We start from the raw sequence: 57,671 nt of genomic DNA on the forward strand, positions 1-57,671 counted from the left end.
ACCCGTGACACCCGGCTGATCCTGCCGCTGACCCCGGACTACACCGGGTACCAGGGCCTCTCCCTGACCACGGGCGGAATCAAGGGAGTCGAGCCCCTGCTGCAGCTCCAGGGCGAGCGGTCGTTCCGCTACCTCTTCGATTTCAGCGCCCTGGACCGCTTGGACGACGCAGGGCTCCTGCTGCTGTCGAGCCCCAGCAACCCGGCCGGCCGCTGCGCGTCGCAGGACGAGATCCGGCGGCTCATCTCGGCCGCCGAAGTTCGCGACGTACCGCTCGTGGTCGACAACGCCTACGGTGCTCCGTTCCCCGGCATCGGCGGACCGTCGATGAAACCGGTGTGGGACGACCGCGTCATCAACGTCTTCTCCGTCTCGAAGGCGGGCCTTCCGGGTGAGCGCCTGGGCTTTGCCGTCGCCCCTGAGCAGTACATCGACCCGATCGTCTCGTTCCTGTCCAACTCGGTGCTGCACGCTCCCCAGCTGGTCCAGTCGGCGCTGGCCCAGGCGCTTCGGTCGGATGTGCTCGACACCCTGGTCGCGTCGGTCATCGGCCCCTACTACGCCGAGCGCCGGAAGTACGTCGAGGCCCTGCTCGCGGCAACGCTGCCGCCGGACGTCTCCTGGCACCTGCACGCCGCCGACGGCGGCATGTTCTGCTGGGTCTGGATCGACGAGGACTGGTTCGACGACCTGAGTCTGTACGAGTCGCTCAAGCGCAGGGGCGTCTTCGTCGTACCGGGAAGGTACTTCTTCACCGACGCCGAGCACAGCCGGGCCCTGGACCGGCACCCCCGGCAGTGCTTCCGGATCAGCATCACCTCCGATCAGCACGCCATCGCCAGAGGCATCGAGGTGATAGCCGCAGGGCTGCGTGACCTGCGTGCCGGGAGCGCCACGGGGTGACGCCCGGGGCCCGACGAACGCGCACCGCAGGTGACTGGCCGTCAAGTTCCCGTTAAATATGTCGAGTTGGTGCGATGCGCGGCAACCTCGCGGGACCGGGACGCGTTCTCACACATGCGTGTGCACAGGCGTGTCCGTGCGTTCAACCACCGAACCAGGGAGGAGCCTCTCATGGTCGTGCGTCGCCACCGCGCTTCCGTCGTCCTCGGCGTCGTTCTCATGGTCGTCCCCGCGACGATCGGTCTTGCCGCATGTGAATCGGACGACGCGGTGAACTGCGTCCGGGCGGCCGATGCGCTCTCCGAGAGCGTGGGCATACTCGGGGAGGCGCTGAAGGACTCGGTCCTGTACCCGGAGAGTGCCGACAAATCGATCGCCAGGGTCAGGAGCAACCTCCAGGACCTCCGGGCCAAACATCATGACAAGGACGTGGTCGCCGGCGTCGACGACATGGAGAAGGCCCTGGACAATGTGCAGAAGTCCGTGGACGACGGTGACAGGACCCCGGACCTCACACCGGTCGTGAACGGGACCGCGCGGATCGCCAAGGCCTGCGCGCACTGATGGCCCGCGGAGGGCGTCAGGGCGCCCGCCGGGCCGTGCCGCGGGACGGCACGGAGCCGCGTCCGTGCAGCCGCTGGAACGCGTACGCGGCGGAGACGAGGGCCATGTGGTGGTACCAGCCGAGGAACGAACGTCCCTCGAAGTCCTGCAGCCCGAAATCCTGCTCCAGGGAGGCGACGACGTCCATGGTCCCCCTCTGCAGACCGCTGATCGCGCCGACCTCTGCGACGGTGTGGTGGGTGAGGTTCGTCAGCCACAGCGTGCCCGGCGCACGGTCGCGGGCCACCTCGGTGAAGAGCCGGTAGAGCGGGCCGGGGGAGCGGCCTTGGGAGCCGGACGGCAGACGGACCAGTGACGTCTGGAGCTGGGTCATGGGCTGCTGCCCGTCCGGGAGCGAGACGACGGCCGTATCCTGGCTGCCCCTGAGGACCAGGGCTCTTGCGCTGACGGGCCCCGCGGCGACCCCCTCGCCGGCCTGCAGGACCGTCAGCTGCGGCGGTATCGCGATGACGAAGTCACGACGGCGGTGGGCGAGTTCGCGCAGCAGGTGTCCCACCTCGGGTTCGTCGCTGAGGTCGACGAGGACGATGGGGGAGGTGGCGTCCGTGCGCTCCGACAGTCGGTCCACGAGCCGGAGGGTGTGTGCCCACAGGGGCAGGTACCGCTCGGAGTCGGGAATGCGGGCGTCCTTGCGCCGCTGGGAGTCGTGCATCCAGACGGCGGGTAAGTGCAGGAACCAGTCGACGGGAATCTGCGCGGAGCCCACGCACAGAAAGGCGCCCAGTCCCAGCTGGCAGTTGAGCGTACGGCGCGAGGACGGGTCGAAGTAGCGGTGGACGCCCACCGAACGGTCACCGCGCTTGGGGAGAACCGCGCGGCCGATGGACCAGACCGGAGCCGGCCGGTGGCCCGCCACCCAGCGGGTGAGCTCCTCCATGACGTCCTCGGAGTCCCAGGGGCTGAGACTGACGAACTGCCGCAGCGACTGCACGGCGGAGGGGTCCTGGGACACGGCGGTGGCGAGCCGGCGGACCGACTTCTTGCCGGAGGTGACGAGAAGCCCTTTCAGATAGGCGTGAGCCCAGTTCCGTTGGTCGATTCGGCGCAGGCTCTTGAAGATCGTTCGGCTGTAATGGTCCAACGTTAATTCAGAACCGCTTGCGTAGGCCGCGCCTTGTGACGTCGACGAAGTGTCTGATTGGGCAGTGTCCATGCCGCAATAACTCCCCCGGGGTTACTGAGCGTTGGAGGGAGTGTAGGGCGCACCTCCGACATCGCGCCACTCTCTGAGGTCGGCTGATTCACCTCTGCGCCCCGAATGGTACGCAGCCTCCGGGCAGGGTGCGAGTGCGCAGTGGCCGGATTTCAGCAGTCCTTTTCGGGCACGAGGAGTGCGCCCAGGGGGCCGTAGGGTTGCCCTCGCGGCCGGTCGTGCTGCTCAGAGGGTGACCGGCTCAGGCCGAAGACGGGCCCGGCTCGGTCGGAGTGACCGCTGTTGGACGGTGCCGGCCCGCTGCGCGTACTCAAATCACGCCATTCGGTGAACTGGGCCGCTAAGATTTCATTAAGCTTTTGAACTCCGCAAAGTAGTCTTTGGTGATGGCAAGATCCTTGAATCGGGAAACGTTGTCGGGTTCTACTCGGAGCGCGGAGGCCGGCCATCTCTACCTCAACTGGGAACCTTGCGGTCAACGGTTCTTTGGGGTTGCCTGTAACTCCTCGACGGCAGTGGCCATCGCGCGGGGCACGTAGGTGCAAAGGAGGGGGTGAACGCTTCTGTATTCGATCGGGAGCGACCGCGAACCCACCCGGTTTATAGGCGCGTTGCGGCGGAGGCGTGATGACGAATCAGGTAGGCGACCACAGAGACTCCCAAGTGCTGATATTCGGCAGGACTGCGGATACCGCGTCGAGAAGCCGGAAGGCCGGCGGGACGGAATCACGGCGCGATCAGGTGCTCACCACGAAGGTCGGACTGCACATACCCGTGGGCCTCGCCTTCGAGGAGTGGGAACGCGCCGGCCGTCAGCTCTCCGGACTGCTCAACTCCTCGTCCTGGTGGCTCGGAGACTGGCTCATCTACGGTAAGGACCAATACGCCGACCGTTATGAGCGCGGCATCCGTGCGGCCGGCCTGCAGTACCAGACGCTGCGCAACTACGCCTGGGTCTCCAGGCGGTTCGAGCTGGAAAGGCGGCGGCCCGAACTCAGTTTCCAGCACCACGCCGAGCTGGCGTCGCTGCCCGTCGAGGAGCAGGAGGACTGGCTCGATCGTGCCGAGAGGATGAAGTGGAACACCAAGCAACTGCGCAACGCCCTCCGGGCCGAGCGTGAAAACGGCTCGGAGCAGATGAGCGCGGCGGCGACGCGTCGGCTCGCCGTGCCCGACAACCGGCTCCAGTGGTGGCATAGAGCCGCGGCACATGCGGGCACCGAGTTGGGGGAGTGGGTGACGTCCACACTCGACGCCGCTGCCAGCCAGGTACTGAAAGAGGTCGACCGGCACGTGCCCCTCGAATGAGGGGCACCCGCATGCGGTGAGCCGCGCCGGAGGCAGGCGGACCGGGCCGGCGCGGAGGCGGAGACGGTGCCGGGGTCCGCAGACGAAGCGGCGCGGACCCCGTGGTACGGGCCGGGCGGTCACGTGAGGCGGTTCATGAGACGGGCCGTCTGCATGTGGCGGGTGCAGGCGCGACCCGCGAACGACCGTGCCACCTGCTCCCGAATCGGGGTGCTCTGCTCCTGGCTGAGCTTGAACATGCCCTCGGCCCCGGTCACCCGGACCCGGAAAGCGCCCACGCCGGGCACTATCCTGCGGAAGTATTCCAGGGATTCGGTCATGTCCCAGCTGTCGCCGAATCGGTCCTCGAACGCCCGCACCGTCGCCTGCACGACATCCAGCGTTTCGTGCACCGAGTCGAATTTTTCCATGGTGCCGTGGACGTGCACCGAGGTGAAATTCCATGTCGGGGCGGCCGGCGTAATGCCGTAGACAGTGGGGGAGACATAGGCGTGCGGTCCTGTGAAAGTCAGCAGGGCCATTGATCCGGTGGTCAACGCGGCCCAGTGCGGATTGGCTCGGTTCATGTGCCCCAGCAAGGGCAGGCCGACGAGATCCGCGGCGGGAATTCCCCTCCACTCGGGGTCCGTGATGACCGGCAGATGGGTGGCGAAGGGTCCGTCGGCAGGAGCTCCATTGCTTGCCAGTAGGGCCAGCGGATTCTCGTGCATCAGATCGGTCATCCACGAAACATCCGGTTCCCGGTACTGACTGGGGACAAACATAGAGCACTCACCTTTCGTGGTGTGCGGAGGCCGGTGAATGTGCGGCAGGGGGGGGGCGAGCGTCGCTGCAGGGTCGCGGCGAATAGTCGGCGCGGTCGACGTGCTGTCCTGTCGACGGGACAATCGGGGTTGTCATCATGACTCGATATTGCCGCAGGTGCAATGAAACAGAATTAATTCAGCCGTTGAATGCGTGCGCCTGAACCAGGGGCTGATTGCATTGTCGTGGGTCGGGTCTCGGTCGATCCACAGGTTGATATTCCCCGGTGGGAATGGCCGTGACGCACGGAGTCCCCCCTGCTATCCCGTCATAATCCCGAGGTCCGCCGTTTGCCAGTGCGATCCGGATCGATCGGGCAACTTCCAGGAGTGCGGAATGCCGATGAGGACGAGAGCAAGAGCCGGCGTGGTCGCCATGGGGGCCGTCGTGGCAGCGATCACCGCCTTCACGAGTCCCGCCCCGGTGTCGCGGGACGGTGCCCCCACGCCGGTCGACCACAGCGCGACGCAGCGCGCGATCGACGCCGCGGTACGGGCGGGCGTCCCTGGCATCACCGTCCAGACGCGCGACACCCACGGGGTCTGGCGAACGGCGTCAGGTGTGGGCAACCGAGAGACGGGTGCGCCGCGTGGGAAGAACGACCGGTTCCGGGTCGGCAGCATCTCCGACACCTTCGTTGCCACCGTCCTCCTGCAGATGGAGGCGGAGAAGAGGCTCAGTCTCGACGACTCCGTGGAGCGTCACCTGCCAGGCCTGGTGACCGGCAACGGCAACGACGGCCGCAGGATCACCGTACGGCAGCTCCTGAACCACACCAGCGGTCTCTTCGACTACCTCGCCGACAAGGAGTACGGGGAGACGTACCTGCAAGGCGACGGCTTCCTCCGGCACCGGTACGACACGTTGACACCCGGGCAGCGCCTGAAGGTCGCGTTCTCCCACGAGCCGCTGTTCGCGCCCGGTGCACGGCATTCGTTCTCCAGCACCAACGACGTCCTGGCCGCGCTCATCGTCGAGAAGATCGCCGGCCGGCCGTACGAGGACGAGGTACGCGACCGCATCATCGAACCCCTGGGGCTCGAGGCGACGTCCTACCCCGGGAGCAGTGTCCGACTGCCGCGGCCGAGCAGTCGCGGATACTCCAAGCTCTTCCCGTCGCAGCCGGAGCGGGTCGACGACGTGACCGAGATGAACGGGTCCCAGGGCTGGGGCAGCAGCGATCTCGTCTCCAGCGCCCGCGATCTGAACCGGTTCTACGGTGCCCTGATGCGCGGGAAGCTGCTGCCGCCGGGACAGCTGAAGGAGATGAAGACCACCGTCGCCAATCCCGACTTCCCCGGTGCGTCCTACGGGCTGGGCATCGAGCGCTTCGAGTTGGGTTGCGGCACCGTTCTCTGGTACCACGACGGGGCCGTGCCGGGATGGCTGACCCTGGCCGCCACCACGGAGGACGGCCGCCACCAGCTTGCGTTCGACTACAACGCCGACTGGGGAGCGGAGACCGTGCTTCCCCTCGTGAACGCCGAGTACTGCACCGAGCCCGCCCCGTAGCCACCGGGCAGCCGCGGCCGCCGACGATCTCCGCCTCGTCACCCTTCCCCGGCAGGCATCAGGCCGGGCCGCACCACGTCGCGAGGGCCGTTCGGAGGGCCACGGTGTCGAGCGCGCCGGTGTCGGCCGCCCAGGCGACGTGACCGTCGGGGCGGATGAGGAGCGCGGCAGGAGCGGGAATCTCGCCGACGGACGGGACGGCCCAGTGGTCGTCCTCGCTCCGCGCCTCGACGAGATCGACACGCTCGGCCCAGCCCCCGGCGGCGGTCGCCAACTCGGCACTTCCCCGCAGGTCCAGAAGCACGGGCCGGGCGGCGTGCAGCAACTCGTACACACGGGTGGTGCCGTCAGGCGTCTTGAGGTCGGCATCGGGAACCCTGCGGCCCGCCAGCGGGTGGAAGCCGTCCACCGGGTACCGGATGTCCAGTGCGGTGATCGCGTTACGCAGGTACCGGTTCACGTCGTCGAAGACCATGAGTGAGCCGAACACCTCGCGCAGTGCGTCCGTCTGGGCACCGGGGCGGGCGAGGGCCGCCTGCGCCCGGGTGTTGTGGAGAACGCCCTCCGCCACGGGGTGGCGTTCGGTGTGGTAGCTGTCCAGCAGGCTCTCCGGCGACCGGCCCCGGACGACCGAGGCGAGCTTCCAGCCGAGGTTCACCGCGTCCTGCACGCCGAGGTTCAGCCCCTGCCCGCCGGCCGGGTAGTGGATGTGGGCCGCGTCGCCGGCGAGCAGCACCCGGCCCCTGCGGTACTGGTCCGCCTGCCGTGCGGCGTCACCGAACCGGGATATCCACCGGGGACTGCGCATGCCGAAGTCGGTGCCCGCGAGCCTGATCAGCGACTCCCGTACCTGGTCGAACGTCGCGGGTTCGTCGCGGTCCGCGACGCGGTCGTACTCGGACGTGATCACCCGGTGCCAGCCCGGCTCCAGGGCGAGCGCCGAGAAGTGACCGCCCGCACAGCGCCGCATGAAGATGAAGTCCTCGGGGAGATCGGGAAGTTCTGCATCGGCGAGCAGCGCGGTCATGGTCGCCGGCGTGCCGGGAAAGCCGATGTCCGACAGCTTGCGGACCGTGCTGCGCCCACCGTCGCAGCCCACCAGGTAGCGAGCCCGCAGCGTTGCCGGATCCGCTTCCGCCGTACGCAGTTCGACCGTCACGCCGTCCCGGTCCTGCCGGATCCCGTTCACCGCGGACGACCAGCGCACCCGGGAGCCGAGCTCGGCGCCCCACTCCTCCAGCAGCCGTTCGATGACGTCCTGCAGGAGCATCAGCGGCATCGGGCGCCTGGACTCCATCCCGTCGAAGTCCAGCCAGAGGCCGGAGAAGTGCCCCACGGGCGTCAGCTGTCCGACGGCGAGGAAGCGGTCCAGGATCCCGCGCTGGTCCAGTACCTCCAGTGTGCGGGAGTGCATTCCGCCGGCCCGTGACTCCCCCGTCCGTTCCGCGAGCTGTTCGACCACCACCACGTCGACGCCCGCCAGGCGCAGTTCGCCGGCGAGCATCAAGCCCGTCGGGCCGGCCCCTGCGATCACTACTTCCGTGTCCGACTGCGTGACTCCCACGGCGCCGCCCCTCATTCGACTGTGCCACTGACCTGGTCAAACCATCCCAACGGTCACGGACCTCATGCGGTCGGTCAAGACAATGCCGAGGCCGGTCCGGGGAGCGGCCGTCGAACTTGCCCTGTACCGCCGGCGGGACACTCGCACGGGAGGCGCGACGCAGATCGATCAGCGACGCGAAGCCGACGACATGGCGCACGGAAGGCGGAGTTCACCAACACCGCACCCTGGTGCAGGCGTTGCTCCTGGGCCGGCCTCCGCCGACCGGATCCCTCGTCCCACGCGCCCCTTCAGCCCCGCGTCAGGATTGTGCTGACGCGGCGTCAAGGACGGGACGAGACGGCTTCCCACCGCGGCGCGCCCGCTCGCGCACGGCTCCTCGCGAGGACCGCTTCCCCTGGGTTGCCCTGCGCCTCGGCCAGCAGCCGCTCCCGCACCCGCGGCGCCAGCGCCGGGAAACGGTCCTGGATCAGCACCGCCGCCGCGGTCGCGTCGAGCGGCCGTACGTGGTGGTCGGGCACCCCGCCGCGTTCGAAGAAGGTCCCCTCCTCCGCCCGGTACGCGCCGAGGAGACCGACCCGGCCGCCGTTCAGACGGCGGGCGACGATGCCCAGCACCACGGCACTTGCCCGGTCCAGCCAGGGCGGGTCGTCCACGACCACCAGCAGCGGGCGCTCCCCGGCAGCCTGCACGAGCAGCGTCAGCACCGCGTTCGACACCAGCAACTGGTCGGAGGGCGCCCCCTGAGCCAGCCCCAGCGCGACACTCAGCGCACCCCGAAACGGCTCGGACAGTCGCCCGAGCCCGGCGAGCAGCGGACGCAGGACCTGATGCAGTCCCGCGAAACCCACCGTGCTCTCGAACTCCACACCGGCCGCACGGACGACCCGCACGCCCATGTCCCGGGCGTACCCGGCGGCGGCGTCCAGCAGCACCGTCCTGCCGACACCTGTGTCCCCGGACAGCAGCGGCGCGCCGCCCGAGTCCCGGGCCTCGTCGATGAAACCCCGGACCACACCGAGGTCGTACTCACGCCCGACCAGCCGCCTCGCCGACCCCGCCGGGGGATGACCGGCACCGTCCGTGCACGTCTCCTCACCGACGCCCGTACCCTACGCCGGGACGATGCCGCCGGGCCGGATCCCGGCCGCTCGTCGGAGGAAGCGGGGCCGGCCCCGTGCCGCCCGCCTGATCAGTGCGGCTACCTCGGCGGGCTTCGAGACGTACACCGTGTGGCTGCCGGACACCTCGACGACCTGCGCGCCCGCCCGCTCCGCCATGGCCCGCTGCGCCGGCGGCGGGATCATGCTGTCGCCGGTGGCGACCAGGTACCAGCTCGGCTTCACCTGCCAGCGGGCTCCGTCACGGCGCCGCCGAGGGCGTCGACACCCCACGGCACCTGCGAGTCGGCCATGAACGCCGCCACTTCGGCCGGCACGTCACCGGCGAAGGAGTCCGCGAACCTCTCGCGGTCCGGGAACAGGAAACCGTCCTGCGGCGGCAGGACCGGCGGCACCGGAGCGCCGGGCGGCGGGTCGGGGATGAGGGAGCTCTCCGACTCGCCCTTGTCGGGCGCGAACGCGGCGACGTACACGAGCGCCGCGACCTTCGGGTGGTTGCCCGCCTCGGAGATCACGGCACCGCCGTAGGAGTGCCCCACCAGGACGGCCGGACCGTCCTGCGCGTCGAGGGCCTTCCGCGCCACGGCGACGTTCCCCTCCAGGGACAGCGTCGGGTTCTGGACGACGGTGACCTGGTAGCCGTCCTCCCTGAGGGCGTCGTACACCCCCTGTCACCCGGACCCGTCCACGAAGCCTTCGTGGACGAGAACGACATTCCTCGGTTCCGTGGTCATGGTCTCTCCTCCGGCGCGGCCGACCGTCGCGGCCGCGCGAGGAGAGCCAGGCGTGGTACGGCGTGATCGATTCCGTCAACCGACGTAGTCCGCGGGGCACGCCGTATCCCATGGTGCCGACACCCTTGCGACCGCGTGCGGAACTTGTCACGCTGGACGTTCGCACCGTTTGTTCCTGCTCTCACCACGGCGTTTGCGAGACCGCCTGCTCCGACCAGTCCCGGCTCGATACGTTCGTGCGCGCTGCTCTCCCTCTCGGCGTTGACGCGCGCACACCGCGCCCGAGCACCACAGCGACCGGCCGGACAGCCGCCGCCTCACCTGTGGAGCACACCATGGACACGAGCGAGGAGGCCGCCCGCGGCCTGACCGACATCCAGGACTTCTTGTACCAGCAGGCCCATCTACGAGCGGCACGCCGGCGCGTCTCGGCCTTCGTCGCACGGGAACCGGGGCTGACCCAGGAGCAGAAGGCGGACATCGAGCGCTGGTACCTCCAGGAACAGGCCTACGTGGCCCACATGGTGACCGAGCACATCGCCGCCAGCGTCAGCGCGGTCGAACAGCGCCACCACGCCCGCTTCGGCCGGTGGCTGCGCGGCACGCTGACCGCGATGCTCCTGGTCACCGCGGCGATGGCCCTGTGCGTCACCATGGTGCTGGTCGGCGCGTCCTAGACCGAAGGACAGCGAAGGACAGCGAAGGACAGCGCCGGACAGCGCCGGACGGCGACGGACACGGATGGTCATGGACGGTCGTCCGGTCGCGGAATCCGGCGGTCGCCGAACCGCGGATCCTGCGCTACTTCTGTCCGGCGAGCCAGTCGGCGAACCTGGTCTCGCCGAGCTCCGCGTCCGGGCCCGGCACCAGCGTGTCCTCCTGGAGCTCGGCACCCCAGTACGTGGCCTGCGGGTCCGTGACGATCTTGCGGGGGTCGTCCTGGGCGGTGAGCGCAATCCGGATGAACTCCTCCAGTTCGAAGCTCTCCGGGCCGCCGGTCTCCACCACCCCGCTCACCGGGGCGCCGACCGTGGCGCGGGCCACGGCCTCGGCCACGTCGTCGGAGACCATGGGCTGGATCCGCCCGGCGGGCAGCCGCACGGTGTCGCCCACGGTGACCCCGTCGGCGAGCCCCTTCGCGAACTCGAAGAACTGGGTCGCGTGGACGATGGAGTAGGGGATGCCGGACTCCTCGATCAGCTCCTCCTGGGCCTGCTTGGCCCGGAAGTAGCCGCTGCCCTGGAGCCGGTCGGTGCCCACCACGGACAGCGCCACGTGGTGCCGCACGCCGGCGTCGGCCTCCGCCTTGAGGAGGTTGGCCGTGGAGACACGGAAGAAGTCCATGACGGCCTGGTCCTCGAAGGAGGGGGAGTTGGACACGTCGACCACGACCGTGGCGCCCGCCAGGGCCTCGGCCAGGCCCTCACCGGTCAACGTGTTGACGCCGGTGCTCGGCGCGGCGGCGACGGCCTCGTGGCCCTGCTCGGCGAGCCTGCGGACCAGCTTCGAGCCGATGAGTCCGGTGCCACCGATCACTACGACCTTCATGACGGAATTCCTCTCGGGATCTCTCTGGTGCTTCCATCACAAGAGACCGGGCAGCCTCCGCGTGTGTGACACGCGGTCCGGGAAAGCCGGAGAACGGGTGCGTCACCCGTCCAGCGAGGCCACGAAGGGAGCCAGCTTGGCGGGGCTCATCACCCACAGGAGACGTTCGATCCCGCGCGCCGAGATGTCGGCGGTCAGCAGAGCCACCGCGGTTCCCGAGGCGGAGACGAGGACGGCCGGCCTGCCGTTGGCCTCGACCCACCGCACCTGGGCCTGCGGCCAGAACCGCGGGGCGAAGGCGACGAGGTACCGGGAGACGTGCGGCAGCCCGGACACCGGGATCTTCGACGCCCCGCGCATGCCGCCCCCGTCGGTGTAACTGACCACGTCCTCGGTGAGGACCTTCTCCAGCACCGACAGGTCGCCGTGCCGCGCGGCGGCGAGGAACACCTCGAGGAAGCGCCGGTGCTCGGCGGAGCCGACCGGCTCCCGGCGCTCCGCCGCCAGCCGCTTGCGGGACCGGCTCACCAGCTGGCGGGCATTGGCCTCGCTGGTCTCCACGATGTCCGCGATCTGCCGGTAGGTGTAGTCGAACGCCTCCCGCAGCACGTACGCGGCCCGCTCCACCGGGTTCAGCTTCTCCAGCAGGAAGAGCACCGCCAGGTCGAGCGCCGCCGACCGCTCGGCGCCCAGCTGCGGATCCGCGCTCGTGTTCACGGGCTCGGGCAGCCAGGGCCCGACGTACGACTCCCGGCGCACCCGGGCCGACTGCGTGAAGTTGATCGCAAGGCGGGTGGTCACCGTCGCCAGGAAGGCGGTCGGCTCGTGCACGCCGGTGCGGTCGGTGCGCTGCCACCGCACCCACACCTCCTGGACGATGTCCTCGGCCTCCACCGCGCTGCCGACCACCCGGTAGGCGATGCCGAAGAGCTGCGGACGCGCCGCGACGAACTCCTGCGTCGCCCGGTCGAGGGAGTCGGCGTGGTCACCGGCGCGCATCCATGTCCTCCAGGGTCGGACCAGCATGTTACAAGCCCGTCCGGCCCCGGCCGGCGCCCGCCCGGCCGGGTCGCCGACGCCCCCGAAGGTCAAGGGCGGGGCAGCGGCCGGTAAAGGCACGGGCAGGTGTCGGTCCGGGCGCCCCGATGACCGACATGTGATGGCCAGGTGGTCATGTGGTGTTCATGCGACAGCAGTTGGGCTGGGCAAGGGTGCGGTCGTCGTCTGCACAGCTGCTCGTCGGGAGGGCGTCATGACCACACACACTGAGTCGACAGAGGACAGATCGGCGGAGGGCCCGGAGGGACTTAGCCGCCGGCACGCGCTGGGCCTGCTGGGTACCGCGGGGGCGGGCGCGGCCGCCCCCGGCCTGCTGGGGGCGGGTACGGCACAGGCCGCCCCGCTCGCCGCGCCGGCCTTCCACCTCACCGCGGACTCCTCCGGCACGCCCCCCGTCCAGGGCCTGCACCTGACCTTCGGGGCGGACCCGCGCACCCAGATGACGGTGTCGTGGATCACGGACCGTCCGGTGACCAAGCCCGTCGTGCGCTACGGCACCCTGGAGCACGGCTTCGGCTCCAGCAAGAAGGCCCAGACCGTCACCTACCTCGACGGCACCTCGAACCGTACCGTCTACGTCCACCACGCCCTCCTGAAGGGGCTCACCCCGGACACGGACTACCTCTACCTCGCCACGCACGAGGGGGCGACCCCCGACAGCGGCACGTTCCGCACGGCTCCGCAGGGACGCCGGCCCGTCACCTTCACCAGCTTCGGCGACCAGTCCGCCCCCCAGGTCACCTGGGCGGCCGACGGCAGCGTCGGCCTGGACGCCAACTCCACGCCCGCGACGAAGGACATCGTCACCGGCATCGAGCAGGTCGCCCCGCTGTTCCACCTCCTCAACGGCGACCTCTGCTACGCCAACCTGGACGTCGACCGGGTGCGCACCTGGAACAACTTCTTCACCAACAACACCCGTTCGGCGCGCTTCCGCCCCTGGATGCCGGCGGCCGGCAACCACGAGATCGAGAAGGCCAACGGCCCGCTCGGCCTCGGCGCCTACCAGGCGTACTTCTCGCTGCCCTCCACCGAGACCGACGCCGAACTCGCGGGCCTGTGGTACGCGTTCACGGCCGGTTCGGTGCGGGTCATCGTGCTGCAGAACGACGACAACTGCCTCCAGGACGGCGGCGACATCTACATCAGCGGCTACTCCGGCGGCCGCCAGCTCGCGTTCCTGGAGAAGGAACTGAAGGCGGCGCGCTCCTCGAAGGACGTCGACTGGGTGGTCGTGGCCATGCACCAGGTCATGGTCAGCTCCTCGGACGCCAACGGCGCCGACCTCGGCCTGCGCGAGAAGTACGGCCCGCTCTTCGACCGGTACGGCGTCGACCTGGTGCTCTGCGGCCACGAGCACAACTACGAGCGTTCGCTGGCCGTGCGCGGCGTGGTGAACGGCAGCGAGACGCTGACCCCCAACCCGGTCTCCCAGGCCACCGACGACATCGACGCCAACCTGGGCACCGTGCACATGATCCTCGGCGGCGGCGGTGTCTCGGGCACCACCAACCAGAAGTTCTTCAACGACGGCACCGGCAAGGTGATCACCGCCGTCTCGTCGACCGCCGGTTCGAACGGCAAGCGCACCTCCACCTACGTACAGGAGAAGGCGGTGTGGGTCGGCGTCCGGGACGTCGAACACCCCTACGGCTTCGCCGCGTTCACCGTCGACCCCGGCCGGCACCCCGGTGACACCACCCGGATGCACGTCACGTACTACAACGTGAACAAGCCGAACGGCGACCTGTCGGTCTTCGAGACCTTCAGCCTGCACCGCAAGCGCTCGGACGGCCACGCCGGCTGACCGGCGACCGGCAGGGAACGCGGGCCGGGCGGCGACCGTCCGGCCCGCGCCGCGTTCCGGTCGGACGACCCGTCCGGCCCAGGGTGAGGCTCCCCGCACACGCGCACCCGGATCGCTGGCCGAAAACGGTGAACTCCCGCTGAGTCGGCACGAGATCGCAGCGTGGCGCCCACTGGAACTGCTTGGCTGCGCAAGTATAAGCTCCCGGATGGGGGCGATTTGGTGAGGAAAGCCGGACGCCGCCGGCAGAGCCGTGGCGCCGTCACACCCGATCGATCTCACGGTTCGGCAGGGGTGCCGCAGTGCTGTCGAGATCAATGACTCCTGGAAGGAAGTACCGTGGCACCGGTGCTGGTCGGGCTCGAAGGTCTGCTGGCGGGGGAGCGCATCCCGGTCCTGGACACCCGCGTCACCTTCGGACGCAACTCGGAGAACACCGTCGTCATCTCCAGCCTCAGCGTCTCCCGCTTCCACGCGGAGATCGTCTTCGACGAGGACAAGGGTTACGTCCTGCACGACCTGGAGAGCAGCAACGGCACGCTGGTCAACGGGGAGGAGGTGGAGGCCCGGCTGCTGCAGCCCGGTGACGAGATCACCCTGGGCGACCAGGAGTTCCGCTTCGAAGTGGCGGACGCCATGGAGACGCTGATGGCGCTCTCCCTGCCCCGGTCCGTCACGCACGCCGGGCAGGCGAGCGAGAAGGGGCCCGTACTCCAGGTCACCGTCGCCGGCGGCGGCCCCGTCGGACTGTCCCTCGCCCTGCTCCTGGAGCACTTCCTCGGGTCGCAGGTGAAGATCACCGTCTACGACAACAGGTGGCGCAAGCAGGGCCGCACCGTGGTCTGGAAGGGCCAGGACGAGGGCAACGTACGGCGCCAGCAGGTGGTGACCGTGCAGAGCCGCCAGTACCTTGCGTGGCCCGAGGAGGTACAGGCCCGCCTCTTCGACCCGGACCACTTCACGGAGATGTGGCCCTCCGGCCCCGACTCGGTCGGCGACCACAGCCCGCGCAACATGCGCATCGCCTACATCGAGGACCGCCTGCTGGAGCTGGCCAACGAGAAGCGGGAGCGGATACGCCTCATACCCGCCCGGTTCGACCCGGCGGAGCAGCAGGAGGCGCTCGCCTCCCAGCACGTGCTCGCGATCTGCGACGGCGGCCGGTCGCGCACCCGGGAGCACTTCGCCGCCCGGTTCGGCAAGGCCGACGAGTCGATCTACTCCCTCGACGGCCGCCACCTCCAGGACGTCGTCCTCGGCCTGCGCGTGAAGTCCGGCCTGACCGACCCCATGGCGGTCCTGCTCACGGTCGCCCAGAACCGCTTCCTGCTCAACTCGCTGCGCGGCGAGGGCTTCCTCAACATGCGGCTGACCGACGCCGAGGCGGCCGAGGTGATCGGCCTGGACCCGGTCCGGCGCGTCTTCGAGGAGTGCATCGCCTCCCGGCCGTGCCTGATGGACCGCGACGAGTACGGCGACTTCCAGTGCTCGACGCACGGCACGCTGTTCCTGCCCGCCCTGGTCAAGGGCTCGGCGCTGTGGCGGCGGGTGCAGGAGGGGCTGCTGCTGTACGGCGTCGAGGCCGACGACCTGTCGGCGGTCACCAGCTTCCGCCTGGACATGGTGCAACGCCCCCGGTTCTCCGCCGAGCTGCTGCCTCCCACCACCGGCTCGCCGGGCACGTACGGCTTCCTGCTCGGCGACGCCGCCAACGCGATCCACTTCTGGCCGGGCCGCGGCCTCAACAGCGGCCTCGCCTCCGCCATCTCGCTGGCCCGTTCCCTCAACGGGGCGTGGAACGGCAGGTCGTTCCGGGACGCGGACTTCCTGCGCCACGAGGCGGCGATGTCGATGCTGCAGTACCGGCACAAGAGCCGGGCCTGGAAGGCGATGGTGACCACCGACGACCGGGGCGTCACCTGGGCGATCAAGGACATCATCGGCCACGGCATCGACGGGATCCCCGAGGACCCGGACCGGGAGGCCGACACCAAGACGCTGCTTGAGCGCATGCAGGCCATCCGCGACCGCCTGGCTGCCCGCCTGTCCGGCATGCCGGACGACGAGGCGATCCTGGAACGCCTGCGCACCCTGCAGCCGGCCACCCTGCGCATGCTCGTCCTCAGCGGCGCCTGGGACACGCTGACCATGGGCGGCGAGGAGGTCGACATCGACATCTTCTACGGCCAGGACTCGTCCGCGGCCGCGGCGGCCGTGGAGGCACTGGAACCGGCCGCCCAGGCCTAGTACGGGGTTCCGGACCCCGCCCGCCGGACTGCGCGTACCGGAGGGCGGGCCCGGCCTCGGCCGTGTCCCACCGCCCGGAAGGTCAGGTGTGCGGGCGGTGGCCCTTCTCCTGACGGGGGTAGGTCTGGTCGTTCTGCGGGAGCGTGGGCTTGGGGAGGGTGGCGACCTCCTCCTTCGCCTTCGCCAACTGCCCGGCGGTGTCGTGGGGGAGCCGCGGCGGGCGCGGCCGGGCGTCGCGGAAGCGGAAGGCGGTGGTGAGGTCGCCGAAGGTCCGCCGGCGCCAGTCGCTCACGTTGGGTTCCCCGACGCCGGTGAAGCGTTCGAGGAACTGCAGGGCGGAGGTGTGGTCGAAGGCCTCGGAGGCGACCCAGCCGCCGACGGTCCACGGGGAGATGATGATCGCGGGGACCCGGAAGCCGCCGCCGATCGGCAGGCCCTTGACGAACTCGTCCTTCGTGCCGGCCGGCGGGGTCGGCGGCGCCACATGGTCGAACAGGCCGTCGTTCTCGTCGTAGTTGAGAATGAAGGCGGTCTTCCGCCACACCTTCGGGTTCGACGCGATGGCCTCGATCTTGGACGCCACGTAGTCGGCGCCCGCGGCCGGCAGGTAGTCCGGGTGCTCCGACTGGTAGCTCGTCGGGCAGATCCACGACACGGTCGGCAGCCGGTCGTTGCGGGCGTCGTCCTCGAACGTGCCGTGCGCCTGCGGCCGTACCCCCCGCTCGTACAGGTCGGAGCCGGGCCGAGCGTTCTTGAACGACGCGAACTGCTCCAGCAGGTTGGTGCCGTAGTCGTCCTCCTCCTGGTACACCTTCCAGGAGATCCCGGCGGCCTGCAGACGCTCGGCGTACGTCGTCCAGCGGTACGGCGTGGGCGCCGCGTTGCTGATCACCGGGCCGCCCAGGGTGCCGCCCGGGTCGATCGAACCGGTCATCCACATCAGCCGGTTGGGCCAGGTCGGGCCGAACACCGAGCAGAAGTAGTTGTCGCAGATGGTGAACGTCTCCGCGAGGGCGAACTGGAAGGGGATGTCCTTGCGGGTGTAGTAGCCCATCACGTACGGGCCGTTGACGCCGTCGGCCTTGCGGTGGGCGGGCAGCCACCGGTCCATCCTGCCGTTGTTCCAGGCCTGGTGCTGCACGGCCCAGGCGTGGCTGGTGGAGGGGATGGCCTGGGCGCTCGACGTGTGCGTGTCGAGGTGGAAGGGCAGCAGGTAGCCCTTCGGGTTGACGGTGTCGGGCTGGTAGAAGACGGACCGCCCGTCGTCCAGCTTCAGCGCGTGCGGGTCGGCGAAGCCGCGGACGCCGGAGAGGGTGCCGAAGTAGTGGTCGAAGGACCGGTTCTCCTGCATCAGCATGACGACGTGCTCGATGTCGTGCAGGGAGCCGTTCCTCGGCGGTTCGGCGGCGACGGCCTTCTGGACGCTGGGCGGCAGGAGGGAGAGGGCCGCGGCGCCGCCGAGCGCGCCGGCGGCGGAGCCCAGGAGTCTGCGACGGGTCAGTTCAGCCATGGCTGCTCCTTTCGCGGGCCCTCCGGCAGGAAGGCCTTTGCGGGAGTGACGGCAGGCCCGGCCACGAGGTCGGGCCGTCGTTCACTGTGGGCCCCGGGCGGTGCGGTGCGTCAGGTGCGGCTGGTGAACTCCGGGCCAACGCACGGAAGGAATTTACCGAGCCGTTGCGTGCAACACCGAGCGGACGCACGGGTGTTGCCGAGCGTTGTAGAACGATGGCGGCTACATGGACCTCGCCCGTCCGGGTGGCCCGCACCGCGGTGCGGGCGCGGCCGGTGACGACGGACCCCGTGACGGGCGCTCAGCACTCCTGGTTCGCTGCCGCGTATCCCCCCCCGCCGGCCCTGCCCGGCACCCGGCGTCCGACGGCCGCACGGCCCGCCGCGCGCCGATTCTTGATCCATGCTTTACGTCCCCCGGGGAACTGGAACCCGTGCTTCGGCAGTCTGACGAGAAGTGGGGCCCGTCGAGGCCGCGGAGCGAGACGAGTGAGTGGGGCAGGGCGTGGGACGGCGCAAGGGCGGCATAGGCATCGCAGTCGGTACGGTCGCAATGCTGGTGGGCGTGACCGCCTGCGGCGGCGGGGGTGGCAGCGACAAGGCGAGCGGGGACGACGCGAAGGCGTCCGGGAAGCCGAGTGCGAGCGCCTCGCCCAGTCCCACCAAGCCCGCGGGCCCGCCGATGCTGCTGGACACGATCACCCCGCAGACGGGCACCACCGTCGGCGTGGCCATGCCGATCTCGGTGATCTTCACGAACCCGGTGGCGGCGAAGGCGAAGGCCACGGTCGAGAAGCACATGAAGGTCAGCACCTCGCAGCCGGTGGTCGGCGCCTGGCACTGGATGGGCGACCGGCGCGCCGACTGGCGGCCGAAGACCTACTGGCCCTCCGGCACGAAGGTGCGGATCGACGCCGACATGACGGGCGTCAGCAACGGCAACGGACGCTACGGCGTGCACGGCTACACGCACACCTTCACCATCGGCGACGACGTGCGGGCGGACGTCTCGGTGACCGGCCACACCATGAAGGTGACCCGCAACGGCCAGGCCGTGCGCACCCTGTCGATCAACGCGGGCAGTGCCCAGTACCCGACGTGGGACGGCACGATGGCCGTCATCGACAAGCAGGAGAAGGTCCACATGACCTCCTGCAGCGTCGGCATCAGCTGCGACAAGGGCAGCCCCAACTTCTACGACCTGACGCTGCCCTGGGACGTCCACCTCACCCAGTCGGGCACCTACGTGCACTACTCGACCGGCGACCCCAACCCGGGCAGCGGCAGCGCCCGCGGTTCGCACGGCTGCGTCCACCTGTCCCTGTCGGACGCCAAGTGGTTCTACGGCCAGGTCAAGCAGGGCGACCCCGTCACCATCACCGGCTCGCCCCGGGGCAAGGCCCCGGCCGACAACGGCTACGCCGACTTCAACCTGGGCTGGGACCAGTGGCTCACGGGCAGCGCGTCAGGAGAGGAGACGTCCACGGCGCTCTGACCCGCGGCTCCCGCGGCGGAAGGGCAGCCGCTTCTCCTGCGGGAGAGGCGGCGGGCCCTTCCGCCGGGGCCGGCCCAGGACGACTCCGGCCAGGACCAGGACGAGGCCGCATATCTGTCGGCCGGTCAGCACCTCTCCGGCGACCACCGTGCCGAGCAGGACGCCCGTGACGGGGTTGAGCAGTCCTGTCAGCCCCACCGTTCCGGCGGACAGGTGCCGTAGCCCGGTGAACCAGGCGACGAAGGCGAGCGCGGTGGCGACCAGGGAGACGTAGCCGAACGCGAGGAGCGCCGGTACGGAGAGCGCCGGTGGCGGACCCTCGACCGCGGCGGCGACCGGGAGCAGGAAGAGGCCGCCGGCGGTGAGCTGCCAGGCGGTCGAGGCGAGCACGTCGGTACCGGCGCTCCACCGTTTGGTCAGGACGTGCCCGAAGGCCGACACCAGCATGGCGGCGGCCGACGCCAGGACGCCCGGGACGCTCGCGCCCCGCACCCCCGTGAGCAGCATGAGGCAGACCCCGCCGAGTCCGAGCGCCGCGCAGGCGAGTTGGGCGGGCCGGGGCCGCTCGGACACCAGGGGCCAGGCGATGAGCATCATCGTCAGCGGCGAGACCGCCATGACGGTCGAGGCGACGCTCGTCGGAAGCAGCTGCGAGGCCGCGTAGACGAGGACGAAGAACACGCTCATGTTGAGCAGCCCGAGCACCGCGGACCGCCACCACCACGCGCCGCGCGGCCGTTGCCTGCGCAGGGCCAGCAGGACGAGCCCCGCGGGCAGCGCCCGCAGGGCGGCCCCGTAGAGCGGGCGGTCGGCCGGCAGGAACTCGTGGGTCACGTAGTAGTTGGCACCCCAGGCCACCGGCGCCACCGCGGTGACCGCCACCCAGCGCGAATTAGCTTCCATGGAAGCCAATATAGCTTCCTGGGAAGGTATTGTGGACGCATGAAGCACGGTGAACCCATCGACCGCGTGGCCCGCATCCAGGCCGACTGGCGCCGCGAGCGGCCCGACGTCGACATCGCCCCGCAGGGAGTGATCGGCAGGCTGCACCGCCTGGCCGGCCGGCTCACCGAGGAACTCTGCCTCGTCTACGGCCGGTACGGCCTCGGTGAGGGGGAGTTCGACGTCCTGTGCGCCCTGCGCCGTGCGGGGGAGCCCTACGAGCGGGCGCCGGGCGAACTGGCCGCGCACACGATGGTCACCACCGGCGCGATGACGAAGCGGATCGACCGCCTCGAACGGGCCGGACTCGTCACCCGCCGCCGCTCCGACGACGACCAGCGCGGCCGCATCGTCGCCCTCACCACCCCGGGGCGTGAACTCGTCGACCGGGCCTTCACCGACCACATGCGCAACGAACGCCGCCTGGTGGACCTGCTGACCCCCGCCGAGGCCGAGTCGCTCGAAGCGCTGCTCACCACCTGGCTCGCCCGGCTGGAGGATCCGCGTCCGCCCGGTGGCGAGTGACCGGCCCGCGGCCTGCCGGTCCGATGACCGGTTCACTCGGGCGGGTGATCCTCCCGCGCTCACGGCAGGGCTCGTTCCAGAGTAGGGGCCGGGGGAGCGGGAGACGCGGCAATGCCGTGATCGGCTCACCGCCCACCGGCCCGCCAGGAGGATGCGGGCATGGTGTGGATGATGTGGGACGCGGAAACCTCCTTCGTCGGCCGGGCGGCGGAACTCGACCGGATCGCCGCGGCGATGGCCGGGAGCAGACTGGTCACCCTCGGCGGCGCGGGCGGGGTCGGCAAGACCCGGCTCGCCCAGCGGGCCGTGGCTCTGGCCGCGGCGGCGGGCGGGGGAGGCCCGGAGGTCGCCTGGGCGGACCTGTCCCCGCTGCGCGACGGACACCTGCTGGCGTCCACCGTCGCGGACGCCCTGGGGCTCTCCGACCACACCGCGCGGCTGCCGGCGGACGCCGTCTGCGCGTGGATCGGCGACCGCAGCACGCTCCTGGTGCTCGACTCCTGCGAGCACCTGCCGGCCGAGTGCCGCGACCTGGCCGGCGATCTCCTGACGGCCTGCCCGAACCTGCGCATCCTGGCCACCAGCAGGGAGCCGCTGCGGGTGCGGGGCGAGACGGTGGTCGAGATCGAGCCGTTCGCCTCCGTCGAGGAAGCGGTCGCCCTGTTCGCCGACCGCGCCGCGGCGGCGGGCAGCCCGCTCGTCGACGACAGCGACCGGCAACTGGCCGTGAGCCTGTGCGAACAGCTGGAACGGCTCCCGCTGGCACTGGAGCTCGCGGCTGGCCAGTTACGCAGCATGTCACTGCCCGACCTCTGCGCGGGCCCCTACCGGGCCGTGGACCTGCCCCGAGCGCCGACACGCAGGTGGCCGCCCCGGCACGCGGCCCTGCGCACCACCATCGGCTGGAGTCACGAGCTGTGCACCCCGCAGGAACGGCTGCTGTGGGCGCGGCTCTCCTACCTGCCCGCCCACTTCGACGACGAGCTCGCGGGCCAGCTGGCCGGCGGCGCCCCGCTCTCGCCGGGCAGCGTCGGGTGGACGCTCGTCTCGCTCTGCGACAAGTCCGTCGTCGTCCGGAAGGACGGGACCTACCGGATGCTGGACGCCGTGCGCGAGTACGGCCGGATGTGGCTGGCCGAGCTCGACGGCGAGCGGGAACTCGCCCACCGGCACGCCCAGTACGTGCTGGCCCAGACCCGGCGGGCCCACCGTGAGTGGTTCGGCCCGGCGCAGCGGAGCTGGTACCGGCGGATCGGGTTCCTGCACTCCGACATCCGGCTGGCGGCCGACCACCTCCTGGCGGCCGACCCGGCCGCGGCGCTGGAGATGATCGGCAACGTCACCTTCTTCTGGGTCTGTTCCGGCTACCTGTACGAGGCCCGCCGGTATCTGGAGACGGCGACCGTGCCGGCCGCCCGGGACCGGGACGCGACGTGGGTGCAGGGACTGTGGAGCCTGGGGCTGACCCTGACCCTGCAGGGTGAGCAGGCCGCGGCGCACGAGACGGCCGCCGCCTGCCGGCGCGCCGCCACGGAGGGCCTCGACGCCGAGGGGCTGGGGCGGGCCGCCTACCTGGACGGCCTGCTGCACCTGCTGGAAGGGCGTCCCCTCGCCGCGGTGAACGGCGTCGAGACGACGACGCCCGGCGCCACCGCGACCCGCCGGGGACAGCTGACCGCACCGGCGGTCCTGTGCCGCCTGGTGCACGTCTTCGGGCTCACCGGCTCCGGCCGGCTGGACCAGGCCCGGCAGGAAGCCCTCGAACTCCGCGACCTCTGCGCGGCGCTGGACGAGCACTGGACCCGCTCCTACGCAGAGCACCAGCTGGCCCTCATCGCCTTCCTCAGCGGGCAACCGCACGACTCCGTACGCCACGCGCGGGCCGCCCTCGACGCCAAGCAGCACATCGGCGACGCCTTCGGGATCGCCATGGTCATGGACCTCCTCGCCATCGCCCTGGCCGACGCGGGGGAGGAGCCCGCCGCCGCGTACGCCTTCGGCGGGGCGGCGCGCTTCTGGGAGACGGTCGGACACCCGCAGCGCGGCACACCGGAGATGGCGGCGCTGCGCGGCGAGTGCGAGGACCGGCTCGTACGCCGGATGGGCCTGCAGCGCTACGGCCGGACCTTCCGCCGCGCGGTCCTGAGCGACGCACGCTCACTCGTGACCTGGGGAGCGTACGGCGGCCCGGTGCCCGAGGAGTGACACCGGGCCGCCGTACGCTCAACTCAGCGTGAACGCCTGCGCGCCGGATCCGTTGCAGTCCCAGATCTGGAGGCGGGTGCCGTTGGCGGTGGCGCCGCTGGGGGAGTCGAGGCAGCGTCCGGACTGGGGGTTGAGGAGGGAGCCGTCGGATTGCTGGACCCATTTCTGTCCGCCGACCCCGTTGCAGTCCCACAGCTCGACCTTGGTGCCGGCGGCCGTGCCGTTGCCCACGACGTCCAGGCAACGCCCCAGCGTGGACAGGGAGTTGTCGGCACCGTGGTACCAGTGCTGGTCGATCGCGTACGACTGGCAGTCCCACAGCTGTACGGCGGCGCCGTCGCCACCGGTGTCGTCGGCGGCCACGTCCACGCAGGTGCCGCCCGGGCCCTTGACCGGCCCGCCGCCGTTCACCGAGAACTTCTGCGCGCCGGATCCGTTGCAGTCCCAGATCTGGAGGCGGGTGCCGTTGGCGGTGGCGCCGCTGGGGGAGTCGAGGCAGCGTCCGGACTGGGGGTTGAGGAGGGAGCCGTCGGATTGCTGGACCCATTTCTGTCCGCCGACCCCGTTGCAGTCCCACAGCTCCAGCTTGGCCCCGCCCGCCGTGCCGTTGTTCTCGATGTCGAGGCACCGGCCGAGGGTCGACAGCGAGCCGTCCGGGTTGTGGGTCCAGTGCTGGTCCTCGGCGTAGGTCTGGCAGTCCCACAGCTGTACGGCGGCGCCGTCGGTGCCGGTGTCGTCGGCGGCGACGTCCACGCACTTGCCGCCCGGACCCGTGATCGTTCCCTGCGGGCCGTTCGGCACGTCCGTCGCGCCGTTGTAGCCGACGGAGACGATGTTCGCCTGCACGGCGTTCTCGGCGGCGTCGGTGGGGTAGCCGGCGACCATGACGCCCTCGAAGAAGGTGCCGCGGTTCCAGTTGCTGTTGTCGCCGCCGATGCCGAGGATGATGCCGCCCTCCTGCTGCATGGGCTGATAGCCGCCCCGGGTCGGGAGCGCCCCGTCCCACCACGTGGACAGCTCGCCGGAGCGGGAGTCACCGCCCTTGAGCGCGTACCGGGTCTGCCCGTTGTTCTTCAGGACGGCGGTGACGAAGGCGGAACCGTTGCCCTGGTTGGCCGTGTTGGAGCCGTTGTCGCCCTGGAACATGCCGTTCTCCAGGTCGGCCTCCACCCACGGGCCGTTCCCGGTGCACGGCGCGAAATAGCACGTGGTGGCGATGGACACGGCGTCCATGTGCCCGTTGCCGGTGTCGGCGGGGGTGCGCTCGGCGTTGCCGTAGTCGAAGCAGCAGGCGGATCCGACATGGGTGCCGCTGGCCACCATGTAGGCGCCCTCGGGCTGTCCGCCGACGGCGACCCCCGAGGCGACGCCGGTGTAGCGGTAGCCCACGCCGGGCGAGATCCACAGCCCGTACACCTTGTGCCCGCCCGCCGTGACGGTGATCTCGGACGCGTCGGCACCCCGGTCGGCCCCCATGCCGGCGGTGCCGGCGGGCCCCGGCGTGAGGTCGTTGTGCCGGCCGCTCTGGTCGTAGATCTTCGTGATCCGGCAGCCGCCGTCCGCGGCGCAGAAGGCGTCCTGGGCCGCCGCGTCGGCGTACCCGCCCTGCGCCAGCGGCCCGATGTCGGCGGTGGCCCCGTCCGAGACACGGGTCACCTGGTAGAGCGGGCCGTCGTAGGCGGAGAGCAGCGCACGGGTGACGCTGTGCGCGGCCACGCAGGGGGTACCCGCCGCGGCGTAGATGTCGCACGGCAGCGAACCGGCCGCCTGCGAGGCCGCCGGGAACCCGAGCAGCAGCCCGAGAGCGAGTCCGAGGGAGGCCAGCACGGCCACCAGCGGTGACCTTCGCATCCAGCTTCTTGGCGAGGTCATGACATTCCAGACGGACGGGGAACCCCGCATGGCGCGTCCCTTCGAAGCCGGGGTGGGGGAGGGCCGCACCGAGGGCGCGGCGGCACAGCTCTTCGATCGGCTGGCCCGGAACCTACGCACGCTGTTCGACCGCGTCAATGTTTGTTTCCTTTTTTGGTTCAGACCAGGCCTGGAGAGTGAACTCCTGTCGGAGCGTGTGGGATTCGGCCGGGCCGGCACACCGTCAGGCGCTCAGGAGACGGTCCGGGCCGAGCGGGACCTCGTGCAGCAGCAGACGGCTGCGCGCCTCCCGTACCCCCAGGTCGGCCTTGAGCCGGTCGACGACGGTCTCGAACTCGCGGGCGTCCGCGCAGGCGACCCGCAGCTGGTAGTCGTAGTCCCCGGTCAGCCGCATCGCGGCCACGACCTGCGGGACGTCGTGCAGCCGGGCCTCGAAGGCCGTGCGGTCCACGCCCTCCCGCAGGCGGATGTCGCTGAGCAGTTCCATGCCGCGCCCCAGGGCCGCGAGGTCCACCTCGGCCCGGTAGCCGCGGACGATGCCGTCCGTCCGCAGCCGGCGCACGCGATCGGCGACCGTGTTGGCGGACAGCCGCACCCGGCGGCCCAGGTCCTGATAGGTCGCCCGGCCGTCCGTGAGCAGGATGGCCAGGATCTGCCGGTCGATACGGTCCACGAGCCCGCCTCCATAAAAACTCGGCGAATTGTCGGCGTCACCGATCTTTCCACAGTCAAAGGGGCCAGGGAGCCGAGAAGTCCGAGCCAAAGTCGGCGTGATCGGTGCCAGGCTCCAGGGTATGGAGATCCTGTTGCGGACCGCCCTCGCCCCCTGCCTCGTCCTGCTGGTTTCCGTCGTCGCACGTCGTTCCGGCCCACGCCTGGGCGGGCTGCTGCTCGGCGTGCCGATGACCTCGGTGCCGTTCGCCATGCTCGTGTGGCTGGACGCCGGGAGCGGCGCCGCCGCCCGAGCCGCGCGCGGCCTCGCCGCGGCCCAACTCGCCGTCGCCTGCTTCTGTCTCGCCTACGGACGCCTCGCCACCGCCCTGCGGCCGGCCCGCGCTCTCGCCGTCGCCCTGACCGCCACCGCCGTGGCCGCGGTGGCGGCGGCCACCTGCCCGAACGTCTGGCTGACCGCCGTCGGCGCCCTCGCCTTGACCTGCGCCGGGCTCGCGACCTGGCCGCCCCCGCCGCCCGCCGGACGCCCCGTCAGCCGCCGGGCGCGCCCCGGCCGGGAGATCGGTACGCGGATGGCGGTGTCGGCCGTCACGGTCCCGCTGGCGATGACCGCCGCCCGCGTCCTGGGACCCTTCGCCGCGGGCGTCCTCGCCGCGTTCCCGGTCCTGTTGGCGGTGATGGCCCCGGCCACCCACCGCGCGACCGGCCCGCAGGCCGCCGCCGTGATGATGCGCGCCGCGCTGACCGTCGTACCCGGCACCCTCACCTTCCTGCTGCTGCTCTCCGCCGCCCTGTGAACGCCCCGCGGCGGCCGGTCAGGTGACGCGCCGGAGGCGGCTCGGTGAGCCCGCCGTCTGACTGCCGTCGGCGCCGAGCGACAGGGCGCCAAGCTCGTGAAGGTGCCGTGTGAGCCCGGGGCCCGCACGGCACCTTCACTGTCCGACCGTCGTGATGTCCCGCTAGTCGCCCTTTTCGCGTACGCCGTCGGCGATGCGCTTGCCGATCGTCTCGTCGATGTGCGCCCAGTACGTGAACGCCCGCTGGAGGACCGGGTCGCTGACGCCGTCGAGCAGGTGCCCCACGACGTTGCCGACCAGCCGGTCGCGGGCCGCGTCGTCCAGCACCTCCCGGACCAGCGTGCCGGCCTGGCCCCAGTCGTCGTCCTCGGGGTGGGAGACGTACGCGGCACGGACGAGCTCGCCGTCCGCCTCCCAGGTCGGCGGCGGGCCGAAGGCGGCCGGGTCGGCTACGGGGCCGCCCTTGGAGTTCGGGGCGTACACCGGGTCGGACGTCTTGCGGTACGCCATCGCCCCGTCCTTGGAGTACGTGCGGACGTCGACGACGGGCGCGTTCACCGGGAGCTGCTGGTAGTTGGCGCCGATCCGGTGCCGGTGGGCGTCCGCGTAGGAGAACAGCCGGGCCAGCAGCATGCGGTCGGGGCTCGGCCCGATCCCGGGCACGAAGTTGTTGGGCTGGAACGCCGCCTGTTCGATCTCGGCGTGGTTGTCGGTCGGATTGCGGTCCAGGGTCATCCGCCCGACCGGGACGAGCGGATAGTCACCGTGCGGCCACACCTTGGTGAGGTCGAACGGGTTGAAGCGGTACCCCGCGGCATCCGCGTACGGCATGAGCTGCACGTACAGGGTCCAGCTCGGGTACTGGCCGTCACGGATGTGCTCGAACAGGTCGCGCATGTGGAAGTCCGTGTCGACGGCGGCCATCTGGTCCGCCTCGTGCTGGGTGAAGAACTCGATGCCCTGGTCGGTCTTGAAGTGGTACTTCACCCAGAACCGCTCGCCCTTGGCGTTGATCCACATGTACGTGTGCGAGGTGTAGCCGTTCATGTGGCGCCAGGTCCGGGGGATGCCGCGGTCGCCCATCAGCCAGGTCACCTGGTGGGCGGACTCCGGGGAGAGCGTCCAGAAGTCCCACTGCATGTCGTGGTCGCGCAGGTTGCTGTCCGCGCGGCGTTTCTGGGAGCGGATGAAGTGCTGGAACTTCATCGGGTCCTTCACGAAGAACACCGGCGTGTTGTTGCCGACCATGTCGTAGTTGCCCTGGCCGGTGTAGAACTTCACCGCGAAACCGCGCGGGTCGCGCCAGGTGTCGGGGCTGCCGCGTTCACCGGCGACCGTCGAGAAGCGGATCACCAGGTCGGTACGGACGCCGGGCTGGAAGAGCCCCGCCATGGTGTAGGCGCTGACGTCCTCGGTCACCTCGAAGCGGCCGAAGGCGCCGCTTCCCTTGGCGTGCGGCTGGCGCTCGGGGATGCGCTCCCGGTTGAACTGTGCCATCTGCTCGATCAGATAGGCGTCCTGGAGCAGGATCGGCCCCCCGGGCCCCACGGTCAGCGAGTGCTCGTCGCTCTCGACGGGGGCACCGGAGTCGGTCGTGGTGAGGGGTGGCTTCTGCGTCATGACTCTGCCTTTCTCAGCACGGAGCAGTGGGTGGCGGTCCTCGCGGGGACCCGGGGTCCGCACGGAGACCTCACGGGCGTCGGGGCGCACGTGGCCGCACGCCCCGGCGCGGCGCCGTATCGGTGTGCTCGCGCTCTCGCGTCCTTCGTGTCGTCGGGGGGCCCTCCGGCTCCGCCGGATCGGGTGACCCGGCGTGCGCGGGGCGAACACCGGACGCCCGGCGGCCCGGCGCCCGGTACCCGAGCCGCGTGCCGACGGCGGCCCGGCCCGGCTCTCCGGCATCCAGCCTGGTCCCACCGGGCCGGAGCCGCCACTCGGGACCCGGGGGTCCGGGGCGTTTTCCGAGGTCGGCGGCCGTCGGTCGTGTCCCCGGCCGGGGACGGTCGTTCCTCAGGGCATGAAGAGGATCATCACTGCCGCCGCGCTCGCTCTGACGGGCGTGGCTCTCGCCGCCCCTGCCCACGCGGACGGAACCGGCCCCTCCCGTGACCTCGCCACCAAGGTCGCCGGGGCGCTGCCCAAGGCCGCGGTGGCGGGGCTCAACGCGGCCGCCACGTCCATGACCACCGGCCTCCAGGACCGGGCCCCGGCCAAATAGATCCGTCCGGCCCCGATCGGCTCCGACCCGGTTCCCGCCCTGCGGCCCGGGTCGGGGCCACGGCTCCGCCCGGCCGCACCCGCGGTGCGCCGCCCTTCGGCCCTCTACCGGGCCGAGCGGCGTGGCGGCTGCCCGGTGAGCAGGTGGCGCTCGTGGGACGCGTACCGGTTGCGTTCGCGGTCGGCGGACCGCCGGCCGGCCAGGACTGTGGTGAGCCAGCCGGCGAGGAAGCCCGCGGGCACGGAGACCAGCGCGGGCGTGTTGTAGGGGAACCAGGCGAAGTCCGCGTCGGGGAAGGCGGACAGCGGTGTCCCGGAGACCAGGGTGGTGCCGGGGGCCAGGGCCAGCACGGTCAGCGAGCCCACCACGAGGGTGGCGAGCAGCGCGGTGCGCGTGAAGCGGCGCCAGAAGAGGGTGTAGAGGAGCGCCGGGGCGATGGCGGAGGCGCCGAGGGTGAAGGAGACCGTCGCCAGGGGCTGGAGGCTGCGGTGCTGGGCGAGGACGGCCAGCAGGATGGTGGGGATGCCCACGGCGAGGGCGCTGCACCGGGCGAGGGTGAGTTCCCTGGCCGGTGCCGGGGGAGTGGCGCGGGACGCCGTCAGGTCGTGGGCGAGGGTGTTGGCGCAGGCCAGTGTCATGCTCGCGACGGAGGCGAGCAGCGTGAGGAAGACGGCGGTGGTGACGGTGGCGAAGAGCAGGCTCTCCGGCCGGGACAGATCCGCTCCGAACGCGGCGCGGGCGCCCAGCAGGTAGGCGGTCGTGCCGTGCGCGTCGGCCGCGGCGATGCGTTCGTGACCGACCAGCGCGGTCGCGCCGGTGCAGATCAGCGTGAGCATCAGGATGAAGAGGGTCACCGACGAGACCGCCCAGGACATCGCCCGGCGGACCTGGCGCGGGGTGCCCGCCGTGTACATCCGCATGGTGACGTGCGGCAGGCAGGCGCCGCCCAGCACGATGGCGCACTGGGTACTGGCCATGTCCAGGGCCGGATGCGGGCTGCTGGAGTACTGCAGCCCCCAGCTCAGATAAGCGTCACCGGCCCCGCTCCGCCCGGCCGCCGCGTGGAACAGCGCCTGGGGCTGCCAGTCGAACGTCCGCAGGATCAGCACGCTCACCACAAGACCCGAGCCGAGCAGCGCCACGGTCTTGAAGATCTGGACCAGCGCGGTGCCGGGCATCCCGCCGAGCGCCGCATAACTGATCATGAGGACACCGGCGCCTGCCACGCACCCGTTCTGCATGCCGGTGTCGGAGAACCCGAGGACGTACGCGAGGAGTTCACCGACGCCGGCGAGCTGGACGACCATCATCGGGACGAGTGCGGCGAGGGTGACCACGCAGGCCGTGACGCGGACCGACCGGGCCGGGTGGCGGCGGGCCAGCGCGTCGCCCATGGTGTAGCGGCCGGTGTTGTGGAGGGGTTCGGCCAGCAGGAACATCAGCAACAGCAGGGACAGCAGTGCGCTGAGGGCGAGGACGATGCCGTCGTAGCCGCACAGGGCGATGATCCCCCCGATGGTGAGGACGGTGGCGGCGGAGATGTAGTCGCCGGCGATGGCCAGCCCGTTGCGCAACGGCGACAGGGACCGGTAGCCGGTGTAGAACTCCGCGAGGTCGTCCGCCTCCGGGCCGGTGAGCACGCACAGCAGCAGGGTGAGGGCGACGACCGAGCAGAACGCGACGAGGGACCAGGACTGGGCGGAGCCGCCCAACCCGGTCACGGCGCCTGCTCCCGGTCCGCGCCGGCCGCGCCCGTCTGACGGCGGGCGCGCCGCGCCAGGGGATCCACGAAGCGGTGCGCGGCGGCCTCGTGCAGGAGGACGGCCAGCCAGGTCACGGGGATCTGGACCAGGGCGAGGACCAGTCCGGTGGGCAGCCCGCCGGGGCCGGGGCGGGCCATCAGGGACGGTGCCTTGACGGTCAGTGTCAGGAAGGCCGCGAAGTAGCCGAGCGCGGTGACGGTCGCCACCCGCCGGTGCCAGCGGTGCGCCCGCCGCAGCAGGCGCAGGGTGCGGTGGGCTCCGGACCGAGGGCCCGTCGGGGAGACGTCGTACGGCTGTTCGCCGGTCGACCAGGTCGGGGACGGACGGTCGTGGGCGAACCGGTCCGGGGGCGGATCGGGAAACCAGTCTGAGGGTAAATCAGAGGCATCGTAGGACATTTCGGCAACTCCTCGATGGGCACCGCGGACCCGGCCGTGACGGGTCGCGAGCGGGGAGAGCGGTTCGAACGGTCGCACGGTGTGCGGCCTGGAGGTCGGGGGAAGCCGTATGCGCCGGTCGTCCGGGGTGCCGCCTCCTGGGGGAGCGGCCGGGTGGGCAGGGCGCCATGGTCTCCGACGTGGGCGTTGTCCGCCAGAGGCGCGGCCGGACTCGGTGCGGGCGGTCCGCGGTGCGCGGGGCTGACGTCGGGATCTCCGGCGGAGGTGATGAAGCATGTGAGGAGCGCGGGGTGGCGCGATTCGTTCGAAAAGTGCGCCGTCGCACACCCCATGAGCCCCAGGCCGCCCGCCGGTTGGCCAACCCGCGCCCGGCGCGACTGTGACGCACCTCATGGGTGGCGTAGGTCTCGGGCCGCTGCCCGATTCGTACGGCGCTCAACTTCCCTAAGGCGCAAGGGGTTTGCTCGGCAACGATCTATGCCGGGCGGCTGTGTGCTCCTGTCGCGCAAGTGCCGGAAGGAACTGGGGTGGCTTTCGGGGGACATGGGGAAACCCCGGGGTTGTCGAATGCGAAGTACATTGCAATGACGGTGTCTTGACCTCAGCCCTGGTCAACAAGTCCTATTTCGGACACTTAACTCATTTACTGGCTTTCTGTGAAAGATGCGTGCTATGGGCGCCTATCTGACTCCTCCAGCCGTCGTACAAGGCGAACATGCCGTGAAGACCGGCGAGATCCTCGCCGAGGTGCGGGGACGGCACCCGCAGGCGCCGTGGCTCTCCCGGATCGACGGCATCGCCGGGAGCACGGGGATCGACACCCGCGGCTGGATGCTGCCGCTGGAGACGGCCACCGAGCCCGGCGGCGGGACGGGCCTGCGAACTCCGGGCGCCGGCCCGGCCCGTGCGGCACTGGCCCACCAGGGGTTCACCGAGCAGGAGGTGAACCGCGTGATCGCCGCGCTGGAGGCGATACCGGCGCCGCAGACCATCCAGGAGCGCACCGCGCCGGCCTGGGCGGCCGTGCAGTCGTACGGGGAACGCGCGGCGCGTGACGCCCTCCGGGCCGCCGGACTGGACACCACCGACGTCGACTGCCTGATCACCAGTCACTCCACCACCCCGGCCCTGCCGGGTCTTGACCTCTCCCTCCTCAACCGCCTCGGGCTGCGCGACGACGTCCTGCTGCTGCCGGCCACCCAGTGGGCCTGCATCGCCGGCACCCGGTCGCTGGCACTGGCGGCCGACCTGGTCGCCGCGGACCCCGACCGGGCGGTGCTGGTCGTGATATCGGAGGCGCTGAGCACCACCTACCAGCCCGCCGACGACACGCTGGAGTCACTCATCGTGCGGCTGCTCTTCGCGGACACCGCGGTCGCCGTGGTGGTCACCGGCCGCCCCCGGCCGGAGTCGGTGCTGCGCCTGGACGCGGCCTGGCACCACACCCTGCCCGGCACCACCGACCTGCACCGGCTGGAGACCCGGGAGGACGGCACGCACTTCGTGATGGACCGGCGCGGGCCGCGCGCCGTACAGGAGACGGTGGCCGCGATGTGGGAGTGGCTGGGCGCGCGGCACCGGGACGACGGGCAGCCCTGGCATCCCGATCTGCTGCTCGCGCATCCCGGCGGCACGCGGGTCCTCGAGTACATGGAGCAGACGATGCCCGACACCTGGCCGGAGGGCCTGCTGGCCCACAGCCGGGACAGCTACACCACCGGCAACCGCGGCGGTGCCGCCGTACTCGACATCCTGCGCCGCGCGCACGACGCGGGACAGAAGTCCGGCAGCCGCACGGTGCTGTACGCCGCCGCGCCCGGGCTGACGGCCACGGCCCTGGAAGGGGAGTGGCTGTAGCCGAGGGCCGCCGCTCTCGGCGCGGCACCGGCGCTATCCCTCCAGTTCCGCCCAGACGGCCTTGCCGGTGTCGGTCCACCGAACCCCCCAGCGCGTGGTCAGTTTGTGGACGACGTGCAGGCCCCGCCCGCCGTCGTCGAGCGGGTCACCGCGGCGCAGCCGCGGCCGGCCGTTGCCGGTGTCGCCGACCTCGCAGGTCAGCCGGTTCCCGGCGCGCACCAGCCGCACCGTCACCGGCCCGGTGCCGAACCGGACGGCGTTGGTGACCAGTTCGCTGACCACCAGCAGCGCACCGTCCCGGGCCTGCTCGCCCAGGTGCCAACGGCGCAGGAGGGGCGAGGCCAGGGCGCGGGCGCGGGCGGCGGTGTCGTCACGGGCGGGCAGCCGCCAGGTGGCGGTGTCCCGGCCGCGGCGCCCGGCCATCCGCGCGAGCAGCAGGGTGACGTCGTCGCGCAGCGGCTCCTGCGGACCCAGCCGGGCGACCACGCGACGCGCGGCCTGCTGCAGATCGTCCCAGGGATGCACGTCGCGCACCACGTCCGTCAGCCGGCCGATGCCGTCGTCGATCGAGGCCGCCGGATCCTCCACCAGGCCGTCGGTGTAGAGGACGAGGAGCGAACCGGGCGGCGCGGCGAACTCGTGCACCTCGAACGGCTCCCGTACGACGAACTCCGCTCCGAGGGCCGGGTGCGGCTGTGCCGCGACCGTCTCCGCGGAGCCGTCGGGATGCACCAGGAGCGGGGGCAGGTGGCCGGCGTTGGAGATCAGTACCTTGTGGTCGACCGGATCGTAGACCGCGATGCAGCACGTCGAGCCCAGCGCGCTGTACCCGGCGGCGAGGCCCGCGTCCGTGTCGTCCAGCAGGGTGACGGTCTCGTCCAGCCGCTCCAGCACCTCCCCGGGTCCCAGTCCCGCCGACAGCAGCGCCCGCGCCTCCATGCTCAGCTGGCCCATGGCCGCCGCGGCCCCCAGCCCGTGCCCCACGACGTCACCCACCACCAGCGCGGTACGGTCCCCCGGCAGCGGAAAGCTGTTCACCCAGTCGCCGCCGACGCCCGCGCTGTCCGGGGTGGTGGGCTCGTACACGCTGGCGACCTCGATGGTGTCGCTGCCGGCCCGCGGCAGCAGCCGCCGCTGCAACGCCAGGACCTGGGCGTGCTCACGCTGGTGCTGGCGGGCCAGGTCCACGTGCCGGGCGGTCTTGGCGACGAGTTCCTGGAGGTCGAGCAGTTCGGCGTCGCCGAAGAGGCACTCCGGGCGCCGCCAGACCTCCGTCACGCCCAGCACGATGGGCCTCGGCGCGCCCTCCGGTCCCTCCACGACCAGCGGTATGCAGGCGACGCTCACCGGCCGGTTGCCGGGCACCAGGGCCCGCACCAGCAGCGGATCGCCCAGGACCCGTTCGATCGCCGCACGGTCGGGGATGACGACCGCGTGGGGAACGTCGTCGCGCATGACCGCGCCGGCCAGCAGACGGCTCGCCTCACGGGGAAGGTTGTCCCCGGGCGTCAGATACCCCTCGGGCCAGGCCCGGTCCGGCACCAGGGCCGCGCGCCGCAGCCGGATGCGGTCCTGCGCCTGCTCGGTGACGGCCTCGCCGGTCCACACGGCGTAGTCCAGGTTGACGGCGGCCACGTCCCCCCAGGCCAGCAGGGACTGGGCCAGCGACTGGGCGGTCTCCCCGATGTCCAGGGACGTGCCGATCGCGGTGGCCGAGGCGTACAGGTGCAGCCGTTTGGCCATGGCGATCAGCGAGACGGTCAGGCCCTCCTGCGGCGGTGCGGCCGGCAGGATGCTCATCGAGACCACCAGCTCCGTCCCGTCGTCCCGCAGCAGCCGCTGGACCCGGGCGACATGCGCCTCCCGCGTCTTCAGGACCCGTCGCAGCCGTTGCGTGACCGTCGGTACGTCCCCGGGCGGCAGCAGATCGGCGAAGGCGGTGCCCGGCGCGGCGCTCACCCCCGCGAACGGGGCGGCGTCCAGATTGGAGCCGCTGATCCGCAGATCCGGGCGGAGACCGACCACCGCGAGAATCTGTTCCCCGTCCTCGGCCTCGCTGTCGGCCCCCAGGGGGTGCTGCCTGCCCACCACCGTCGCTCCGCCCTTCGGGATGTAGTCCCCCAGGGCGCCGCTGACCGTGTCGAACGGCGAAGCAGAGGAGGGTGTGGGGTCCATGCAGCTCACACAGCTCGCTGACTCCGGCGCGTACCGGCAGATCTTCCCGAGTCCATGCGGGCGGGTCCGGAGAACCCTCTCCCGCACATCTCATGAGTAACACAAATACCCTGCTCACCGAAGGGATAAAAGTGATCAAAACAACATAAGTCGTGAGTAACGCCAGGACCGGCCGCTTGTAAAGGTTTCTTTAGAAAGATACCTTTACATCATGGACCGGCGACAGCTCACCGACCCGCGTGCGCTCCGCGCGTACGCCCATCCGTTCCGCCTGACGCTCATCGGGCTGCTGCGCAGGGAAGGCGCGATGACCGCCACCCGGGCGGCCGAGCTGACGGGGGAGTCGGTGGCCGGCTGCTCGTACCACCTGCGGATGCTGGCCAAGTACGGGCTCGCGGAGCAGACCGGCGAAGGGCAGGGCAGGGAGAAACCCTGGCGGGCGACGGCGTCGTCCACCTCCTGGCCCGGCTACACGGCGGACCCCGAGGTGCGGGAGGCCGCCACCGCGCTCAGCCTCGCGCTCGTCGAGCGGTACTTCACCGAGGCGACCCGCTGGCTGGAGAACCGGCACACCGAGCCCGCGGACTGGCAGGAGGCGGCACCGCTGGGCGACGCCACGATCTTCGTCACCGCCGCCGAGCTCAAGGAACTCGACGAGCAGGTGTGGGAACTGCTCCGCCCCTACCTCCGCCGCACCGAGGATCCGGAACAGCGTCCCGCCGCGTCCCGCCGCGTGTCGTACGTCCACTTCGGCCACCCGGCACGGGAGTTCGGCACGCCGACCCACGACGAGACGCAGGAACCGCACGCGTGAGCCCGGCCGGACGGTTGCCCGCCCTCTTACGCGAGCAGGCCTTCCGCCGTTACTGGACCGGGCAGACCGTCTCGCTCTTCGGCGACCAGATCACCCAGATCGCCCTGCCCCTGCTCGCCGTCCTGACCCTGGACGCGGGCCCGGCCCAGATGGGGTGGCTGACGGCAGCCGGGCTCCTGCCGAACCTGCTGTTCTCCGTCCACGCCGGTGTCCGGGCGGACCGCAGCGGGCGACGCCGGCGCATGATGATCGCCGCAGACCTCGGGCGGGCGCTGACACTGGCCTCGGTCCCGGTCGCCTGGGCGCTGGGCCTGCTCGGCCTCGGCCAGCTCTACGCGGTCGCGTTCACGGCCGGCGCCCTGAGCGTGCTGTTCGACGTGTGCAACGCCGCGCTGTTCGTCTCCCTGGTGCCCGCCGACCGCTACGTCGAGGGAAACTCCCTGCTCAACGGCAGCCGGGCCATGTCCTACGTGGGCGGTACCAGTGCCGCGGGACTGCTGGTGCAACTCCTGTCCGCCCCCGTCGCGCTGCTCGCCGACACCGCCTCCTACCTGGCGTCGGCCTGGCAACTGTCCCGTATCCACCCCGTCGAACCACCGGCCGCCACCCACGCCGAGGGCGGCCTCACGGCCGGCTTCCGCCACCTCGGCCGGTCCCGGATCCTGCGCGGCTACTACGGGGCGGTGACCACGCTCAACCTGTTCAACTTCGCCTTCCAGGCCGTCTTCGTCCTCTACGCCACCACCGAACTCGGACTCGGCCCGGGCCTCCTGGGCGCCGTGCTCGGCTGCGGCGCCGTCGGCTCGGTGCTCGGAGCCCTGCTGACGGGCAGGATCGTGCGCAGGCTCGGAACCGGACGGGCGGCACTCCTCGGCCTCTTCGCCTTCCCGGCGCCACTCGTGCTGGTCCCGCTGGCCCAGGGCCCCGTTCTCGCCACGGCGACGTGCCTGCTGCTGGCGGAGTTCGGCTCCGGATTCGGCGTCATGCTCCTGGACATCGCCGGCGGATCCCTGACCGCGTCGCTGATCCCCGACACCCTGCGATCCCGCGTCGCCGGAGCCGCCCGCCTCTTCGGCTACGGCATCCGCCCCGTCGGCGCACTGGCAGGCGGCTGGCTCGGCTCGGCGATCGGTCTGCGCCCCACCCTCTGGATCGCCACCGCGGGCGCACTGCTCGGCCTGGTGTGGGCACTGCCCTCCGGAACCCTCCGGCCCGCGCGCCCGACACCCACCGACGTCCGGCCGGCGGACTGAGGAACCGCCTGCCCCCTGCACCGGCCCGTCCCCGGCGCGGCTCCCGCGGGCTGGGAGGGCGCCGCCGTCCGCGCCGGATCGGTCGACCGAAAGACGTCCGGCCGGGCCGGTCTCGATCCGCTCAGGAGGCGGCGGTGGCGGAGGGTGGGGCCGTGGAGTTGCGGATCACGAGTTGGGTGCCGACCTCGATGTGATCCATGAGCAGTTTCTGGCCCTCGACGAGGGAGAGCAGCGCGCGGGCCGCCTTCTGGCCCATGTCGTGCAGGGGCTGGCGCACGGTGGTCAGGCCGGGGAAGCTCTGCGCCGCCTGGGGGAGGTCGTCGAAGCCGACGACCGAGAAGTCGTCGGGAACCTTGAGGCCGTGGGCCCGCGCGGCGTCGACGGCGCCTAGCGCCATCAGGTCGGCCCCGGCGACGATCGCCGTGGGGGCGTGGTCGGCGATCAGGCGGGTGGCCGTGCGGAATCCGCAGGCGTAGGAGAAGTCGCAGGACGCGACCATGCGGGCGTCCACCTCCAGCCCGGCCAGCCGCATCGCGTCCTCGAAGCCCTGGAAGCGGACGGACGTGCTTTCGAGGTCCTCCTCGCCCCGGAGGTAGGCGATGCGGGTGTGGCCGAGGTCGATCAGGTGCTGGGTGCCCTGCCGCATGCCGTGGTAGTTGTCGACGGTCAGCCGGGGCAGGGGCACGTCCAGGCGGCGCGGGTCGATGATGACGCAGGGCAGGGTCTGGCGGCGCAGCAGCTCGACCGTCTCGTCCTCCAGGACCGGCGCGATCATCAGGACGCCGTCGACGAGGCCGCGGCCCAGGAACTCGATGCGGTCCTTCTCGCGTACGGCGTCGTGGTAGGAGGCGTTGACCAGCAACTCCTGTTCCGCGTCGGCCAGTTCGTCGGCGACGCCGCGCAGGATCTCCAGCCCGTACTGGCTGGTGAGGTCGAGGGCGATGAGTCCGATCAGTCCGGTGCGGCTGGCCTTGAGGTTCCGTGCCGAGACGTTGGGCCGGTATCCGAGGCGGCCGGCGACCTCCATGACGCGGCGGCGGGTCTCCTCGGAGGCGCCGGGCTTGCCGTTCATGACGTTGGACACGGTCATCGCGGAGACGCCGGCCTCCGCGGCCACCCGCGCGATGGTCACCCGCTCTGCCACTCCAACTCCTCCTGCCTGTACGGCACATGGGCCGAACCGGAACTCCGTCGTGCCGGCTCACCCAACCATGGTACTCCGGGAAACTTCCAGGAAACTGTAACGATAAGGCTGGGGCGATCCCGAGTGAAACCCCGTGTGGGCTTGGGCCGTGCGACCGCCGGGACTACGGGCGTCGGCCACAGAAAGTTACGTATAGATGTCGCCTAAGTTTTGCGTTACAGTTCCCGGCCATCGGCACGAAACGATTGCCGCAACTCGGGTCCACCGACCTCCTTTCCGCCGTATCGGCGCTGTACCCACACGGATGCAGGCCGACCGGATCAACCCCTTCAGACATGACAAGTCGGTCCGTACCGACGATGGGTGAGGTGTGCAATGAAGCGTTCCGGGAGACGTGTCGCGGTCGCCACCGCGGTGGCCGCGGCCATGGCGATGTCGCTGGCCGCGTGCGGAGGCGGGTCGAGCGGCGCGTCCGGTGACGGCACGGTGACCCTGCACGTCCAGGCGTGGAAGGGCGGCGGTGCCGAGCCGGCGAACGTCGCGGAGATCAACAAGGCGTTCGAGAAGGCTCACCCGAAGATAAAGATCGACTTCGAGTACATCACGGCGAACGACACCTACGTCCAGAAGCTCCAGCCCGAGCTGCTGGGCGGCAAGGCCGGCGACGTGATCATGGTCGACACGGACAAGATGAAGAAGTGGGGTGCCTCCGGCTACCTCGCCGACCTGTCCCAGGAGTCCTGGGCGAGCAAGATAGCCCCCGATGCCAAGCCCTTCGCGCAGACCGACGGCAAGACCCTCGCCATGCCGATGGAGCTGATCGGCATCGGCCTGTACGCCAACATGGACCTGCTGAAGAAGGCCGGCATCACCGAGGTCCCCGCCGACTGGCCGACCTTCCTCACCGACCTCGCCAAGCTCAAGAAGGCCGGCATCAACCCCATCTCCCTTCCCGACAAGTCGGGTTGGACCGGCAGCTCGGTGTTCCAGGCGAGCGGATCGACCGTCGTCTACCAGAAGAACAAGCAGTGGGACTCCGACTTCCTCGGCGGCAAGGCCTCCTTCGACCCGGACTGGCAGGGACCGCTGGACCAGTTGAAGACCCTGGAGGACAAGGGCTACGTCGACTGGAAGAACGAACTCGGCGTCGACGAGTGGTCCCAGGGCCCGCAGAACTTCAGCGCCGGCAAGAGCGCCTTCTGGTACCAGGGCGCGTGGCAGGTCTCCAACGTCGAGAAGGCCGGTTTCCCGGTCTCGTTCGCGCCCTGGCCGGGCGGTGCCGCGGGCACCGAGCCCAACGGGATGCTCTTCTCCGGCACGATGTGGGCCGTCAACTCGCAGTCGCAGCAGGGTGACGCGGCCCGCGAGTACGTGGACTTCTGGTCGCAGAGCGAGAACCTCGCCAAGTACCTCGACGCAGAGCACGCGGAGTCGCCGTTCACGGGCGGCACGACGCCCGAGAGCACCGCGACCACCGCGTTCACCACGGCCTTCAAGGACGGCCGTTACCGGATCCTGCCCTCCAACTCCTGGTACGGCGCGACCGCCGAGACCGCAGTCGGCTCCAAGATCCAGGCCTATCTGCTGGGCAAGTCGTCCGCCGCGCAGACCCTCAAGGACATCCAGACCGCGGCGTCCGCGAAGTAACCCGTCCCCTGGCCGACCGTGGCGGGGCGCGACCGGCGGCTCCCGACCGCCCCCGCCACGGCCGTCCGGGCAAGAGGAGGACCCCCGTGATCCATCGCCGGCGCGCCACCATGGCCGCCTTCCTGCTTCCGGCGATCGCCGTATACGCCACCTTCATGCTGTATCCGCTGGCCCGCGGCGTCTACCTGAGCATGACCGACAGCCTCGGCGGACCGATCGCCCACTTCGTCGGCACCGAGCAGTACCGTGCCATGGCCGACGACCCGGACGTCACCGCCGCCCTGTGGCACACCGTCCTGTACGCGGCCGTCGTCGTGGTCGTCCAGAACGGCCTCGGCCTGCTCTTCGCGAGCCTGCTCTTCCGCCGGCCGAAGGTCCGCAAGGCGCTCAGCGTGGTGCTGCTGACCCCGACCCTGGTGTCACCGGTGATGGCCGCGTTCATCTGGTCGTACCTGTTCGCCCCGGACGGCGGCATCAACGCCCTCCTCGGCCTGGTCGGCCTGCACTCGCTGGAGCACGTCTGGCTCGGCGACACCTCCACCGCCCTGTACGCGGTGGCCGCCGTCAACATCTGGATGTTCGCGGGCTACTCCTGTGCCATCTTCCTGGCCGGCTACATGAGCCTGCCCACCGAACTCCTCGACGCCGCCGCGGTCGACGGCGCGGGCGGCTGGCGGCGCTTCCGCGCCATCGAGTGGCCGATGCTGGCCCCGGCGCTCACCGTGAACGTGACGCTCAGCCTCATCGGTTCCCTGAAGGTCTTCGAGTTCCCGCTGGTGCTCACCAACGGCGGCCCGGCCGGCGCCACCGAGACCCTGACCACCCTCGTCTACCGGAACGTGTTCGGCGGCGGGAAGTTCGCCCTCGGTATCGCCATCTCCGTACTCCTCCTGGTGACCGTGGTCGTCCTGTCCAGCGCCACCTCCTCCCTGCTCCGCCTGCGCGAGCGACGAATCTGACGGGCGGATACGACCATGACCTCGCACACCCTGCCCCCCAAGACCAAGACCAAGACCGACACCCGGCCCTCCGCGTCCCGGCCACGGGCCGGCGCCGCCCCCGTCCGCTCCGGCACCACCCGGCGCCGGATCCTCGGCGGCCTGGGCACCGTGCTGCTCTGCCTCGGCGTGCTGGTGTTCGTGCTGCCCTTCGTGTTCACCGTGCTCACCTCGCTGCGGACCGCGGCGGACGTGGCCCGCGCCCCGCTCGGCATCCCGCACACCTTCACCCTGAAGAACTTCTCCGCCGCCTTCTCGCAGATCCACTACGGCCGCAGCGCCCTGAACACCCTGCTCATCACCGGTCTGTCGTGCCTGAGCATCACCGTGCTCGGCTCCCTGGCCAGCTACCCGCTCGCCCGCATCTCCCAGGGCTGGTCCACCTGGGTGTACCGGCTGTTCATCGTGGGCACCTCGGTGCCGGTCTTCGTGGTCGTGGCACCGCTGTACCTGCTGATGCGGGACCTGAACCTGCTGGACAACTACGCGGGCGTGGTCTTCGTCTACACGGCGATGTTCCTGCCGGTCGCGGTGTTCTTCTACACCAGTTTCATCCGCTCGATCCCCCCGGACCTGGAGGAGGCCGCCGCGCTGGACGGCTGCGGGGCGCTGCGCACCTTCTTCACGGTCATCCTGCCGCTGTTGCGTCCGATCACCAGCACGCTGCTGACCTTCGTCTCCCTCCAGGTGTGGAACGACCTGATCGTCCCGCTGGTGTTCCTCCAGGACCCCGACAAGCGGACGGTCATGGTGAACGCGTACTCGTTCATCGACCCGCACACGGTGCAGCCGACCACCCTCTTCCCGGCCGCCCTGCTCGGTGTCCTGCCGCTGTTCCTGATCTTCGTCTTCCTGCAGCGTCACGTGGTCGCCGGCCTGTCCGCCGGCGCCGTCAAGTCCTGACCCCCGCACACCGGTTCACCCCCCCGGCGCCGTGCCCCGCACCGTCGTCCGGCCGTTCCGCCATGCCCTGCCGCCACCAGTCCCGACATCCCGGAAGGACCCCCACCGATGTACGTGGTCTCCTATTTCACCGACGCGGACGAGGCGCTGCACCTCGCTTACAGTCACGACGGCGAGGAGTTCGCGGCGGTGAACGGTGGCCGCCCCGTCCTGCGGGGGACCGTCGGTACCGGACGGCTGCGGGACCCGTTCATCGGGGTCGGCCCCGACGGTCTGTTCCATCTGCTGGCCACCGACGGCTGGACGAGCCCGTACATCGTCCACGCCACCTCGGCCGACCTGGTCAGCTGGTCCGAGCAGCGGCTGGTGCCGGTGATGGCCCGGGTGGCGGGCGCCCTCAACGCCTGGGCCCCGGAGTTCTTCCTGGACCGCGCCACCGGGCTGTACCACCTCATCTGGTCGTCCGTCGTCGAACCGGGCCACACGGCCGAGGGCCGCGACTTCGAGCACATCAGCCAGGACCACCGGATCTGGCACTGCACCACCCAGGACTTCCGCACCTACTCCGCACCCGGCGTCTTCTTCGACCCGGGCCACTCCGTCATCGACGCCACCGTCCGTGAACTGGACGGCGGCGGCTTCGTGATGGCCTTCAAGGACGAGCGCGGGGTCAACGACCGCGACACCGCGCACAAGGACATCCACCTGACCACCTTCGGCAGCCCCGGCGGCCCGTACGCCGCGCCGGCGGGTCCGGTGACACCTTCCCTGGTGGAGGGACCGTCGCTGTTCCGCCGCGGCGACGAATGGATCATGATCTTCGACCACTTCCTGGAAGGACGTTACGGGGCGGCCCGCAGCAGGGACGGCGTGGCGTGGGAGCCGGTCGCCCTCTCCTTCCCGCCGGGCATGCGGCACGCCTCGGTCCTGGAGACGTCCACCCCCGTACTGGAGACCACCGTCGCGGACGCGCTCGCCGCGCGCTGAGCGCTCCGCCGGAAGCGCCGCGACGGCCCGCGGACCGTCTGCGGCGCCATCGCGGCTGGTCGCGCCGTTCCTCCCCCCCACACACACTTCGCCCGACCTGCTCGGCTCCGCTGCCGCAGCACGGCGGCCACGGATTCCGGACGCATCCGCAGCCCCTCGGCGTCGCGCCCGGTGCACATGAAACCGCGTCACAACCCGTGGCGCGGAGGATTCGATCACCCAGCAAGGAGCGTCGCGATGAAGAGTCGCAGACCGACGCGTCCGGTCCGCCGGGCAGCACGCGTTCTGGCCCTGCTAGCCACCCTGGCGGGAGCCCTCGTGCTCCCGGTCCAGTCCGCCATGGCGGCGGGTACCACCTACTACGTCGACTGCTCCGCCTCCGGCAACGGCAGCGGCACCCAGGCGAGTCCATGGAACGCGGTCGGCAGCGTCAACAGCACCACCTTCGCCGCCGGTGACAGCATCCTGTTCGCCGCCGGCACCACCTGCACAGGCCAGCTCACCCCGGGCGGCTCGGGTACCTCGGGCAGCAACATCTCGATCGGCGCCTACGGCTCCGGCGCCAAGCCGGTCATCGACGCGGCCGGTGCCACCGGCGCGGTCATCAAGCTGCTCAACCAGCAGTACTGGGACATCGGCGGCCTGGAGCTGATCGACAACGCCTCCTCGCCCGCCTACCGCTCCGGCGTCCTCGCCGAGAACAGCTCGGGCGGCGTCCTGCACCACATCCGGGTGCACGACATGTACATCCACAACATCGCGGGCTACGGCGGCGGCTGGTACTCCACCAACGCGGGCGTCGGCGTCCAGACCGACCACACCACCCCGGTCTCCACCTGGGACGACGTGGTGATCGAGAACAACACCTTCGACCACGTCGACCGCATAGCGGTGGCCGTCACCCCCGACGGGGACGGCCAGGGCACCGGTCTGACCACGAACACCGTCATCCGCAACAACACGATGACCTACGACGGCGCCGACGACATCCTCGTCGTGAAGAACGACGGCGCCCTGATCGACGGCAACAAGGCGGGCTACGGCGGCGCCAAGTCCACCTGCCCGCCGTCCGGCCAGTACTGCAACGGCGCCTCCGCCGGCATCTGGATGTCCGGCAGCAGCAACACCGTCGTCCAGAACAACGAGGTGTACTGCCACGTCAACGGCGCCGACGGCACCGGCTTCGACGTGGACTGGGGCAACCACAACACCACCTTCCAGTACAACTACAGCCACCAGAACCTCGGCGGCTTCCTGCTGGTGATGCCCCCCTTCACCATCGCCAACGAGCCCACCTCGACGGTGCCCAGCGACGGCACGGTGGTCCGCTACAACATCAGCGAGAACGACGGCAGCAACTCCGGCTGCCCCACCTCCGGCACCCAGACCCACGGCGGCGGAGTCCTGCACTTCGTGGGCGGCGTCCCGAACCAGAGCGGCAGCTCCAGCGCCGTCCCGCTCTTCTACAACAACACCTTCTCCGTCCGGGACGGCCTGTCCACCCCGATCCTGTACTCCCGCTCCGGCACCTCCATCAGCGGCGCCCTGTCCTTCCAGAACAACGCCGTCTTCAACTACGGCTCCGGCAACTACTTCACCACCACCGGCACCTCGACCTACTCCAACAACCTCTTCTACGGCAACCACCCCTCCCGCGAGCCCGCCGACGCCGCGAAGGTGACCACCGACCCCGAGTTCCGCAACCCGGGCAACGCCAACACCTCGTCGTCGTACACCGGCAAGAACGCCTACCAGGTGCACGCCTCCTCCCCGGTGATCCGGGCCGGCACGGTGATCAGCTCCAACGGCGGCCAGGACGCCTTCGGCAACGCCGTCTCCGCCACGGCCGCCCCCAACATCGGCGCGTACAACGGCACCGGCGGCAACCTGCTCTCCAACGCGGGCTTCGAGACGGGTGCGTTGAGCCCTTGGACCCAGGCGAGCGGCACCTCCTCGTCCGTGACCGCGGCCAACGCCCACACCGGCAGCGACGCGCTGACCACAGCCGCGAGCGGCAGCGGCGCCAACCAGGCCATCACCGGCCTCAGCCCGAGCACCACCTACCTGCTGACCGGCTGGGCCAAGGTCGCCACCGCGGGCGAGACCCTCGCCATCGGCGTGAAGAACTTCGGCGGGACGGAGACCTACACCAACATCGCGACGACGTCGTACAGCCAGGCGGCCGTCCTGTTCACCACCGGCTCTTCGAGCACCACGGCCACGGTCTACTGCTGGAAGAACGCCGGCGGCAGCGGCGCGGGCTACTGCGACGACCTCGCGGTGGAGCCCCTGTCCTCCGCCACCAACGCGATCACCAACCCCGGCTACGAGACCGGCGCGCTGACCCCCTGGGCCCAGTCCACCGGTACGGCGTCGAGCGTGGTGGCCTCCAACGCCCGCTCCGGCACCTACGCGCTCCAGACCGGGGTCAGTGCCAGCGGCGCCATCCAGACCGTCAGCGGTCTCACCTCCAGCGGCAGCTATCTGCTGGTCGGCTGGGCCAAGGTGGCCACGGCCGGTGAGGAGGTCGCGGTCGGCGTGAAGAGCTTCGGCGGTACCGAGACGTACCTGCGGGCCTCGACCACGTCCTACGCCCAGCAGCCCCTCTTCTTCACCACGGGCGTCTCCACCACCTCCGCCGGTGTCTACTGCTACAAGAACTCCGGTTCGGCTGCCGGTTACTGCGACGACTACTCGCTGATCAAGCTCCCCTGACGAGCACCGATCCCGAAGAGTGAAGTTCCCCTCGAAGAGGCGGGCCGGGTCGCCCCGGCCCGCCTCTTCGCGCTCCGGGGCGCACGGCCGTCCCCGGACGGACATCGGGGTCCGATACCCGCCAGCGCCCCGCGTCGCCCCGCGCCACGCTGAACACCATGACCACGACCTTCCCGCCCGTCCCCATCCCCTCCGCGACCCTCCGGGAACTCCGCGTCCGCGACGACGCCGGGAAGCCGCCGAGTCCGTACGCGGACGACGAAGGCGGCGCGCCACTGCGCTGCTGCCTGCGATCCAGCACCGTGGGAGACCGGATCGCCCTGCTCTCCTACGCCCCGCTGCGCCGTTGGGCGGCACGGACCGGCGCCGACCCCGGGGCCTACGACGAGCAGGGGCCGGTCTTCGTCCACGCCGAGGACTGCGGCGGCCCGGCCGGCGAGCACCCCGGCTACCCCTGGGCCCGCCCCGGCGCACTGCGCGTCCTGCGCCGCTACGACAGCCGGGGGCACATCACCGGCGGTCGCCTCCTGGAGCTTCCCGACGACGCCCAGGCGGCGTTCGCCCACGCGCTGGCCGAGGCCTTCGCCGACTCCGCAACCGCCCAAGTGCACGTGCGTGCCGTCGAGTACGGCTGCTACCACTTCCGCGTGGACCGCCCCTGAAGCAGCGAAACCCGGGCCCTGCGCTGCGCCACGGCACCCGGGGATGATTGGCTGGCCCTGGCCGATTCCAACCCCGACCCGGCTCTGCCGGCAGGAGGACCCCGCAGTCATGAGCAGTGCCTACGCCTACGAGTACAAGGTCGTCACGTTCCGGGAGTCGCTGATCGGCGACGCGCTGGACAGCGACAAACTGGAGAAGGTCCTCAACAAGCACGCCGAGGACGGCTGGGCCCTCAAGGCCATCACCTCCGCCGACGTCAAGGGCCGCATAGGTCCCGGAGCCGTCGAGGGCCTGCTCCTGACCTTCGAGCGCCCGCGCGGCTGACCACGACGCAGCCGACAGCAAACCGAACGCCCCTGGACCCGCCGAGGTCCGGGGGCGTTCGTCGTGCTTCCCTGCAATAATTTGCGCTTTTTGCGCTCACTTGCGTCATGAGGCGCAAGTTCGGGGTGCGGCTTTCCTGCCCGCCCCTCTGGTAGCGGGCGATGCGTGGGTGCTTCTGGTGAAATTTGTGCAGTCCTGGCAGTAGACGGGTTCACATCGCTCTGCAATATTTCGATGAAACAATGCAAAAGTCTGCGTATTGAGTCGCCGCACCACTCCGCCAGGAACGAGCCGCCCTCGCCGCCCCACCGGCGCGCGAGCCTCCGCAGGAAGTGACCCCGCATGACTCGACACAAGCCGAGATCCCGGAGACGCCGCGCAGCGACCGCTGTGCTCGCCTCCGCCGTCATGGTTCTGGGCCTGCCGGCCGTCGGCGCACACGCGGCCGGCGGCCCGAACGCCGCCGCGGACGCGGCGACCACGGCAGGCAGCGCCCGCACCGCACACGCGGCCGTCAACGTCACCGACGGCGACACCGACACCTACTGGCAGGCCGGGAAGAAGTCGGCCCAGTGGGTCCAGACCGACCTCGGGCGGACCGAGCGCGTCCGCGAGGTCGTCCTGCGGCTGCCCGAGCAATGGCAGACCCGCAAGCAGACCCTGGCGCTCCAGGGCAGCGCCGACGGCAAGAGCTTCGCCACCCTCAAGTCGACGGCGCAGTACGTCTTCAGCCCCGGCAACGACAACACGGTCAAGGTCTCCTTCCCCGCGACCCTCGCCCGGTACGTCCGGGCCGACTTCAGCGCCAACTCGGTCGCCGGCACCGCCCAGCTCGCCGAGCTGCAGGTCCTCACGACCGCCGCCTCGACCCCCAACCTCGCCCTGGGCAAGCCCTTCAGCGAGAGCGGGCACGCCGACGTGTACGGCGCGGCCAACGCCGGTGACGGCAACCGCAACACCTACTGGGAGAGCACCAACAACGCCTTCCCGCAGTGGCTCAACGTCGACCTCGGCTCCTCGGTCCAGGTGAACCAGGTGACGCTGCGGCTGCCCAGCGGCTGGCCGAGCCGCAACCAGACGCTCAAGATCCAGGGCTCCACCGACAACCAGAACTTCACCGACCTGACGGCGTCCAAGGCGTACGCCTTCAACAGCTCCAACGACCAGTCGGCGACCGTCACCTTCGACGCGACCACCACGCGGTACGTGCGGGCGCTGTTCACCGCCAACGACGGCTGGCCCGCAGGGCAGGCGTCCGAGCTGGAGGTCTACGGACCGGCGACCGGCGACACCCAGGCGCCCACCGCCCCGGCCAACCTGGCCTACACCGAGCCGGCCACCGGGCAGATCAGGCTGACCTGGAGCGCGGCCACCGACGACACCGGCGTGACCGGTTACGACGTCTACGCCAACGGCCAGCTGCGGGCGAGCGTCGCGGGCAACGTCCTGACCTTCACCGACACCCAGCCGGCCGGCACCGACGTCACGTACTTCGTGCGGGCCAAGGACGCCGCGGGCAACGTCTCCGCCAACAGCAACAGCGTCACCCGCAAGGGGGCGACCGGCGACACCCAGGCCCCCACGGCACCCGGCAACCTCGCCTACACGCAATCCGGCAGCGACGTGAAGCTCACCTGGCAGGCGTCCAGCGACAACGTGGCGGTCACCGGCTACGACGTCTATGCCAACGACCAGCTCGTCAAGAGCGCGGCGGGTGACGTGACGACGTACACCGACACCCCGCCGGCGACGGCCACGGTCACCTACTACGTGAAGGCGAAGGACGCCGCCGGGAACGTGTCGGTGGCGAGCAACAGCGTCACCCGGCCCGGCTCCGGCGCGGGCTCCGACCTCGCCCAGGGCAAGCCCATCGAGGCCTCCTCGTACACCTTCACCTATGTCGCCGCGAACGCCAACGACGGCCAGATCGGCACCTATTGGGAGAGCGCGGGCGGCGCCTACCCGGCCACCCTCACCACCAAGCTGGGTGCCAACGCCGACCTCGGCCAGGTCGTCGTCAAGCTCAACCCGGACCCGGCCTGGTCCACCCGCACCCAGAACATCCAGGTGCTCGGCCGAGACCAGGACGCGACCACCTTCACCAGCCTCGTCGCGGCGAAGGACTACACGTTCAACCCGGCCACCGGCAACACCGTGACCATCCCGGTCTCCGGCGCCGCCGCCGACATCCAGCTCAGGTTCGCCTCCAACACCGGCGCCCCGGGCGGACAGGTCGCCGAGCTCCAGGTGATCGGCACCCCGGCCGCCAACCCGGACCTCAAGGTCGCCGGCATCACCAACTCGCCCTCCGCGCCCGTCGAGTCGGACGCCATCAGCCTCTCCGCGACCGTCACCAACAGCGGCAGCAAGGCGGCCAAGGCCACCGACCTGAACTTCACCCTCGGCGGCACCAAGGCGGCCACGGCCGACGTCCCGGCCCTCGCGGCCGGCGCCTCGACGACGGTCACCGCGAGCATCGGCAGCCGGGACGCGGGCAGTTACCCGCTCGGCGCCGAGGTGGACCCGTCCAACAAGGTCATCGAGCAGAACGAGGGCAACAACACCTTCACCCGCTCCGACGCCCTCGTCGTCAAGCCGGTCTCCAGCTCCGACCTGGTCGCCGCACCGGTCGCCTGGACGCCCTCCAGCGCCTCGGCCGGTGACACCGTCGCGTTCACGGTCGCCCTGAAGAACCAGGGGACGGTGGACTCGGCCGCCGGCGCCCACGGCGTCACACTGACCGTCAAGGACGCCAACGGCGCCACCGTCAAGACGCTCAGCGGCTCCTACAACGGCACGATCGCTTCCGGCCGGACGACCGCACCGATCAGCCTCGGTTCCTGGACGGCCGTCAACGGCAAGTACACCGTCCAGACGGTGATCGCCGACGACGCGAACGAACTGCCGGTCAAGCGCACCAACAACACCACCACCCAGAACCTGTTCGTCGGCCGGGGCGCCGACATGCCGTACGACATGTACGAGGCCGAGGACGGCACGGTCGGCGGCGGAGCCAAGGTCGTCGGACCCAACCGCACCATCGGTGACCTCGCGGGCGAGGCGAGCGGCCGCAAGGCGGTCACCCTCGACGCCACCGGCGAGTACGTCGAGTGGACCACCCGTGCCGCGACCAACACCCTGGTCACCCGCTTCGCGATCCCCGACGGCACCGACGCCACCCTCGACGTCTACGTGGACGGCCAGTTCCTCAAGGCGATCGACCTCACCTCGAAGTACGCCTGGCTCTACGGCAACGAGACCGCGCCCGGCAACTCGCCCGGCTCCGGCGCCCCGCGCCACATCTACGACGAGGCGAACCTGCTGCTCGGCAAGACCGTGCCGGCCGGTTCCAGGATCCGCCTCCAGAAGGACGCGGCCAACACCGCCAGTTACTACGCCGTCGACTTCGTCAACACCGAACAGGCGACGGCGAACCCCAACCCCGACCCGGCCGCCTACACGGTCCCGGCCGGATTCACCCAGCAGGACGTGCAGAACGCCCTCGACAAGGTCCGCATGGACACCACGGGCAAGCTCGTCGGCGTCTACCTGCCCGCCGGTGACTACGACACCTCCAGCAAGTTCCAGGTCTACGGCAAGGCGGTCAAGGTCGTAGGAGCCGGGCCCTGGTTCACCCGCTTCCACGCCCCCGCCTCGCAGGAGAACACCGACATCGGCTTCCGGGCCGAGTCCACGGCCAACGGCTCGACGTTCGCCGGCTTCGCCTACTTCGGCAACTACACGTCCCGGATCGACGGCCCGGGCAAGGTGTTCGACTTCTCCAACGTCTCGGACATCACCATCGACAACATCTGGGCCGAGCACATGGTGTGCCTCTACTGGGGCGCCAACACCGACAACATGACCATCTCGAACTCCCGTATCCGTGACACGTTCGCCGACGGCATCAACATGACGAACGGCTCCACGGACAACCATGTCGTCAACAACGACGCCCGCGCCACGGGCGACGACAGCTTCGCGCTCTTCTCGGCCATCGACGCCGGCGGCGCCGACGAGAAGAACAACCTCTACGAGAACCTGACCTCCACCCTCACCTGGCGCGCGGCCGGCATCGCCGTCTACGGCGGCTACGCCAACACCTTCCGCAACATCCGCGTCGCCGACACCCTCGTCTACTCCGGGATCACGATCTCCTCGCTGGACTTCGGCTACCCGATGAACGGCTTCGGCACCGATCCCACGACCGTCGAGAACGTCTCCCTGGACCGGACGGGCGGCCACTTCTGGGGCTCCCAGGTCTTCCCCGCCATCTGGGCGTTCTCCGCCTCGAAGGTGTTCCAGGGCATCCGGGTCAACGACGTCGACATCGACGACTCCACCTACGGAGGCGTCATGTTCCAGACCAACTACGTCGGCGGCCAGGCCCAGTTCCCGGTGAAGGACACCATCTTCACCGACATCTCCATCACCAACTCCAAGAAGAGCGGGGACGCCTTCGACGCCAAGTCCGGCTTCGGCATCTGGGCCAACGAGCTGCCCGAGCCCGGCCAGGGTCCCGCCGTCGGCGAGGCCACCTTCCGCAACCTGCGGATGAGCGGCAACGCCCAGGACATCAAGAACACGACCAGCACCTTCAAGATCAACATCGAGTAGGTCCCGAAGGACCTTGAAAGAGCAGGGGCGTCCCGGCGGGGACGCCCCTTCCTGCCGTGCCGTCAGCGGCCGTGCGGGGCGATGGTCTGCCCGAGACGGGCGTCGGGGACGGGGGCGTGCAGGGTGCCGCCGTCGAAGGACCACGACCGGTCGGCCGAGGGCCCGCTGCCCGCGGAGGGGAAGACCCACACTCCGCCGTTGCCGCCGTCCTCGCCGGGAGCCCCGACGACCAGGTCGTCGTAGCCGTCCCGATCGAGGTCCGCGGTGGACGTGGCCTGCCCGAAGTGGTCGCCGCTCCGGGCGAGGCCCACCACACCGGGGGTGCTCATGCTGAACGTCGCCCGGTGCGCGCGGGACAGGCCGCTCCCGGAGCCGTGCAGGACGGCGACGCAGCCGGCGCCCTGCTGCCCGCTGACGGTTCCGCCGGGGGCCGATCCCACGAGATCGCGGTATCCGTCGTTGTTGAAGTCGTCGTGCGTGACGGGCGCGGGGGCGGCGCCGGCGGGCCGGGCCGTCGCCGTGTCGGCCGCCCGGCGGAAAGCCGGGCGGCCGAAGGGGGGGACGGGGTGCCGTGCGGGTGGTCAGTCCCGGCCGGTGTGCGGCAGGACCTGGACCGTCTCGCCGACGGCCCGCTCGCCGGTGGTGTCGGACGTGGTGTTGACGAGGCTGCCGTCGACGGCCATGGCGGTGGAGCCGCCGCCGTCCAGGTTGAGCGCCTGGACCGCGCCGAGCGAGCGCATGAACCGGGCCGCCTCGGCGAGCGTGAAGCCCTCACTGACACCGGGCTGGCGGCCGTCGACGGTCACGAGGAGCAGGCGCCCGCGACCGTCGACGCCGGCCAGGGTGCGCGGTTGGCGCACGTTGGACCAGGCGAACCCGAAGGAGAGGTCGAGCGGGTCGAGCGTGCCCTCGGCGGCGGCGTCGATGTGGACCCGGCCGTCCTCGACCAGGGTCGGGGCCGCGCTGACGATGCTGTCGTCGGGGCCGAGCCGGACCTGCCTGCCCGAGGCGTCCCGGACCGTCTCGCGCAGTTCCAGCCGGCGGCCCGGCGCGGCGTGTTCGGTGAGCCAGGCGGCCGAGGTGCCGGTGCCCTGGAGGACCGAGCCGCCGGCGGGCACGGAGCCGCCGCGGTCGCCCTGGGAGACGACGGCACCGTGCCGGTCGAGGACCACCTGGACACCGGGGCCGGTCGGCAGGGGCGCCCCGAACTCGGAGGTGAACTTCACCAGGTCGTCCGCGAGCGAGCAGGTGAGGTCCTGGCGGGGCAGTTCGGTGGGTACGGTGCCGGGGAGGCCGCAGTTGCGCACCTTGCCCGGGACCCGGTTGACGCCCCGCACCGCGCGGACGGCGGAGCCGGAACGGACGGTCGCGGTGGTGGACAGGTCGGCGACCCGGACGTGCCGTCCGCCGTCGGCGAGGATCAGCGCGGCACGGGAACCGGCCGCCATGGACTGCAACTCGCCGTGCACCACGGACAGCCCGGCCGAGGTGCCCTGGACGCCGTCCGCGTCGGAGGTGACGAAGAACCCGCCGTTGACGCCGACCAGGGAGCCCAGGCGGGCGGCCACCGTCGAGGTCTTCTCGCGGTCGGCGGTGTTCCCGCCGTCGCTCACCTCGACCGTGCCGCGCAGCCGGGCCGGATCGACGACGGCGACGTGGACGCGTTCCGCGTCGGCGGGGTTGCGTCCGTCGTAGCCCGTCCACTCGACGGAGGTGCGGAAACCGGCTGCCGACATCGCCGAGCCCAGCGTCACCGCCTCGGCCTGCGTGGCGTACGCGCCGGCCCTGACCTGCCAGCCCATCGTGCCGTGCGGCGTGTCGGCGTACTGGTCCCAGGTCACCCGCTCCACGCGCGGCGTGAACCCGGCGGCCCGCACCTGCCCGGCGGTGGTGTCGGCCCACCCGCGGTCGCCCAGCGGGGCCCAGGCGGCGGCGCCCGTGAGGCGGTTGACGGCCGGAGCCTGGACGGTGACCGTCCACACACCGGCGGCCCGCGGGTCACCGAGCACCCCGGTACGGACCTCGACCCCGGGCGCTACGTACCGGGTGGTCCACGCCGCGGTGTCCGCGGTGGCGCCCCCGGTCCGCGTGCTCGCATCGGCAGGCGGAACGAACGCGACCAGGGCCAGCACGGCCCCCAGCGCGAGACCCCGCCCCGCCCTCCGGCGCCCACTTCGTACCGCGTGCCCGAACGTCCCGGCTCTGACAGACATGCCTCTCCCGACGTACGACTCGACGAGTGCGGCGCCACCCGTGTCCACTGCACCGCCCCGCCATCCCAGGCCGACTCCAAGGCCCCTGCGTGAAGCGGCGGACACCTGGTGGAGAAGCCTGTGCGACATCCGGCACACCCTCGTGCGGCCCGGGGAGGACTCGCCACGCCCCAAGATATGGACTGCGCGTTCATTTCATGCTTATATGAACGTGTCGTTCATTTGGATGCGTCCGCAGAGGAGACCCCCATGAGCAGCACCCCCACCACCGCCCGTGTCGCACTGGTCACCGGAGGCTCGGGCGGCATCGGCCGCGTCGCGGCCGAGCGGCTCGCCCAGGACGGATTCGCGGTCGCCGTGCAGTACGCGGGGAACAAGGCCAGGGCCGAGGAGACCGTGGCCGCGATCACCGCCGCCGGCGGCAGGGCCCTGGCCGTGGGCGGCGACGTCGCCGACGAGGGCGCGATGAGCGCGGCCTTCGACGCCGTCGAGTCGGCCTTCGGCGGCATCGACGTGGTCGTGAACACCGCCGGCGTCATGATCCTGTCCCCCGTCGCGACGCTCGACCTCGCCGACCTGGACCGGATGCACCGCACGAACATCCGCGGCACCTTCGTCGTCTCCCAGCAGGCGGCACGCAGGGTCCGCCCGGGTGGCGCGATCGTCAACGTCTCGACCTCCGTGGTCCGCACCCAGCTGCCGGGCTACGGCGCCTACGTCGCCAGCAAGGCCGCGGTCGAGGGCCTGACCCTCATCCTCGCCCGTGAGCTGCGCGGCCGGGACGTCACCGTCAACGCCGTCGCACCAGGGCCCACCGCCACATCGCTGTTCCTGGACGGCAAGGACGACGCCACCATCGCGAACTTCGCGAAGGCGACCCCGCTGGAGCGGCTCGGCGCCCCCGAGGACATCGCCGAGGTCGTCTCGTTCCTCGCCGGTCCCGCGCGCTGGGTCAACGGACAGGTCCTCTACGCCAACGGAGGACTCGCCTGACCCCGCCGCACCCGGACCACCCCACCCCTGCACGGCCATCGCGGAAAGGAACCACGTCCATGTCCACCACCGGCACCACCGGCACCATCGTCGTCATCACCGGCGCCTCCAGCGGTTTCGGGGCACTCACCGCCCGTGCGCTGGCGGACGCCGGCCACACCGTCTACGCCGGCATGCGCCGGACCACTGACCGCAACGCCCCCCAGGTCCGGGCCGCCGCCCAGTACGCCGACGACCACCACGTCGACCTGCGGTCCATCGAACTCGACGTGAACTCCCAGCTCTCGGTCGACACCGCCGTCGCGCAGATCGAGGCCGACCACGGCCGCGTCGACGTGCTGATCCACAACGCCGGGCACATGGTGACCGGACCGGCCGAAGCCTTCACCCCCGACCAGCTCGCCGAGCTCTACAACGTGAACGTCCTGTCCACCCAGCGCGTCAACCGCGCCGTGCTCCCCGGCATGCGCCGACGCCGGCGAGGACTGGTGCTCTGGGTGTCCAGCACCAGCGTCAAGGGAGGCACCCCGCCCTACCTCGCCCCCTACTTCGCGGCCAAGGCCGCCATGGACTCCCTCGCGGTGTCCTACGCCGGCGAACTCGCCCGCTGGGGCGTGGAGACCTCGATCGTCGTCCCCGGCTCGTTCACCAGCGGCACCAACCACTTCGCCCACTCCGGCCACCCCGACGACACCGCCGTCGAGGCCGAGTACGAGAGCCGGTACCCCGGCCTGATGGACCAGCTGGCGACCAAGCTCGCCGCACTCGCCCCCGAGGACGCGCCCGCGTCGCTCGTCTCCGACGAGATCGCCCGCATCGTCGCCCTGCCCGCCGGAAAGCGCCCCTACCGCGTGCACGTCGACCCCGCCGACGACGGATCCGAGGAGGTCTCCGTGACCGCCGACCGCATCCGCCGCGGCTTCCTCACCCGCATCGGCCTTGCCGACCTGCTCACCGTCCAGAGCTGAAACCCCCGGCCCGGGACGGCACTTCGCCGTAGGAACCGGGGGGCGGGTGCGGGACCCCCACCGGCTGCGGGGATCCCGCGATCCCGCACCTTCGGTCAGGCCAGGGCGAACTTCTGGGCGCCCGAGCCGTTGCAGTCCCAGATCTGGAGGCGGGTGCCGTTCGCGGTGGCGCCCGAGGGCGAGTCGATGCACCGGCCGCTGGTCGGGTTGTACATCGAGCCGTCGGCGTTGACCACCCAGTTCTGGTACCCGCCGCCGTTGCACGTGGCGAGCTGCAGCTTGGTGCCGGCCGTGCTGACCCCGCCCGCTATGTCCAGGCACCTGCCCAGCGTGCGGAGGGTCTGGCCGTTCCAGGTCCACTTCTGGTCGAGCGAGGTCGCCTGCTGGCAGTCCCACAGCTGGACCGCGGTGCCGTCGCCGCCGGTGTCGTCACCGGACACGTCCACGCACTTGCCGCCCGGACCGTAGATCGGGGTGCCGATGGCGAAGTTCTGGGCGCCTGAGCCGTTGCAGTCCCAGATCTGGAGGCGGGTGCCGTTCGCGGTGGCGCCCGAGGGCGAGTCGATGCACCGGCCGCTGGTCGGGTTCCGCAGCGAACCGTCGGTCTGCCGCACCCACGACTGGTAGCCGCCGCTGTTGCACGTGGCGAGCTGCAGCTTGGTCCCCGCGGCACTGTTGCCGCCGGCGATGTCCAGGCACTTGCCGAGGGTCTGCAGGGTCTGGCCGCTCCAGGTCCAGTGCTGGTCCTTGGCCGCCGACTGGCAGTCCCACAGCTGGACCGCGGTGCCGTCGCCGCCGGTGTCGTCACCGGACACGTCCACGCACTTGCCGCCCGGACCGGTGATCGTCTGCCCGGTCACCGAACCGCCGCCGCCGGAGCCGACACCCTTGTTGTACACGGCCACCGAGTCGATGACCAGCTTGCCGCCGGAGACCGTGGCCGCGTTCGGGCCCCCGCCGAACGCGTCCGGGAAGCCGCCGCCGATCGCGAGGTCGTAGATGATGAAGAAGGGGTGGTCGATCGCGTCCGACCAGGTCGTCGCGTCCACCTGGTTGGCGTTGACCGTGAAGAAGTTGTTCCCGTCCAGGTAGAACCGGATCTGTTCCGGCGACACCGAGCGGTCGATCTCCACCGCGTAGTCGTGGAAGCCGGTCTGGCAGCCCGCACACGCCCGCTCACCCGAACTGATGCCGGTCGACTCGTTGCACGGCCCGCCCGGGTTCACACCGCAGTGGATGGTGCTGAAGTCGGAGCTGCGGCCGTTGATGTCCTCCATGACGTCGATCTCGCCGGACTTCGGCCAGACCACGCCGTCGCGCAGCGGTGCGCCGAGCATCCAGAACGCCGGCCAGTAGCCCGCGCCGTTGGCGGTGGTGACGTTGGGCTGCTGCAGGACGGACTCGATGCGGACGACTCCGCCGGCCGGTGCGCCGAAGGAAGCCGACTGGGTCTCCACGCGCCCCGACGTCCATCCGCTGCGCGGGTCGGAACCGGAGTGCAGGGCCTGGAGCACCAGATGGCCCTGGCCGTCGTAGTAGACGTTCGAGGTGCTGCTGGTCATGGTCTCTATCTCACCGGTGCCGAAACTGCTGCCCGGCCCGGTGTCGTACTTCCACAGGCTCTGGTCGATGCCGGTGCCGGACGCGCCGTTGAAGTCGTCGCTCCAGGTGAGCGAGAAGCCCGCCGGCGCCGGCGGCACGGCCGCCTGGGCGGTGAGCGACCCGCTGACGGTGGCCGCCACCGTCAGCGCGCCGACGGCAAACAGACCGAGGGTTCTTCTCCATCTGCCGCGCAGTGGTCTTGCGAGACGCAATCGCATGTGCCTGACCTCCGAGTAAGGGAAATGACGCAGCGAAACAGCGGGGCGAATACACGGCCCTACACGAACTGCCAGAGGTGGTCGGCGGTGCCGTTGTCGTCGTACTGGACGACGTGTGCGCTGTTGGCGGTGGACATGAGGTCGACGCCGAGGACTTTGGCGGAGTTCTTGTTGCGGATGCGGTACCAGCCGTCGCCGTTGTCGATGAGTTGCCAGAGGTGGTCGGCGGTGCCGTTGTCGTCGAATTGGACGACGTGTGCGCTGTTGGCGGTGGACATGAGGTCGACGCCGAGGACTTTGGCGGAGTTCTTGTTGCGGATGCGGTACCAGCCGTCGCCGTTGTCGATGAGTTGCCAGAGGTGGTCGGCGGTGCCGTTGTCGTCGTACTGGACGACGTGTGCGCTGTTGGCGGTGGACATGAGGTCGACGCCCATGACCTTGCCGGAGTTCTGGTTGCGGATCAGCCGGTGGACGGCGACCGGCTGCCACGGGTGGCCGGTCGGTGAGGTGGTGGGGAAAGCGGAGATCCGCAGCCGGGCGGCGCCCATCGGAATCAGCGTCACGGCCTCGACGGCGGCGGTGCTGCGTGCCGGAGAGTCCTGTACGGGGGAGACCACGTGCTGGTCGTCCGCCTGCCATTCGGCGATCTTCCGCGCGGGCGCGGTGATCCGGACCGGCGTCGTGTCGCGGCTGAAGGGATCGTCCGGCAGCGGGCCGTCGCCGCGGCTGAACGTCCAGGGGCCGTCGTCCGGCGCGAGTCCGTAGTTCCACGCCGAGGTCGCGTGCACCTCGTACTCGGG

At 70.8% G+C, this 57,671-nt stretch carries 44 protein-coding genes and 2 pseudogenes (2 of these 46 running past the window's edge); 25 read left to right on the forward strand and 21 right to left on the reverse strand.

The window, feature by feature from the left end:
• On the forward strand, positions 1 to 903 hold the 3' portion of the coding sequence (locus ACGF5O_RS27215) for a valine--pyruvate transaminase (protein WP_393812490.1). Its footprint begins 372 nt before the window's first position; 903 of the gene's 1,275 nt are visible here — the last part of the coding sequence; its start codon lies beyond the left edge, outside the window; the stop codon is at positions 901 to 903.
• A gap of 171 nt (positions 904 to 1,074) precedes the next feature.
• A complete protein-coding gene (locus ACGF5O_RS27220) occupies positions 1,075 to 1,467 on the forward strand; it encodes a hypothetical protein (RefSeq protein ID WP_393812491.1) in 393 nt (130 codons plus the stop codon).
• Between the two features lie 16 nt (positions 1,468 to 1,483).
• On the opposite strand, the gene ACGF5O_RS27225 is transcribed toward ACGF5O_RS27220, so the two are convergent.
• Entirely contained in the window at positions 1,484 to 2,608 is a 1,125-nt protein-coding gene (locus tag ACGF5O_RS27225) for a transposase (RefSeq protein WP_393812492.1), read from the reverse strand.
• 699 nt (positions 2,609 to 3,307) lie between these two features.
• On the opposite strand from ACGF5O_RS27225, the gene ACGF5O_RS27230 reads away from it, so the two are divergent.
• On the forward strand, positions 3,308 to 3,988 hold the full coding sequence (locus ACGF5O_RS27230; RefSeq protein ID WP_393812493.1) for an LmbU family transcriptional regulator: 681 nt from the start codon (positions 3,308 to 3,310) through the stop codon (positions 3,986 to 3,988).
• A gap of 119 nt (positions 3,989 to 4,107) precedes the next feature.
• On the opposite strand, the gene ACGF5O_RS27235 is transcribed toward ACGF5O_RS27230, so the two are convergent.
• Complete coding sequence (locus tag ACGF5O_RS27235) at positions 4,108 to 4,752, reverse strand: FMN-binding negative transcriptional regulator (RefSeq protein WP_393812494.1); 645 nt, start codon at positions 4,750 to 4,752, stop codon at positions 4,108 to 4,110.
• Positions 4,753 to 5,134: 382 nt separating this feature from the next.
• Between ACGF5O_RS27235 and ACGF5O_RS27240 the strand changes: the two genes are divergently transcribed.
• On the forward strand, positions 5,135 to 6,304 hold the full coding sequence (locus ACGF5O_RS27240; protein ID WP_393812495.1) for a serine hydrolase domain-containing protein: 1,170 nt from the start codon (positions 5,135 to 5,137) through the stop codon (positions 6,302 to 6,304).
• Positions 6,305 to 6,362: 58 nt separating this feature from the next.
• Here the strand turns inward: ACGF5O_RS27240 and ACGF5O_RS27245 are convergent, their stop codons facing one another.
• The 3 genes and pseudogenes from ACGF5O_RS27245 to ACGF5O_RS27255 form a co-directional block, all read right to left on the reverse strand.
• Positions 6,363 to 7,883: an FAD-dependent monooxygenase gene (locus ACGF5O_RS27245; protein WP_393812496.1), complete on the reverse strand. Its 1,521-nt coding sequence runs from the start codon at positions 7,881 to 7,883 to the stop codon at positions 6,363 to 6,365.
• 308 nt (positions 7,884 to 8,191) lie between these two features.
• Positions 8,192 to 8,884 (reverse strand): AAA family ATPase, encoded by a 693-nt coding sequence (locus ACGF5O_RS27250; protein ID WP_393812497.1) that lies wholly within the window; start codon positions 8,882 to 8,884, stop codon positions 8,192 to 8,194.
• A 96-nt stretch (positions 8,885 to 8,980) separates the two neighbouring features.
• Positions 8,981 to 9,654 (reverse strand): annotated as a pseudogene (locus ACGF5O_RS27255) (alpha/beta hydrolase).
• 404 nt (positions 9,655 to 10,058) lie between these two features.
• Here ACGF5O_RS27255 and ACGF5O_RS27260 point away from each other — a divergent pair.
• The gene (locus tag ACGF5O_RS27260; protein WP_393812498.1) at positions 10,059 to 10,400 is read left to right on the forward strand and encodes a hypothetical protein; all 342 of its coding nucleotides are present in this window, start codon (positions 10,059 to 10,061) and stop codon (positions 10,398 to 10,400) included.
• A gap of 124 nt (positions 10,401 to 10,524) precedes the next feature.
• Here the strand turns inward: ACGF5O_RS27260 and ACGF5O_RS27265 are convergent, their stop codons facing one another.
• Positions 10,525 to 11,271: an SDR family oxidoreductase gene (locus tag ACGF5O_RS27265; RefSeq protein WP_393812499.1), complete on the reverse strand. Its 747-nt coding sequence runs from the start codon at positions 11,269 to 11,271 to the stop codon at positions 10,525 to 10,527.
• Positions 11,272 to 11,373: 102 nt separating this feature from the next.
• The gene (locus ACGF5O_RS27270; RefSeq protein WP_393812500.1) at positions 11,374 to 12,270 is read right to left on the reverse strand and encodes an RNA polymerase sigma-70 factor; all 897 of its coding nucleotides are present in this window, start codon (positions 12,268 to 12,270) and stop codon (positions 11,374 to 11,376) included.
• A 253-nt stretch (positions 12,271 to 12,523) separates the two neighbouring features.
• Between ACGF5O_RS27270 and ACGF5O_RS27275 the strand changes: the two genes are divergently transcribed.
• The gene (locus ACGF5O_RS27275) at positions 12,524 to 14,137 is read left to right on the forward strand and encodes a purple acid phosphatase family protein (RefSeq protein ID WP_393812501.1); all 1,614 of its coding nucleotides are present in this window, start codon (positions 12,524 to 12,526) and stop codon (positions 14,135 to 14,137) included.
• A gap of 339 nt (positions 14,138 to 14,476) precedes the next feature.
• Entirely contained in the window at positions 14,477 to 16,384 is a 1,908-nt protein-coding gene (locus ACGF5O_RS27280) for an FHA domain-containing protein (protein WP_393812502.1), read from the forward strand.
• Between the two features lie 82 nt (positions 16,385 to 16,466).
• Here ACGF5O_RS27280 and ACGF5O_RS27285 read toward each other — a convergent pair whose 3' ends face one another.
• On the reverse strand, positions 16,467 to 17,894 hold the full coding sequence (locus ACGF5O_RS27285) for an alkaline phosphatase family protein (RefSeq protein ID WP_393812503.1): 1,428 nt from the start codon (positions 17,892 to 17,894) through the stop codon (positions 16,467 to 16,469).
• Positions 17,895 to 18,446: 552 nt separating this feature from the next.
• Here ACGF5O_RS27285 and ACGF5O_RS27290 point away from each other — a divergent pair.
• Positions 18,447 to 19,388, forward strand: coding sequence for an Ig-like domain-containing protein (locus tag ACGF5O_RS27290; protein WP_393812711.1), 942 nt, complete (start codon positions 18,447 to 18,449; stop codon positions 19,386 to 19,388).
• Here the strand turns inward: ACGF5O_RS27290 and ACGF5O_RS27295 are convergent.
• Positions 19,359 to 20,291, reverse strand: a complete 933-nt coding sequence (locus tag ACGF5O_RS27295; protein WP_393812504.1) for an EamA family transporter — start codon at positions 20,289 to 20,291, stop codon at positions 19,359 to 19,361. The genes ACGF5O_RS27290 and ACGF5O_RS27295 overlap by 30 nt on opposite strands.
• 39 nt (positions 20,292 to 20,330) lie before the next feature.
• Between ACGF5O_RS27295 and ACGF5O_RS27300 the strand changes: the two genes are divergently transcribed.
• Both ACGF5O_RS27300 and ACGF5O_RS27305 read left to right on the forward strand, forming a co-directional pair.
• Positions 20,331 to 20,855 (forward strand): MarR family winged helix-turn-helix transcriptional regulator, encoded by a 525-nt coding sequence (locus tag ACGF5O_RS27300; RefSeq protein ID WP_393812505.1) that lies wholly within the window; start codon positions 20,331 to 20,333, stop codon positions 20,853 to 20,855.
• A 159-nt stretch (positions 20,856 to 21,014) separates the two neighbouring features.
• Positions 21,015 to 23,060: an ATP-binding protein gene (locus ACGF5O_RS27305; protein ID WP_393812506.1), complete on the forward strand. Its 2,046-nt coding sequence runs from the start codon at positions 21,015 to 21,017 to the stop codon at positions 23,058 to 23,060.
• Positions 23,061 to 23,078: 18 nt separating this feature from the next.
• Here the strand turns inward: ACGF5O_RS27305 and ACGF5O_RS27310 are convergent, their stop codons facing one another.
• Entirely contained in the window at positions 23,079 to 24,911 is a 1,833-nt protein-coding gene (locus tag ACGF5O_RS27310; RefSeq protein WP_393812507.1) for an arabinofuranosidase catalytic domain-containing protein, read from the reverse strand.
• A 244-nt stretch (positions 24,912 to 25,155) separates the two neighbouring features.
• The gene (locus ACGF5O_RS27315; protein WP_393812508.1) at positions 25,156 to 25,605 is read right to left on the reverse strand and encodes an Lrp/AsnC family transcriptional regulator; all 450 of its coding nucleotides are present in this window, start codon (positions 25,603 to 25,605) and stop codon (positions 25,156 to 25,158) included.
• 121 nt (positions 25,606 to 25,726) lie between these two features.
• Between ACGF5O_RS27315 and ACGF5O_RS27320 the strand changes: the two genes are divergently transcribed.
• The gene (locus ACGF5O_RS27320) at positions 25,727 to 26,401 is read left to right on the forward strand and encodes a hypothetical protein (RefSeq protein ID WP_393812509.1); all 675 of its coding nucleotides are present in this window, start codon (positions 25,727 to 25,729) and stop codon (positions 26,399 to 26,401) included.
• A 162-nt stretch (positions 26,402 to 26,563) separates the two neighbouring features.
• Here the strand turns inward: ACGF5O_RS27320 and ACGF5O_RS27325 are convergent, their stop codons facing one another.
• Complete coding sequence (locus tag ACGF5O_RS27325; protein ID WP_393812510.1) at positions 26,564 to 28,021, reverse strand: catalase; 1,458 nt, start codon at positions 28,019 to 28,021, stop codon at positions 26,564 to 26,566.
• 397 nt (positions 28,022 to 28,418) lie between these two features.
• Between ACGF5O_RS27325 and ACGF5O_RS27330 the strand changes: the two genes are divergently transcribed.
• On the forward strand, positions 28,419 to 28,619 hold the full coding sequence (locus tag ACGF5O_RS27330) for a hypothetical protein (RefSeq protein WP_393812511.1): 201 nt from the start codon (positions 28,419 to 28,421) through the stop codon (positions 28,617 to 28,619).
• Between the two features lie 104 nt (positions 28,620 to 28,723).
• On the opposite strand, the gene ACGF5O_RS27335 is transcribed toward ACGF5O_RS27330, so the two are convergent.
• Complete coding sequence (locus ACGF5O_RS27335) at positions 28,724 to 30,340, reverse strand: cation acetate symporter (RefSeq protein ID WP_393812512.1); 1,617 nt, start codon at positions 30,338 to 30,340, stop codon at positions 28,724 to 28,726.
• Complete coding sequence (locus tag ACGF5O_RS27340) at positions 30,337 to 30,780, reverse strand: DUF485 domain-containing protein (RefSeq protein WP_393812513.1); 444 nt, start codon at positions 30,778 to 30,780, stop codon at positions 30,337 to 30,339. Before ACGF5O_RS27340 ends, ACGF5O_RS27335 begins: the two co-directional genes overlap by 4 nt.
• 672 nt (positions 30,781 to 31,452) lie before the next feature.
• On the opposite strand from ACGF5O_RS27340, the gene ACGF5O_RS27345 reads away from it, so the two are divergent.
• A complete protein-coding gene (locus ACGF5O_RS27345) occupies positions 31,453 to 32,637 on the forward strand; it encodes a type III polyketide synthase (RefSeq protein WP_393812514.1) in 1,185 nt (394 codons plus the stop codon).
• 33 nt (positions 32,638 to 32,670) lie between these two features.
• Here the strand turns inward: ACGF5O_RS27345 and ACGF5O_RS27350 are convergent, their stop codons facing one another.
• Complete coding sequence (locus ACGF5O_RS27350; protein WP_393812515.1) at positions 32,671 to 34,812, reverse strand: SpoIIE family protein phosphatase; 2,142 nt, start codon at positions 34,810 to 34,812, stop codon at positions 32,671 to 32,673.
• A 211-nt stretch (positions 34,813 to 35,023) separates the two neighbouring features.
• Here ACGF5O_RS27350 and ACGF5O_RS27355 point away from each other — a divergent pair, with 211 nt between their 5' ends.
• Both ACGF5O_RS27355 and ACGF5O_RS27360 read left to right on the forward strand, forming a co-directional pair.
• A complete protein-coding gene (locus ACGF5O_RS27355; protein WP_393812516.1) occupies positions 35,024 to 35,626 on the forward strand; it encodes a winged helix-turn-helix domain-containing protein in 603 nt (200 codons plus the stop codon).
• A 14-nt stretch (positions 35,627 to 35,640) separates the two neighbouring features.
• Positions 35,641 to 36,879 carry an MFS transporter gene (locus tag ACGF5O_RS27360; RefSeq protein WP_393812517.1) on the forward strand — a complete coding sequence of 413 codons (1,239 nt, stop codon included), beginning with the start codon at positions 35,641 to 35,643 and terminating at the stop codon, positions 36,877 to 36,879.
• 121 nt (positions 36,880 to 37,000) lie between these two features.
• On the opposite strand, the gene ACGF5O_RS27365 is transcribed toward ACGF5O_RS27360, so the two are convergent.
• A complete protein-coding gene (locus tag ACGF5O_RS27365) occupies positions 37,001 to 38,023 on the reverse strand; it encodes a LacI family DNA-binding transcriptional regulator (RefSeq protein WP_393812518.1) in 1,023 nt (340 codons plus the stop codon).
• 375 nt (positions 38,024 to 38,398) lie between these two features.
• On the opposite strand from ACGF5O_RS27365, the gene ACGF5O_RS27370 reads away from it, so the two are divergent.
• From ACGF5O_RS27370 to ACGF5O_RS27405, 8 genes are all read left to right on the forward strand, one after another.
• Positions 38,399 to 39,670: an ABC transporter substrate-binding protein gene (locus ACGF5O_RS27370; RefSeq protein ID WP_393812519.1), complete on the forward strand. Its 1,272-nt coding sequence runs from the start codon at positions 38,399 to 38,401 to the stop codon at positions 39,668 to 39,670.
• A gap of 86 nt (positions 39,671 to 39,756) precedes the next feature.
• On the forward strand, positions 39,757 to 40,629 hold the full coding sequence (locus ACGF5O_RS27375; RefSeq protein WP_393812520.1) for a carbohydrate ABC transporter permease: 873 nt from the start codon (positions 39,757 to 39,759) through the stop codon (positions 40,627 to 40,629).
• Between the two features lie 15 nt (positions 40,630 to 40,644).
• Positions 40,645 to 41,571 (forward strand): carbohydrate ABC transporter permease, encoded by a 927-nt coding sequence (locus tag ACGF5O_RS27380; RefSeq protein WP_393812521.1) that lies wholly within the window; start codon positions 40,645 to 40,647, stop codon positions 41,569 to 41,571.
• Positions 41,572 to 41,679: 108 nt separating this feature from the next.
• On the forward strand, positions 41,680 to 42,558 hold the full coding sequence (locus tag ACGF5O_RS27385; RefSeq protein ID WP_393812522.1) for a glycoside hydrolase family 43 protein: 879 nt from the start codon (positions 41,680 to 41,682) through the stop codon (positions 42,556 to 42,558).
• 237 nt (positions 42,559 to 42,795) lie between these two features.
• Positions 42,796 to 45,273, forward strand: a complete 2,478-nt coding sequence (locus ACGF5O_RS27390) for a carbohydrate binding domain-containing protein (protein WP_393812523.1) — start codon at positions 42,796 to 42,798, stop codon at positions 45,271 to 45,273.
• Between the two features lie 158 nt (positions 45,274 to 45,431).
• Positions 45,432 to 45,935 carry a DUF1203 domain-containing protein gene (locus ACGF5O_RS27395; protein ID WP_393812524.1) on the forward strand — a complete coding sequence of 168 codons (504 nt, stop codon included), beginning with the start codon at positions 45,432 to 45,434 and terminating at the stop codon, positions 45,933 to 45,935.
• A 109-nt stretch (positions 45,936 to 46,044) separates the two neighbouring features.
• On the forward strand, positions 46,045 to 46,260 hold the full coding sequence (locus ACGF5O_RS27400) for a DUF4177 domain-containing protein (protein ID WP_089106991.1): 216 nt from the start codon (positions 46,045 to 46,047) through the stop codon (positions 46,258 to 46,260).
• Between the two features lie 342 nt (positions 46,261 to 46,602).
• Entirely contained in the window at positions 46,603 to 50,877 is a 4,275-nt protein-coding gene (locus ACGF5O_RS27405; RefSeq protein ID WP_393812525.1) for a discoidin domain-containing protein, read from the forward strand.
• A gap of 62 nt (positions 50,878 to 50,939) precedes the next feature.
• Here the strand turns inward: ACGF5O_RS27405 and ACGF5O_RS27410 are convergent, their stop codons facing one another.
• The 3 genes and pseudogenes from ACGF5O_RS27410 to ACGF5O_RS27420 all read right to left on the reverse strand — a co-directional run bounded on the left by ACGF5O_RS27410 (position 50,940) and on the right by ACGF5O_RS27420 (position 53,090).
• Positions 50,940 to 51,206 carry an FG-GAP repeat protein gene (locus ACGF5O_RS27410; protein ID WP_393812712.1) on the reverse strand — a complete coding sequence of 89 codons (267 nt, stop codon included), beginning with the start codon at positions 51,204 to 51,206 and terminating at the stop codon, positions 50,940 to 50,942.
• A 63-nt stretch (positions 51,207 to 51,269) separates the two neighbouring features.
• Positions 51,270 to 51,338: pseudogene (locus ACGF5O_RS27415) on the reverse strand (hypothetical protein); the annotation flags it as partial.
• A 120-nt stretch (positions 51,339 to 51,458) separates the two neighbouring features.
• Positions 51,459 to 53,090: a phosphodiester glycosidase family protein gene (locus ACGF5O_RS27420; protein ID WP_393812526.1), complete on the reverse strand. Its 1,632-nt coding sequence runs from the start codon at positions 53,088 to 53,090 to the stop codon at positions 51,459 to 51,461.
• Between the two features lie 249 nt (positions 53,091 to 53,339).
• On the opposite strand from ACGF5O_RS27420, the gene ACGF5O_RS27425 reads away from it, so the two are divergent.
• Both ACGF5O_RS27425 and ACGF5O_RS27430 read left to right on the forward strand, forming a co-directional pair.
• A complete protein-coding gene (locus ACGF5O_RS27425) occupies positions 53,340 to 54,083 on the forward strand; it encodes an SDR family oxidoreductase (protein ID WP_393812527.1) in 744 nt (247 codons plus the stop codon).
• Positions 54,084 to 54,142: 59 nt separating this feature from the next.
• The gene (locus tag ACGF5O_RS27430; protein ID WP_393812528.1) at positions 54,143 to 55,051 is read left to right on the forward strand and encodes an SDR family oxidoreductase; all 909 of its coding nucleotides are present in this window, start codon (positions 54,143 to 54,145) and stop codon (positions 55,049 to 55,051) included.
• A gap of 95 nt (positions 55,052 to 55,146) precedes the next feature.
• On the opposite strand, the gene ACGF5O_RS27435 is transcribed toward ACGF5O_RS27430, so the two are convergent.
• Both ACGF5O_RS27435 and ACGF5O_RS27440 read right to left on the reverse strand, forming a co-directional pair.
• A complete protein-coding gene (locus tag ACGF5O_RS27435) occupies positions 55,147 to 56,871 on the reverse strand; it encodes a ricin-type beta-trefoil lectin domain protein (protein ID WP_393812529.1) in 1,725 nt (574 codons plus the stop codon).
• A gap of 59 nt (positions 56,872 to 56,930) precedes the next feature.
• Positions 56,931 to 57,671 carry the 3' end of an RICIN domain-containing protein gene (locus tag ACGF5O_RS27440; protein ID WP_393812530.1) on the reverse strand. The gene runs 1,698 nt beyond the window's last position, so the window shows 741 of its 2,439 coding nt (coding positions 1,699-2,439); the start codon falls outside the window, past its right edge; the stop codon is at positions 56,931 to 56,933.

This window comes from Streptomyces sp. NPDC048291, from assembly GCF_043201715.1.
Classification (GTDB): Bacteria; Actinomycetota; Actinomycetes; order Streptomycetales; family Streptomycetaceae; genus Streptomyces.

Bases quoted from the DNA above. Each gene is read 5' to 3' on its own strand.
- ACGF5O_RS27345 (WP_393812514.1), top strand. From the start codon at position 31,453: ATGGGCGCCTATCTGACTCCTCCAGCCGTCGTACAAGGCGAACATGCC.
- ACGF5O_RS27380 (WP_393812521.1), top strand. From the start codon at position 40,645: ATGACCTCGCACACCCTGCCCCCCAAGACCAAGACCAAGACCGACACC.
- ACGF5O_RS27350 (WP_393812515.1), bottom strand. From the start codon at position 34,812: ATGGACCCCACACCCTCCTCTGCTTCGCCGTTCGACACGGTCAGCGGC.
- ACGF5O_RS27355 (WP_393812516.1), top strand. From the start codon at position 35,024: ATGGACCGGCGACAGCTCACCGACCCGCGTGCGCTCCGCGCGTACGCC.
- ACGF5O_RS27270 (WP_393812500.1), bottom strand. From the start codon at position 12,270: ATGCGCGCCGGTGACCACGCCGACTCCCTCGACCGGGCGACGCAGGAG.
- ACGF5O_RS27390 (WP_393812523.1), top strand. From the start codon at position 42,796: ATGAAGAGTCGCAGACCGACGCGTCCGGTCCGCCGGGCAGCACGCGTT.
- ACGF5O_RS27400 (WP_089106991.1), top strand. From the start codon at position 46,045: ATGAGCAGTGCCTACGCCTACGAGTACAAGGTCGTCACGTTCCGGGAG.
- ACGF5O_RS27330 (WP_393812511.1), top strand. From the start codon at position 28,419: ATGAAGAGGATCATCACTGCCGCCGCGCTCGCTCTGACGGGCGTGGCT.
- ACGF5O_RS27260 (WP_393812498.1), top strand. From the start codon at position 10,059: ATGGACACGAGCGAGGAGGCCGCCCGCGGCCTGACCGACATCCAGGAC.
- ACGF5O_RS27265 (WP_393812499.1), bottom strand. From the start codon at position 11,271: ATGAAGGTCGTAGTGATCGGTGGCACCGGACTCATCGGCTCGAAGCTG.
- ACGF5O_RS27240 (WP_393812495.1), top strand. From the start codon at position 5,135: ATGAGGACGAGAGCAAGAGCCGGCGTGGTCGCCATGGGGGCCGTCGTG.
- ACGF5O_RS27370 (WP_393812519.1), top strand. From the start codon at position 38,399: ATGAAGCGTTCCGGGAGACGTGTCGCGGTCGCCACCGCGGTGGCCGCG.
- ACGF5O_RS27430 (WP_393812528.1), top strand. From the start codon at position 54,143: ATGTCCACCACCGGCACCACCGGCACCATCGTCGTCATCACCGGCGCC.
- ACGF5O_RS27405 (WP_393812525.1), top strand. From the start codon at position 46,603: ATGACTCGACACAAGCCGAGATCCCGGAGACGCCGCGCAGCGACCGCT.
- ACGF5O_RS27295 (WP_393812504.1), bottom strand. From the start codon at position 20,291: ATGGAAGCTAATTCGCGCTGGGTGGCGGTCACCGCGGTGGCGCCGGTG.
- ACGF5O_RS27275 (WP_393812501.1), top strand. From the start codon at position 12,524: ATGACCACACACACTGAGTCGACAGAGGACAGATCGGCGGAGGGCCCG.
- ACGF5O_RS27385 (WP_393812522.1), top strand. From the start codon at position 41,680: ATGTACGTGGTCTCCTATTTCACCGACGCGGACGAGGCGCTGCACCTC.
- ACGF5O_RS27305 (WP_393812506.1), top strand. From the start codon at position 21,015: ATGGTGTGGATGATGTGGGACGCGGAAACCTCCTTCGTCGGCCGGGCG.
- ACGF5O_RS27395 (WP_393812524.1), top strand. From the start codon at position 45,432: ATGACCACGACCTTCCCGCCCGTCCCCATCCCCTCCGCGACCCTCCGG.
- ACGF5O_RS27340 (WP_393812513.1), bottom strand. From the start codon at position 30,780: ATGTCCTACGATGCCTCTGATTTACCCTCAGACTGGTTTCCCGATCCG.
- ACGF5O_RS27220 (WP_393812491.1), top strand. From the start codon at position 1,075: ATGGTCGTGCGTCGCCACCGCGCTTCCGTCGTCCTCGGCGTCGTTCTC.
- ACGF5O_RS27285 (WP_393812503.1), bottom strand. From the start codon at position 17,894: ATGGCTGAACTGACCCGTCGCAGACTCCTGGGCTCCGCCGCCGGCGCG.
- ACGF5O_RS27325 (WP_393812510.1), bottom strand. From the start codon at position 28,021: ATGACGCAGAAGCCACCCCTCACCACGACCGACTCCGGTGCCCCCGTC.
- ACGF5O_RS27245 (WP_393812496.1), bottom strand. From the start codon at position 7,883: ATGAGGGGCGGCGCCGTGGGAGTCACGCAGTCGGACACGGAAGTAGTG.
- ACGF5O_RS27420 (WP_393812526.1), bottom strand. From the start codon at position 53,090: ATGTCTGTCAGAGCCGGGACGTTCGGGCACGCGGTACGAAGTGGGCGC.
- ACGF5O_RS27410 (WP_393812712.1), bottom strand. From the start codon at position 51,206: ATGAGCACCCCCGGTGTGGTGGGCCTCGCCCGGAGCGGCGACCACTTC.
- ACGF5O_RS27435 (WP_393812529.1), bottom strand. From the start codon at position 56,871: ATGCGATTGCGTCTCGCAAGACCACTGCGCGGCAGATGGAGAAGAACC.
- ACGF5O_RS27300 (WP_393812505.1), top strand. From the start codon at position 20,331: ATGAAGCACGGTGAACCCATCGACCGCGTGGCCCGCATCCAGGCCGAC.
- ACGF5O_RS27320 (WP_393812509.1), top strand. From the start codon at position 25,727: ATGGAGATCCTGTTGCGGACCGCCCTCGCCCCCTGCCTCGTCCTGCTG.
- ACGF5O_RS27230 (WP_393812493.1), top strand. From the start codon at position 3,308: ATGACGAATCAGGTAGGCGACCACAGAGACTCCCAAGTGCTGATATTC.
- ACGF5O_RS27310 (WP_393812507.1), bottom strand. From the start codon at position 24,911: ATGCGAAGGTCACCGCTGGTGGCCGTGCTGGCCTCCCTCGGACTCGCT.
- ACGF5O_RS27290 (WP_393812711.1), top strand. From the start codon at position 18,447: ATGCTGGTGGGCGTGACCGCCTGCGGCGGCGGGGGTGGCAGCGACAAG.
- ACGF5O_RS27425 (WP_393812527.1), top strand. From the start codon at position 53,340: ATGAGCAGCACCCCCACCACCGCCCGTGTCGCACTGGTCACCGGAGGC.
- ACGF5O_RS27235 (WP_393812494.1), bottom strand. From the start codon at position 4,752: ATGTTTGTCCCCAGTCAGTACCGGGAACCGGATGTTTCGTGGATGACC.